Origin of the sequence: Breoghania corrubedonensis (genome assembly GCF_003053845.1) — a bacterium.
GTDB classification, from domain to species: Bacteria; Pseudomonadota; Alphaproteobacteria; order Rhizobiales; family Stappiaceae; genus Breoghania; species Breoghania corrubedonensis.
Genome location: NZ_QAYG01000003.1, coordinates 56,657 through 114,327 on the forward strand (window position 1 = coordinate 56,657; position 57,671 = coordinate 114,327).

The following is a 57,671-nucleotide window of genomic DNA, read 5'->3' on the forward strand; positions in this document are numbered from 1 at the left end:
CAAGCGCGACCGGATCAAGTAGCGCCGGATTAATTCCGGAGCGTTTCACGGTTCGACGGATGCGGATGGACTTCGGGCGCAAGCGGCATACTCCCCTCTCGCCGTTTGCGGGGGAGACGGGAGCGGGCCGCCAGGCCACGGCGCCAATCTGATTTCGTCAAACCGTAAAACGATCAAGATCGGTGAGAGGGGGCAGTCTGGCTCCCTTTCCCTTGGGAGGCTTCGCGCTGCGAGTGCTGTCCGGATGGTATCCGGCACGCCCCGCTCACATCTTGTGGCGCGAGGTGCCGGCCGTGCCTCTCGGGGGGCCATCGGAGATGAAGACCGGGCGCAGCAGCCGGGCGGCGGCTTTTTCCGGCTCTTTCGGTATGGCCTGATAGATCTGCTTTTCCGCCTCCACCACCAGCACGCCGGCAAAGGCCGGCCACAGCCGGTGGCCGATCCTCTCCCAGCCCGATGCGGAGCGCGTCAGCAGGCGCGAGCGGAAGGGCGGCACGTAGAGCGCTCCTTCCGCCGCCGTGGGCACGAAACGCGTCTGGCGCAGGAAGGCGGAGAGCTGGCCGCGCGAGAATGGCCGGCCGTAGCCGAACGGCGTCGTCTCGAACTGCGACCACAGCGAGCGCCGGTTGGGCACAACCGTCAGGAGCCGGCCACCCGGCGCCAACACGCGCCAGACCTCGCGCAGCACCGCCATCGGGTCGTTCGACAGATCAAGCGTGTGGACGAGCAGCGCCCGGTCGATGCAGGCGTCGGGCAGCGGCAGGTTGCAGTCATCGACCAGCGTCGTGCGATTGGGGCCTTCCGGCGGCCATGCCATCACCCCCTGTTGCGCCGGCATGGCGGCGACGATGCGCTCCGCCTGTCGCAGATAGGGACGCAGATAGGGCGTCGTGAAGCCCAGCGACAGCAGGCGCTTGCCCCTCAGGTCGGGCCATTGCGCCTGGATGCGCTGACCCACCAGCGTGCGCACGACCATGCCCAGCCGCTGCTCGTAGAACCGTTTCATGTCGAGCACGTCGAGATACATCGTACCCACCGGCGGAAAGAGGCTGGGATCGCGGAGCGATTCTTGCTCCGGACCATGGTGAAGCCGATTGAACCGGCTTGTGAGCTCACATGCAATCGCCGCCTCGCACGCGCAAGCGGTCGGCAGACGTCCTTCGCACATTGGCACAATCTTTGAGCCGCCCGCAGGTTCTCCGGGTGCGGCAACGGGTCCCCGCCCCCTCGACCTGCGACAAGGGGTGCCGGGCACCGTCATTTGTTGCATAGTGCCCCGTCGATGGGTTGCAACGAAAATCGCAACGCCTTTATCGCATCAAAAAAGGGAGAGCGGACATGGGCTCGCTTGAAATCCGCCAATTCATGTGTCTGGACGACAATTTCGCCGTGCTGGTACACGATCCGGAATCGGGGGCGACGCTCGCCGTCGACGTGCCGGATGCGGTGGCGGTGGCGGCCGAACTGGACAAGGCCGGCTGGAAGCTCACCCACATCCTGATCACCCACCACCACGCCGACCACACGCAGGGGCTGGGTGCGCTGAAGAAGAAGACCGGCGCCCACGTGATCGGGCCGGTGAAGTCCGCCTCCCGCTTTCCCGAGTTCGACCAGAACGTCGGCGACGGCGATACCGTGCGTTTCGGCGACTACGAGATCCGCTGCATCGCGACGCCGGGCCACACGCTCGACCAGATTTCCTACTGGCTGCCGGAGGCGGAGGTGGCGTTTACCGGCGACACGCTGTTCGCCATGGGCTGCGGGCGCATCTTCGAGGGCACGCCGGAAATGATGTGGGCCTCGATGGAAAAGCTCCTCACCACACTGCCGCCGCAGACGGCGATCTATTGCGGCCACGAATACACGCTCGCCAACGCGCGCTTCGCGGTCACCGTCGATCCGGCCAATTCCGCGCTGGCCGACCGGCTGGCCGAGGTGGAGACGCTTCGCGAGGCGGGCAAGCCGACGCTTCCCACCACCATGGCTTTGGAAATGCAGACCAACCCCTTCCTGCGGGCGGGCGACCCGGGCGTCAAGGAGGCGGTCGGGCTGGCGGGCGCATCAGCGGACGAGGTCTTTGTCGAGGTGCGGCGGCGCAAGGACACCTTCTGACATCTCTTTCGGGCAGGCGGAGGTCTTGCCCGGCCGCATCCAGCGCAACGGAGGACGAAGAGAATGCCGGACCCCTATCTTGGGCTGAGTGCTGAAGAGCTGTCGCAGCGGCTGCGCCTGGCGCCGCACCCCGAAGGCGGCTTCTTCCGCGAGACCTTCCGCGATCCGGCCGAGGTGAACGGCCGCGCGCGGTCCACCGCGATCTATTTCCTGCTGCCCGCGGGCATCGTTTCCGCCTGGCACAAGGTGGATGCGGTGGAGGTTTGGCACCACTATGCCGGCGCGCCGCTGACGCTGTCGCTGTCGACCGGCGACGGCAAGCAGGACATCACGCTTGGCCCCGACATTCTGAACGGCCAGCAGCCTCAGGCAGTTGTGCCGCAGGGCGTGTGGCAGCAGGCGGAAAGCCTCGGCACATGGACGCTTGTGGGCTGCACGGTCGCCCCCGCCTTCGAATTCTCCGGCTTCGAGATGGCACCGGACGGTTGGGAACCGGGCTGAGGCGGAGAAGGGGCGGTCGGTCCCGAGGGGCGATGCCGTTTCCCCGCGCCGCGTACCCTCCGTCGTCATCCCCCGGCTTTGTCCGGGGGATCCGCCTTCCTGCTCAGCGTGCGTTGTGGCGGGCAATGGATTGCCCGGGCTGCGCCGGGCAATGACGGTGGAGAGAACGGGATGAGTGAAACCGTGAGGCCGGTGCCGTCGCGTCCTACCGTCCGCTCTTCTGGCGCGTGTTCGCGAGGTAATCGATGACGAACATCTTGTCGTTCATCGCCACGTCCTTCTTGACGTTGTAGATGGCGACGGAGGTGTCGAGACCCTGTTCGTCGGTTACCGTCCACTGCTTCAGTTCCTGCGTCTGCGCATCGAAGATCAGCGTCAGCTTGCCCTGAACGAAGGTGCCGTCCTCGGTGATGATCACCGTGACGAGATCGGGCTCTACCGAGACCGACGTCACGTTGGCGTCGCTCGTCAGGTCGATCTTGTTCGACAGCAGAAAGCGCAGCGGCGTCTTCGACAGCGGCCAGATGTCCTGCGTCTGAAGCTTGCGGTCCTTCACCGACACCGACTTGCCGTCGGCGATGATGTCGATACGGGCCGGCGGCTTGTAGTGGAAGCGGATCTTGCCGGGACGCGACAGGTAGAACTGGCCTTCCGCCCGCTCGCCATTGGGGCCGAACTGGACGAAGTCGCCGGCCATGGTGCGGATGGAATTGAAGTAGGTGTTGATCTGCTCAAGCGTGGCGCGCTGCTTGTCGGTGAGCGCGTTGGCCGCATCGGCGGGCGTGCCGGAAAGCCCGATCATCGCGGCCGTCACCGCTGCCGCGATCAGGGCGAGGCCCGATCTGCGCGTAATCCCGCCCGTCTTGTCCCGCAAAGCCGGTTGACGTTGCGAAAGAAGGGTTCGCGGTGACCGGAATGCCATGAGTGTTTTCTCCATTTACGCCGTTGGCGGGTGCGCGCCCGGGAATGGCCGCTATCAATCGCCTGTGGCGAATCTGCGGCGCCGGCGCGCGATTGTGCCGTGCCGGCGCCCACCTGTCGCGTGCAAACGATGCCGCGCGGCATCGGGTTCCAGTCGCGGCGGGAAGATGGACGAAGGCTGGCACCGCAACGGTATCCGGCTGCGCTTCATCGCCCTCTCGCCCGCTTCTTCCCCTCAGATCTCCTCTTCGCCCGGCACCAGCACCTCACGCTTGCCGGCATGGTTGGCGCCGCTGATCACGCCTTCCTGCTCCATCCGCTCGATCAGCGAGGCGGCGCGGTTGTAGCCGATCGACAGACGCCGCTGGATGTAGCTGGTGGACGCCTTCTTGTCGCGAATGACGATGGCGACCGCCTTGTCGTAGAGGTCGTTGCCCTCGTCGCCGGAACCGCCGGACAGCATGTCGTAGCCACCATCGCCCTCGTCGGTGTCTTCGGTGATGTTATCGAGGTATTGCGGCGTGCCCTGCAGCTTCAGGTGGGCGACGATCTCCTCCACCTCGCCGTCGGAAACGAACGGTCCGTGGACGCGCTGGATGCGCCCGCCGCCGGCCATGTAGAGCATGTCGCCCATGCCGAGCAGCTGTTCCGCGCCCTGTTCGCCCAGAATGGTGCGGCTGTCGATCTTCGACGTCACCTGGAAGGAGATGCGGGTGGGGAAGTTCGCCTTGATCGTGCCGGTGATGACGTCGACCGAGGGGCGCTGGGTGGCCATGATGATGTGGATGCCGGCGGCACGCGCCATCTGCGCCAGACGCTGGATCGCGCCCTCGATGTCCTTGCCGGCGACCATCATCAGGTCGGCCATCTCGTCGACCACGACGATGATGTAGGGCATCGGCTCCAGGTTCAGCTCTTCCTCCTCGAAGATCGCCTCGCCGGTCTCACGGTCGAAGCCGGTCTGCACCGTGCGGCGGATGACTTCGCCCTTCTTGGCGGCCTGCGCCACGCGGGTGTTGAAGCCGTCGATGTTGCGCACGCCGACCTTCGACATGTTCTTGTAGCGCTGCTCCATCTCGCGCACGGTCCATTTCAGCGCGACGACGGCCTTCTTCGGATCGGTGACGACAGGGGTCAGCAGATGCGGAATGCCGTCATAGACGGAGAGTTCCAGCATCTTCGGGTCGATCATGATCAGCTTGCACTGCTCCGGATTGAGCTTGTAGAGCAGCGACAGAATCATGGTGTTGATGGCGACCGACTTGCCCGAGCCGGTGGTGCCGGCGACCAGCAGGTGCGGCATGCGGGCAAGGTCGGCGATCACCGGCTCGCCGCCGATGGTCTTGCCGAGCGACAGCGCCAGCTTCGCCTTCGACGCCTCGTAGTCGTGCGAGGCGAGCAGCTCGCGCAGGAAAACCGTCTCGCGGCGCTGGTTCGGCAACTCGATGCCGATGGCGTTCTTGCCGGGAATGACCGCGACGCGCGCGGAGATCGCCGACATGGAGCGGGCGATATCGTCGGCAAGCCCGATGACGCGGGACGACTTGATGCCCGGCGCCGGCTCCAGCTCGTAGAGCGTGACCACGGGGCCGGGGCGCACGTGGATGATCTCGCCGCGCACGCCGAAATCCTCCAGCACGCCTTCCAGGATGCGGGCGTTCTGTTCCAGCGCATCGGTGGAGATCGTCTGGTTGCGGCCCGGCGCCTTGGGCTCGGCCAGCAGCGCCAGCGGCGGCAGTTCGTATGTCTCCGGGCCCAGGAACGAGGGCTGCGCCTCGCGCACGACGCGTTTGCCGGGCCTTGGGCGCGGGGCAGGGGCGGCGACACGCTGGTTCACGTCGGCCGCCGTCATCGTGGCGGGGCCGGCGATGCCGACGGGCGTGCGGCCCACGGGCTGCTCGTCCTCGGTATCGTCCTCGTCGTATCCGGCATCGTAGCCGTCGTCATCCTCGTCGTCGAAGGCGGCGTCGGCGCGCGCCAGCGCCTCGCTCAGGCCACCACGCGGTTCGCGCCGATCGTCATAGGCATAAACGTCAGCTTCCTCGCCCAGAAGCTTCTCGGCGAGCCATCGCCGCAGCGAGCGGCGTGGGCGGACATCCTCGTACACCTCCTCCTGAGCGGCGTAGACGTCCTCGTGCCGGGCACGGGCGTGCTGGCGCCGGCGACCGGACAGGCGCCGGAAGATCGCGCCGGCCATGTAGCCCCAATGGGCGACGTGGCCGAAGAACGTCGCGAAGCGGCCATCGCCGTCGTCTTCGTCCTCGTAGTCGTCCTCCTCATCCTCCTCGTAGAGGGGGGCGGCGACATCGGTCTCGAATTCCCTGGCACCCCGGCGCTGGTCGATCCAGCCGGAGGCGTGCAGCATCAGGATCAGCGCGGGCACGCCGAAGCCGAAAGCGCCGATGAGGCCGACGAGCCCTTCCGGCACGAGGCCGGCAAAGGCGCGGGGAATGGTGTTGAGAAGATCGCCGAAGACGCCGCCGAGCCCGGTCGGCAGCGGCCAGGTGGAGGGCACGGGCAGCGAGGCGAGCGCGCCTGCGGCGCACAACGTTCCCAGGAACCAGGTCAGGATGCGGCGACGACGGATGCCGAGGCTCTTGCCGGCCACCAGCCGCCAGCCCCACAGCACCACGGGAAACAGGAAGATGGCCGAGGACAGGCCGATCATCTGCATGACCAGATCGGCGAGGACCGCGCCGGGCGTGCCGAGCGCGTTGCGCACCGGCGCATCGGTGGCGTGCGACAGGCTCGGATCTTCCACCGACCATGTGGCGAGTGCGGCCGCGAGAGCCGCCGTTGCCGCGATCAGTATCAGCCCGCTCGCGCCCGCGATGTTGCGCTTCAGCAGCCGGCGGATCCGGTCTTCCGGTTCGACAAATCCGAGTGTGGCTCGCGTCGTTCGCATGCCCTATCCCTCTGCCGCGCCCTGAGCGCCGGTGGCGCCGGCCACAGTGCCCGCAAGTGCGGCGATGCGCACCAGCGCGCGCCGCGTCGTATCGATGTCTTCCACCATGGCGAGGCGGATGAAATTCGTGCCCGGGTTGGACCCGTCACTTTGCGTGCGGGCGAGATAGGCGCCCGGCACGACCTTGACGCCCTGTTCCAGCCAAAGACGTTTCGCCGCCTCCACACCGCCGCCGAAACGCGACACGTCGAGCCAGACAAAGAAGCCGCCCTCGGGCTTCTTGTAGCCGAAGGTTGGGCCGAGAATGGTTTCGGCCGCCTCGAACTTGGCATTGTAGAGGCGGCGGTTTTCCTCCACGTGGCGTTCATCCGAAAACGCGGCGACGGCCACGGCCTGATTGGGCATCGGCACCTGCGGCGCGGCGGAATTGCGCAACGTGGTCCACTGCGCGATGAAGTCCGCGTCGCCGGCCGCGATACCGCATCTCAGGCCCGCCAGATTGGAGCGCTTGGAGAGCGAATTGAAGGCGACGATGTTGGAAAGATCACCGCCCATGCCGCGTGCGGCCTGCAGCACGCCCGGCGGCGGGGTGTCGCGGTAGATCTCTGAATAGCATTCATCCGCAAACACATAGAAGCGGTGCTTGCGGGCGAGCCCGATCAGCTTGCACCAGTAGTCGAGCGGGGCGACCGCGCCTTGCGGGTTCGCGGGCGAGGCGAAATAGAAGGCGATGGTGCGATCGAGCAGGCCCGCGTCGAGCGCATCGAGATCGGGCAGGAAGCCGGACGCCTCGCGGGCATCGAGATAGACGGCCTCCGCCCCCGACTTCGCCGCCCCCAGCGAATAGGGGTGATAGTAGGGGTTTGGCAGCAGGATCGCCGGATTGTCCTTGGCGAGCATGTCGGCGGCGGTGAAGGCGGCATAGAACAGCCCCTCGCGCGAACCGTTGAGCGGCAGGACGTGGCGGTCGGGATCGATCAGCCCGCCAAGCCGGTAGCGCCGGTCAAGCCAGTCGGCCACGGTCTTGCGGAATTCATCGGTGCCGCGAATGGGCGGATAGCGGCGGAAATCGTCGAGATTGGCGCTGATGACCGGTCCGACGAAAGACGGCAGCGCGTGGCGCGGCTCGCCGACGGTGAGCACGATCGGGTCCTGCCCGGGCTCAAGGCCGTCGAGCAGGGTGTTGAGGCGCTGGAAGGCGGTGGCCGATTCGGGATCGGCGCGGCGCGAAGGCGCAGCCTTTGCTGGATTCATGAGTGAACCGGTACGCATGCATGTGAACGATTGACGCCAACGCTAGCGCGGGAAGGGTTAAACCTGCATTAACCAAGGAGGGGTGGATGAGAGTCAAAAAACAGTCTTGAAAAGAACAGGGTAATTTCTTAGCATTTTAACAAAATGACGTAGGAGGAGTTTATGTCAAAAATTGGTGCGGCCGCGGTGTCGGAAGAAGATACATGTGAAATAATCGAGATGGTGTCGGCAGTTCGCAAAGAGGGTGTTCAAGCAACAGATGAATTTGAAGTATTGCTTGACAATACAAATTTAAAAAAAGTGATTGAGTATTATTATCTGGTGACGGAACAATACGGTCGAGAGTTCGGGCCGTTTTTTTCTGAAGATTTTGCCAACGGGGCGCTCGCAAAAAGTTATGAGCATTTGAAGGTTCTTGTAAATTTTAGAATTCACAAGGGAAATCGTGTTGCGATGTATAAATATCTACTGAAACCGGGAATGACGGGTGCAGAAGACGATCCGATGCGAATCCTGGTGATAAATGGGAACAAGAACATAAAATTCATCAATGGGAGAGAGGTGACCATTAAGTCGAACTCGAATTCCTAAATATGGGATTGAAGTCCAATTGTAAGGCTTGTAAATGGGGGACCTGCTTGCATATATACAGTCGATTTCGGCTGCTCTTTCGGCGTTATTTGCCTTTTTAACGGTTAACAGCTGGAGGAAGCAAAAATATTACTCAGAGAGAATTTCAATTTTAAACGAGATAATGATCTCAATATATAAAATTGTAAGTTCTATTGAAGACTCAAGAGCAATTAGCTTTTCCAAAAATAATTCGGAAGCGAATAAGGACTCTCAATTGGAGGGGAGGTTCTTGATATTGGAGTCAGCGTCAAATAAAGTTTATTCAATAAATGAAATGAGGCCAATGTTATTGGCGTATTTCAAGGGCGCTAGACAAATCGGGCGTTTATATGATGAGATACAAGAAATACTGAATATATATGAAAAAATACATTATTCATTCGTTGCTCTAATAGATTTAAATAATAATAAATTGATAGATTTAGAAGAGTTGAGATATTTTAGCGATTATGATGAAATGAAAAAATATTGCTATACAACAAAATATGATAATATCGGAGAAGATATTCGGGCGCGAGAACGGGTTATTTTAGACATATGCACTAAATTGATTGATGCCCGTTAAAAATCGCTTGCAATCCCCTTCTTCTCCCCGTCGCCGTAATGCGTCGGTTCGGGGCCGCTGCGACCGTTGATTTCCTTCGCCAATTCAACCGGCCGGGCGTCCGGAACCGGCTGTTTGCTGTGCATCGCCTGAATGACCAGGTCGGGGCCGTGAGCAGAATGGCGGGTTCTGTCAATCCAACCGCCAGAGCGGCGGCTCTCGCGTATTGGGCGAACAAGAGCCCACGGCCGATCCCCGGCGGATGCTATCTCACGAGAAATACCGACAAATGGAAGCCCCGGCTGTGCATGTCGACATAGCCGTTGGTAAAATCAAAGAAATAGAACGTGTCGGGTATTGCTTCCGTCGATGTCCAGAACGCTGCTCCTTCACCAAAGTCGGAAGCCGCGACATCGGGAAAGACAGTCGTGTCGATCCAGGGGCCTTCGCATTTCTCCACGAAAAGGGTACTCAATTCTTCCCCTGTCGGAACGCGCCAACCATTCCCTTGCTTCTTTGCGTATTCCAATGCCTCATTCAGCCCAAGACCAAGCACTTCGCCTGAGCAATTCTGCTTCTCCGCGTTCCAGCGCATGCCAACCGCGCATCTTTTCCAGGTCAAGCCATGCTTCAGGTCAGTTGCCTCGTCATCATGCAGCAGAAAACGGGAATTGTTGGCCTCGACGCAGGCTCCATGAGCATAGAACGGGACAATGAAAGCTAAGAAGGCGATCAGAATTACTCGTGACTGCATTTGATTCTGTGTTCCCAGATTGGCCTGAATTGGCCTGAATTGCGGGTCAAGGATTGGCGGATAAGGATCAATCGGGACGTTTGTGTGACAGCGGGAATGATGGCGCGGCGCTGGATCTGGCAACGGATCTTCGTGCGCACGGCGCCGCCGGCCCTGCGCCTGAAGAGCCGGACGTCGATCGCCCTCATACCAAAGCGCATCGCGCCGGGCAGGGGCAAAAAGGGAGGGGTGCGGGCGCACGCGGTCGGCATCCCGCGGGGCGGAAGTACGAGCAAAATCCGTTCTTTGGCCGATGATCAAGGCCGACCGGTCGCCCTCGCCCAGATGCTCGGCAATGTCGCAGACATATCGCCCGCCGGTCCGCTTGCGGAAGGGGCCGTGCCGCCGCACCGGCTCAAGCAGAAGAACGACGAGGCCGTCAGTCCCTCAAGCGCCGCACGGCGCTTTCTTCTCTCGTCGTCTGCCGGGCGACCAGATCAGAAATCGCTCGCGATCCCCTTCTTTTCCCAGTCGCCATAGCGCGTCGGTTCGGGGCCGTTGCGGCCGTTGACTTCCTTCGCCAATTCAACCGGCCTTGCGGCCTTGCGGCGTTCCTCTGCCTCCATGAGCGCGCGCTGGGCGGCGGGCGGCAGATCCTCGAAACGGCGGCGCGGCTCCTCGGCCGGTTTCTCGTTCGCCTGACGGATCTCCGTGGCGCGGTTCGCGCTCGCGGGGCTTTCTTGTGTGCGGTCGGTCTCGGTCATCGTCTCAAACGGCTTTCCTTTGCAGGGCTTTCAGCCTATGCGAGTGCGCGCAAGTCTTGCGGTGCGGCGGATGCGTTCCCATCATATAGCGCAGGATCATGCCGGTTGCAGCCTCTGGCCACCAGGTTCTGCACGTCGGCCCACACGCAACGAAACGGAAGCCCGCAACGATGAACTACATCCGCACCGCAATGCTGCTGGCCGCCATGACGGCGCTGTTCATGGGCGTCGGTTTCCTGATCGGCGGCACCGGCGGCATGATGATCGCGTTCCTGATCGCGCTTGGCATGAATGCCTTCAGCTATTGGAACGCCGACAAGATGGTCCTGCGCATGCACAACGCGCAGGAGGTGGACGCGCGCACCGCGCCGGAACTCTACCGGATCGTGGAACGGCTGGCGAAGAATGCCGACCTGCCGATGCCCAAGGTCTACATCATCGACAGCGAGCAGCCGAACGCCTTCGCCACCGGTCGCAACCCCGAAAACGCGGCCGTTGCCGCCTCCACGGGCCTGCTCCGGATGCTGAGCCAGGACGAGGTCGCCGGCGTGATGGCGCACGAGCTGACCCACGTGAAGAACCACGACACGCTGATCATGACGATCACCGCGACCTTTGCCGGCGCGATTTCCATGCTCGGCAACTTCGCCTTCTTCTTCGGCGGCAACCGCAACAATCCCTTGGGCATTGTCGGCGTGCTGGTGGCGATGATCGTCGCCCCGATGGCCGCCATGGTGGTGCAGATGGCGATCAGCCGGACGCGCGAATACGCGGCCGACCGCGGCGGCGCGGAAATCAGCGGCAACCCGATGGCGCTCGCCTCCGCGTTGCGGAAGATCTCCGGCGGCGTCGCCCACGTGCGCAACGAGGCGGCGGAACACGCGCCCGCGACCGCGCACATGTTCATCATCAACCCGCTGTCGGGCGAAAAGATGGACAATCTCTTCTCCACCCACCCGGCAACCGAAAACCGCATTGCGGCGCTGAGGGAAATCGACCGCCAGATGGGCGGGCGCGGCGGTGTGAAGCCGATGGCGCCGGCGGGCTTTGCCGCCACGCGCCGCAATGACGAACCGCCCGCCGCCGGCGGCACGCAAGGCCCCTGGGACCGCGCGCCGGGCCGCGATGACGAAGACGACCAGCCCCGCGGCCCTTGGGGTTGACGGGGGCTGACGGCAGCAAATGACAGGCAGTGACACGGATATGAAGAATTGAGCGCCGGAAACGGCCAGACCGGCGGCGGCGACAGGCGCGGCCAGCCGGGGCAGAAGAAGACCGGTCGGGCCAATGGCGGCCCGAACCGGCTCGATAACCGCAAGGGCAACAGGCCGCACGGCGCGGGCGGCGGCAAGCGCCCGTTCGCCCAGAAGGCCGGTACAGGTACCGGTGCAGGCAAAGGCGCGAATGCCGGTTCAGCTGCCGATGCCGGGGCGCAGCGCCCGGGCGCGCGGGCCGCGAAGGTGACGCCGGGCCTGCCCGTCCGCCGGGCGGCCGTCGCGGTTCTGGGCAAGGTGGTCCACAACAACCGCATGCTGGCGAGCGAACTCGATGCGGTGAATGGCCATCCACTCTACCGCGCGCTTGCCGACAACGACCGCGCGCTGTTGCGCGCCATCCTAGGTGTTGCCCTGCGCCGTCGTGGCCAGATCTCCGATCTTGTGGAAAAGCTGCTCGATCGGCCGATCCCGGAAAAGACCGGCCGTGTGGAGGATATCCTCCATGTCGCCATCGCGCAGATCCTGTTTCTCGATGTGGCCGACCATGCCGCCGTCTCTGTGGCTGTGGACGAAGCCGGCGGCGACCGCATGGCGCGGCCCTACAAGGGGCTGGTCAATGCCGTCCTTCGCCGTCTGATCCGTGAACGCGATACGCTTCTGGCGGATCAGGATCCGGTCGCGCTCAATGCGCCGGGCTGGCTGTTTCAGCGCTGGCGCGACACCTATGGAGCCGAGACGGCGCGTGCCATCACGGCCGCCCATATGGAGGAGCCGGGGCTTGATCTGACGCTGAAGCCCGCCGAGAACGCCGCCGCATGGGCCGCGAGGCTCGGCGCGCAGGTGCTGCCCACGGGCTCGCTGCGCCTTGTCGAGGCGGGCCGGGTGGAGGAGCTGGACGGCTTTTCCGAAGGCACCTGGTGGGTGCAGGATGCCGCCGCCGCCCTGCCGGTGCGTCTGCTGGGCGATGTGGCCGGATTGAACGTCGCCGATCTGTGCGCGGCACCCGGCGGCAAGACTGCCCAGCTCGCCGCCGCCGGGGCGAAGGTGACGGCCGTCGATATCTCGAATAACCGGCTGAAGCGGGTTTCGGAGAACATGGCCCGGCTGTCGCTGGACGTGGAGATCCTCGCCGCCGATTTGGGGAAATGGGAGCCCGCCGCCCCCTTCGATGCGATCCTGCTCGATGCGCCGTGTACCGCGACGGGGACCGCGCGCCGTCACCCCGACATGCCCTGGCTGAAGCGTGAAAGCGATATCGCCACGCTGGCCGAGATACAGGGCCGTTTCCTGCGCCGCGCGCTTTCCTGGCTGAAACCCGGCGGTGTGCTCGTCTACTGCACCTGCTCGCTGGAGCCGGAAGAAGGCGAGCGCCAGATCGAGGCGCTGCTGGCGGAAGGCGCGGGCGTGGAACGCGTGCCGATCGCTTCGGGGGAAATCGCCGGGCTCGACGGGCTGGTGACGGCGTCGGGCGATCTGCGCACGCTGCCCTGCCATTGGCCGTCAGATCAGCCGCGCATGGGCGGGCTCGACGGCTTCTTCGCCTCCCGGCTCAAGCGGGTCGGGTAGGGCGCGAACCGGAGCTGGGCCGAGGGGCTGTTCCTCGGCCATGGCTCGCGCCGCTCACAGCGCGCAATGTCCGGCGCGCGGCCGTCTGAGGCGGTCGCGTCAGCCGGGACGCATCGAAAACCACGCCATCACGACTTTTTATTCACGGCCGCGCATACGTGTGCGCGGGAAACGGCTATGGTTAAGTATAATTTAATGGGATGACTTCATTTTTACACAATGGCGGGAGTGGCTTCGGTTCTGTATTCCGGGCCGGTGAAGGCGGCGAACGACGCTGACCCGCGATACGGAAATGGACGGAAGAAGACCCGCCGCCTCTTTCAAGTTTTCCGGCGAGTTTTCCGGGGAGGGGCGCGGAAGGCGGAAGCGGCGCGGAACGTGTCGCCGCTTTGGCTTGTATCTGGTCGAGGGAATACCCGGTTTGGTGGAGAATGTGTCAGGAGGCGGCTCGGTGATGGCGCTCGAATCCATGTCCGATCAGGCACGGATTTGGCGGCTCGTGGCCTCGCACGCCTGGCGCGCGACACTGCGCTGGATGCATGGCGGCCCGGCTTCGGCGTTCGCGCCCTTCAACGCGGTGCCCGCACGCCTGCTGATCGCCCCGCAGGACCTGCGTACCGCCGACCCTACCATTGCCGTCGATATCTATGCCGGACGGTTCGTCTTTTCCGGTCATTTCGTCGAGGCTGGCGGCCAGTCTCCCTTCGAGGTCAATCCGCCGTCGCCCGACTGGGCCCGCGCCCTGCACGGCTTCGGCTGGCTGCGCCATCTGCGCGCCGCGGAAACCGCGATGGCGCGCTCCAACGCGCGTGCGCTCATCGATGAATGGATCCGGCTCGTCGGCCGGCGTCATGCCTATGCCTGGGAGCCCGGCGTGGTCGCCCGGCGCGTTCTGTCCTGGCTGTCGCAATCGCCGCTGCTGCTTGAAAACTGCGACCGCGACTTCTACCGCCGGTTCCTGAAATCGCTCTCCCGCCAGGTCCGTTTCCTGCGCAAGACCGTGAACGAGGCGCCCGACGGCCAGCCCCGACTTCTGGTCACGATGGCGATCGCCGCCGCCTCCATTTCCATGTCCGGGCAGGGGCGGTTCGCCCGCCTCTCCCAGAAGCGGCTTGATCAGGAACTGGCGCGCCAGATCCTTCCCGATGGCGGCCATATCTCGCGCAATCCCGGCGCGGTTCTGGAAATCCTCACCGATCTCCTGCCCATTCGCCAGGCCTTTACAAGCCAGGGCCAGCCGCCCAGCCAGGCCGTGATGGATGCGGTGGACCGGATGATGCCGATGATCCGCTTCTTCCGCATGGGCGATGGGTCGTTCGCGCATTTCAACGGCATGGGCGCGACGTCCGGCGATCTGGTCGCCACGGTGCTTGCCTATGACGACGCGCGCGGCACGCCGCCTGCCGATGCCGCCCATTCCGGCTATCAGCGGCTTGTGGCGGCGGACACGCTGATGGTGATGGATACCGGCCGCCCGCCGCCGCCGACCATCAGCCAGCTCGCCCATGCCGGCTGCCTGAGCTTCGAGATGTCGTCGGGGCGCAACAGCATCGTGGTCAATTGCGGGGTCTCGGGCAAAGGCCACGAGACCTGGCGCAAGGTGGCGCGTTCGACCGCCGCCCATTCCACGCTTGAATACAATTCCACCTCCTCGTGCCGTTTCATGGCGGGCGACCAGCTGACCCGCTGGCTGGGCTCGCTGATCGTCGCCGGTCCGACCTCGGTTCCGGTGACCCGCGAGGAGGATGACGCCGGCATTCACATCACGGCCAGCCACAACGGCTATGCGCCCCAGCGCGTGCGGCACGAACGTTCCATCCGCCTCGCGCGCGACGGATCGGTGCTGGAGGGGTGCGACAGGCTGGAGCCGGTGGGCACGCTCGCCTCGGGCGATCACGACCGCTACGTGGTGCGCTTCCATCTCCATCCCGGCATCAAGGCGAGCCTGGTGCGCGGGGGAGGGGCGGTGCTGTTGATGTGCGCCGACGGCGAGGCGTGGGAATTCACCGCGCCGGACGCCCAGGTGTCGCTGGAGGAATCGATCTATCTCTCCGACGTTCACGGCCACCGCCACACCGAGCAGATCGTCATCCACGAACGCCTGCGCCATCGCCGCGATGTCGCCTGGGTCTTCCGCCGCACGGCCACCGCCAAGCCGCAGAGGCGACGCGGGCAGGCGGACGAGGACGCGGTGGAGACGCTGATCTAGAGACTTCCTTGCGCCACCCGGAAGAGATCGCGGAGCGGCTTCGCCGCGCTTTTTGCGCTGGATTCCGGGTCTGGCCATGCGGCTTTGCCGCAGACCGCCCGGAATGAGGAGCAAGTGGCTGGCTTGAAGCCAAACCCAACCTCCCTCATTCCGGACAAGTGAGGCGCAGCCGAACGTCGATCCGGAATCCAGAAATCGGTGCGGCGCAGCCGCTCCATCCCTCCTCCATTTCCCCCCGTTTCCCCTCGCCACCCCTCCATTCCTCGCAAAGCCGGCAAACCCACCTTCCGGTGTCCGTCCATTCGTGCTAGAGCGCGGCCAATCCCTTTCCCGCACCACTCTTCCCACGAGGCTGATTCCATGACCGTCGTGTCCAAGGCCGTTCCGGTTCCCGAGCTGGTAACCGTGAAGCGCGCGCTTCTTTCCGTTTCCGACAAGACCGGGTTGATCGATTTCGCCCGCGCGCTTTCGCAAAAGGGCATCGAGCTGGTCTCCACCGGCGGTACCTGCAAGGCGATCGCCGAGGCCGGCATCGCCGTGACCGACGTTTCCGAGGTCACCGGTTTTCCCGAGATCATGGACGGCCGGGTGAAGACGCTGCATCCCAAGGTTCACGGCGGGCTGCTCGCCATCCGCGACGATGCCGAGCATGCGCTGGCGATGGAAGAACACGGCATCGAGCGCATCGACCTGCTGGTCGTCAATCTCTATCCCTTCGAGGAGACTGCGGCCTCGGGCGCGGATGCGGCGACGGTGATCGAGAATATCGACATCGGCGGTCCGGCGATGATCCGCGCCGGCGCCAAGAACCACGCCTATGTTTCCGTCGTGGTCGATCCGGCCGACTATGCGAATGTGCTGGAAGCGCTCGACGCCCATGACGGCAAGATGCCGCTTGAGGCGCGCCGCAAGCTCGCCGCCAAGGCGTTCGCGCGCACCGGCGCCTATGACGCCGCCGTTTCCGGCTGGTTCGCGCAGGAACTGGACGACGTGACGCCCGACTACCGCGCCTTCGGCGGCAAGCTGGCGGAAGTCATGCGCTATGGCGAGAACCCGCACCAGAAGGCCGGCTTCTACAAGACCGGCGAGGCCCGGCCCGGTGTCTCCACCGCCCGCCAGCTTCAGGGAAAGCAGCTTTCCTACAACAACATCAACGACACCGATGCGGCCTTCGAGCTGGTTTCCGAGTTCGATCCCGCCCGCACCCCGGCGGTTGCCATCATCAAGCACGCCAACCCTTGCGGCGTGGCGGAAGGCGCCTCGCTTGCCGATGCCTACCGCAAGGCACTCGCCTGCGACCCGGTCTCCGCCTTCGGCGGCATCGTCGCGCTGAACGGCAAGCTGGATGAGGAAGCAGCGGCTGAGATCGTCAAGATCTTCACCGAGGTGATCATCGCACCCGATGCGGACGAGGCGGCGATTGCGATGGTGGCGAAGAAGAAGAACCTGCGGCTGCTGCTGACCGGCGGCATGGCAGACCCGCGCAGCAGCGGCGTGTTCTTCAAGTCTGTCTCCGGCGGCCTGTTGGTGCAGTCGCGCGACAACGGCAACATCGACGATGTCGAGCTGAAGGTGGTGACCAAGCGGGCGCCGAGCGCGCAGGAACTCGCCGACCTGAAGTTCGCCTTCCGCGTCGCCAAGCACGTCAAGTCCAATGCCATCGTCTACGTCAAGGACGGGGCGACTGTCGGCGTCGGCGCCGGCCAGATGAGCCGGGTGGACAGTGCCCGCATCGCGGCGCGCAAGGCGCTGGATGCGGCCGAGGCCGCCGGCCTGGCCGAACCGCTCACCAAGGGCTGCGTGGTGGCCTCCGACGCGTTCTTCCCCTTCGCCGACGGGCTGCTGTCGGCCGCCGAAGCGGGGGCCACGGCGGTCATCCAGCCGGGCGGCTCGATGCGCGACGACGAAGTGATCGCCGCCGCCGACGAGGCGGGCCTCGCCATGGTGATGACGGGCATGCGTCACTTCCGTCACTGATCGGAAAAGCTCCGGGCATCGCGAAAAAAGCGATGTTCCCAACGTCTTGAGACACGACATTCCCCGCCCCGGCTGTAATGCCCGGGCGGGGAACGCGCGTGCTCTCCGGTGCTTGTCGCTCAGGGATTGTCCGTGACGATGATCCGCCCAGGAGTGTCCGCGTGCGGGGTCACAGAATCCCGGTGAAGTATTTCCTCCATTTTTGAATAAACGAATATTTTAGAAAAGTAACGTAACGTCACTTATAAGAGTTCTATATTAGGTATAAATACTTACGATGCTATCGATAAAGTAGACGAGAGAACACATTCATAAATCTGAAAGAGTAGGTTGTTAAATATCAAGGCTCCAAATTCTCCCCTGTTCTCAGGGTATTCCGGAGTCGATTGATGTTCCAGAAGTCGAGTGTCGCGACAAAACTTGTCGTCACCAGTGTCGCAGCCCTTGCTGTCGTGCTGTTGATCGGTATTGGCATTATTGGCTGGCAGGCCTCCACGGTCACCAGGGATCTGGCGACACAGCAGGCTGAGGCGGTTGCCCGGGAACAGGCGCAGATGGTTCGCCGCACGCTGGAAAACGGCCTCTCGGTCGCCAAGGCGATGGCGGCCTCGCTCACCGGTATGCGGAGCAGCGGCGTCACCGACCGGGCGGGATGGACCGCCGCGGTGAAGCGGGTGGCCGAACAGAACCCGCAGCTTTCCGGTGCCTGGGGCACGATCGTCGACAATCAGCTTGACGGACGCGACGGCGAGTTCAAGGACGACAAGGATACCTGGGACGGCAAGTGGAGCCCCTATTTCTACCGGGATGGGGAAGGCAAGCTCGGCTATCGTCCGATCATTGATCTGGGGACGGAGGACGGCTGGTATTATGTGCCCGCCAGAACGGGCAAGCCGTTCGTGACCGAGCCTTATAGCTGGGAGGCCGGAGGCAAGACGGTTGTGGGTGTTTCCTTCGCCGTTCCGCTGCGCGACAATGACAAGGTCATCGGCGTCACCGGCGTCGATCTGATGCTGACACCGCTTTCCAAAAACCTCAACGCGTTGAAGCCGCTTGGCACGGGGGCGGTCTACCTCCTTTCCCACGAAGGCAAGTGGATTTCCCATCCCGATGCGAGCCTTCTCGGCAAGGATTGGGCGGAAGGGCGTTCCCCCGCGGATGCCGAACACTCCGCCGCCGCGCTTGCCGCGATCAAGAACGGCACGCCCTATTCCTATGTGGGCTACTCCAATTCGCTCCAGAGTGCGGTGCGCCGCATCATCGTGCCTGCGCCGATCGGCGACGGCGCCTCGCGCATGGCGGTGATGGTTTCCGTTCCCACCGCCACGCTGAGCGAGGCTTCGTGGAACATCATGACCATGACGGGCCTTGTCGGGCTCTGCCTGATGCTGGTGGTCGGGCTGGCGATCTATGCGGTCAGCACCCGCGTCGTGCGGCGTCCGCTCAATTCCGTTCTCCAGAGCATCCAGGCGCTGATCGACCGGCGGTATGACGCGCCGGTGGCCGGCACCGAAAAGCATGACGAGATCGGCGAGATCGCCGGCGCTCTGGAGGTGTTCCGCAACAAGCTTGCGGAGGGCGAGCGTCTTTCCGCCGAGCAGGAAGAGCAGCGCCGCCAGCAGATCGCGCGTGCGGAAAAGGTGGGCCAGCTGTCGAACGACTTCGACCAGAAGGTCTCCGCGTTGATCCAGACGGTGCTTGCCCAGTCGTCCGACCTCAACGACGCCTCCGACATGCTGTCGCACGGCGCCGACGAGACGAGCCGGCAGAGTTCGACGGTCGCCGCCGCATCCGAAGAGGCTTCCGCCAATGTGGAGGCCGTCGCCTCCGCCGCGGAGGAACTGCTGGCCTCCGTCGGCGAGATCGGACGGCAGATGAAGCTCTCCGCGTCCATTGCCGGCGAGGCGGTGGAACAGGCGCAGACCACCAACGGCAAGATCCAGGGGCTCGCCCAGGCGGCCAACCGCATTTCCGAGGTGGTCAAGCTCATCAACGATGTGGCCGAGCAGACGAACCTGCTGGCGTTGAACGCGACCATCGAGGCGGCGCGTGCGGGCGAGGCCGGCAAGGGGTTCGCCGTGGTCGCGGCGGAAGTGAAGGAGCTCGCCAACCAGACCGCCCGCGCGACCGAGGAGATCGCCACGCAGATCCAGTCGGTGCAGACGGAGACGGCCGGATCCGTGGAAGCGATCGAGAGCATCACCCAGACGATCGAGAAGATGAACGAGATCGCCGCCAGCATTCAGCACGCGGTCGACCAGCAGGGGGAGGCGACGCACGAGATCGCCCGCAACATTCAGGAAGCCGCTACCGGCACCCAGGATGTGGCGCGCAGCATCGTCTCCGTTTCCCAGTCGGCCAACGAAACCGGAAGCGCGGCGCGTCAGGTCGGCTCCGTCGCCCATGTCCTGCAGGACGAGGCGAAACGCCTTAAGGATGAGGTCGACGGCTTCCTGGGCGGCGTTCGCGCGGTGAGCTGAGGCACCCTATCGCTTGCACAGCGCGCCCGTCTTTCGCAGGCAGTCCTGCTGGCGGGCGCGCTCCTTCCAGAAGGTCTTGTGAAAAGGCAGGTTCGGATTGCACCGGACCCTGGCCGTGGCGCGCCCGTCCGGCGTGTTGTAGTTGCCGGCCTTCTTCGCCTTCTCGCACCGCGCGCGCCCTTCGGCCGAAACACTCCCGTCCCGTTCACAGAGCCGCACCCTGCGCCGCGCGCCGCGCCGGCACTTTGGCCAGCAGCACCGCACCCACGACGAACAGCACGATGATGGCCGAGATGCCGATCCGCTGGCTGCCCGAGATGGAAGTGACGAGCGCCACGGAGACCGGGCCGATGAAGCTCGTCGCCTTGCCGGCGAAGGCGTAGAGGCCGAAGGTTTCGGTGATCCTGTCCGGCAGAGCGAGGTGCACGAGCAGCGTGCGCGAGGCCGCCTGCAACGGCCCGGCCGCCGCGCCGATCAGCCCGCCCAGCACCAGATAGAGTATTTCCGGCGCCGAGGCGAACAGATGCCCCGGTTCGGGCGGAGCGACATCGATGACGAAGAGGATCGTGTCCCGGTCGATGGAGACGATGCCCATGCAGCAGCCGATCAGGATCGCCATCGCCCCGACCAGCACCGGCTTCGGCCCCAGCCGGTCGTCGAGAAAGCCGCCGGCCAGCGCTCCGGCCGTTCCTGTGATCGTCAGCAGGATGCCGAACAGGCCGATCTGCATCGTCCGCCAGCCGAGCTGGCCGGCCGCGTAGATGCCGCCGAAGGCGAAGAGCGCCGTCAACGCATCGCGGTAGCCCATGGAGGCGGCGAGGAAGAGCCACAGGGTCTTGTCGCTCCGCGCGTGCGCGAGGCTCGCCTTGAGCCGCGTGAAGCCCAGCCCCATGGCGTGTGCGACCGGCATCTTGCGCGCCGTATCGGGCACGAACAGAAAAAGAGGTGCCACGAAGACGACATACCACAGCGCGGTGAGCGGTCCCGAAGCGCGGTCGCCCGCGAAGGTGGCGGGATCGAGCCCGAAGGCGGGCAGGTGGCCGAGCAATGTCCGCCCGGTATGCGCATCGGCGGCGAGAAAGCCGAGCACCACGACGAGGCTCAACAAGCCGCCGAGATATCCCGTCGCCCAGCCGATGCCGGAAAGCCGGCCGAGCCGTTTCGGGCCGACGAGATCGGGCATCATGGCATTGGTGAAGACGGTGGCGAATTCCGCGCCCAGGCTTGCCAGCGCATAGGCGGCGAGCGCGATGGCGATGGCGCCGGGCGCGCCGGGAGCTGCGAACCACAGCGCGCCGGCGCCGCAAATCAGCATCACGGAGAAGGCGGCGATCCACGGCTTGCGCCGCCCGGCCGCATCGGCCACCGCGCCGAAGAACGGCGAGGCGAGTGCGATAACGAGCCCGGCAGCCCCGGTGGCATAGCCCCACAGGCTCTGGCCTTCCGCCGGGCTTGCCGCCAGATGCGCGGCGAAATAGGGCGCGAAGACGAAGGTGGTGATGAGCGTGAAATAGGGCTGCGCCGCCCAGTCGAACATTACCCAGGAGGCAAGAGCCGCGGGCGAGGCTGCTGGTTTGTCCGGGGCGGGGGAAAGAGTGCTCAGGGCGCGCCCTCCGGGCGGGGTGGTTGGGTCCGGTTCCTGTTTACGGGGTGACGGTGGGGGAGGAAAGGGGAAAGGCAGGCAGAGGGAATGGGGAAAGCCCTGCGTCGGGCAGGTGTGTCGCTGGTGGTTTCGCGATCTCCCGCGACACCGGTTTTCCCGCATGACGCAAAAGGCCGGCTTTGCGTTGGCCCTCGCGCTGTTGCATGTCGGGCGCGGGGCGGCTAGCAACATGGCGTTCGGTGCCCGGCGCAGTGAAGCGTCGCGGATAATCGGGAACACGGTGGAAATCCGTGACGTGCCCAACGCTGTAAGGCGGACCGGGCGGCAAAGGCCACTGGCTTGCGGGGGAAACCCGAAACGAGCCGGGAAGGCGCCGCTTTGGGAGGATGCCAAGTCAGAAGACCGGCCGGACACCACAGGCCCCGTCGCGCGGACGGCGAGGGGGCAGCAGGCTTTTCGGACAGGGGATATGTCATGAAGCCATTTGGACCCGAAACCGGCGGAACGGAAACGGGCGCATTGAAGCCGGCCGGGCCGTTTTCCGCGCCCGAGCGCGCCGCCGTCTACCGCGCCATTCACGAACGCCGCGATGTGCGCGGGCAGTTCCTTGCCGATGCGATCGACGAGGCGGTGCTGTCGCGCATTCTTCGCGCGGCGCATGCCGCGCCGTCCGTCGGGCTGTCGCAGCCGTGGAATTTCATCCTCATCCGCGACGATGCCGTGCGCTGCGCCGTGCGTGGCGCCTTCGAGCGCGCCAACGCGGAAGCGCGCGAGATGTTCGAGGGCGACCGGCGCGCGCTATACTCCGATCTCAAGCTCCAGGGCATCAGCGAGGCGCCGCTCAATCTGTGCATCACCTGCGACCGCCGTCGTGGCGGGCCGGTGGTGCTGGGGCGCACGCATGCCGCCGACACGGACCTGTATTCGACGGTCTGCGCGGTGCAGAACCTGTGGCTTGCGGCGCGCGCGGAAGGCATCGGGGTGGGTTGGGTCAGCATCTTCCACGAGGCGGACCTTCGGCGCATTCTGGGCCTGCCGGACCATGTCGTCCCCGTCGCCTACCTGTGCCTCGGCCACGTGCGCGAACTCTATGAGACCCCGGAACTGGAGATCCATGGCTGGGCCCACAAGCATGCGCTGGCCGATATGGTTTTCGAGGATCGTTGGGGCGGTGGGGAGTAGGGGGCTGCCTTCGGTCGGTTGCTACCAAACTACCCGGTCCGGGGAGCGGTCGTTTGATGCGATCTGATTGCCCGGCCCGTGCCCAGGCACCATGCCGGTTTCGCCCCTTGGGGGTCTGTTCGGATGGTGTCGTCATCGGCGCAGTTTGCCACAGAGCGGCGATCTCCGGCAAACTATCGCTGCCCAAAGGGCGCGCATTATGATATTCGGCGGCCAACAAAGATGGTGACCATGACGCCGAATACCGACTCTACCCCCACATCCCCGATCGCAGCCATACATCCGGCCCTTGCTTCCGCGCTGGAGGCGAAAGGCTACAGTCAGCTGACGCCGGTTCAACTGGCGATGACGAATGAAGAGTATCGCGAAGCCGATCTTCTCGTCTCGGCGCAGACAGGCTCGGGAAAAACCGTCGCCTTCGGCATAGCGATCGCGTCGACACTGCTTGGAAGCGCCGAGCGCTTCGGCGCAGCCGACGCGCCGCTGGGCCTGATCATCGCCCCCACGCGTGAACTCGCCATTCAGGTGCAGCGCGAACTCGACTGGGTCTTCGCCGCGACGCAAATCAGGATCGCGACCTGCGTGGGCGGAATGGATATCCGCAACGAACGCCGTGCGCTCGAACGCGGCGCGCATCTTGTCGTCGGCACGCCCGGACGTCTGCGCGATCACATCACACGCCGCGCGCTGGACCTGAGCGCCATTCGCGCGGTGGTGCTCGATGAAGCCGACGAGATGTTGGACCTGGGGTTTCGCGACGATCTGGAATTCATCCTCGGCGCGGCGCCAGAAGACCGCCGGACACTGCTGTTCTCGGCGACGGTGCGGCGCGGTATCGCCGAACTGGCCAAGACGGTGCAGAAAGATGCGGTGCGTGTCGCGACAACCGCGTCCACCGAGCAGCACGCCGATATCGAATATCAGCTGATGCTGGTGCGGCGCGACGAGCGCGAGCACGCCATCATCAACACGCTGCTGGATTCCGACAGCACGAGCGCGCTGGTGTTCTGCCACACGCGTGAAGCGGTTCGCCATCTCACGGCGCGCCTCGTCAATCGCGGCTTCGCGGCCGTGTCGCTCTCGGGTGAGATGGCGCAATCGGAACGCTCGAATGCGCTGCAATCCATGCGCGACGGGCGCGCGCGCGTCTGCGTGGCGACCGATGTCGCGGCGCGCGGCATCGACCTTCCGCACCTCGACCTCGTGATCCACGCCGACTTGCCGAGCAACCCGGAAACCCTGCTGCATCGCTCCGGACGCACCGGCCGCGCCGGCCGAAAGGGCGTCTGCGTGCTCATCGTTCCCGAAAACCGGCGAGGGGCTGCCCAGCGCGTGCTCACAATGGCGCAGCTGACGGCGACCGTGCGCGCGGCGCCCGGCATCGCGGAGATCGAGGCGCACTACCGCCAGCGCATCCTCGATGCCGCCGCCTCGGCCGAGAAGCCTGACGAGCAGGAGGCGGATTTTGTCGCCGAATTGCTGGACCGGGTCGGGCCTGAGCGTATCGCGGCGGCGTTCCTTCGCCAGCAAATGGCCGCGCACCCCGTTCCCGAGGAACTCTCGCCGCTTCCCGCCGAAGCCTTGCAGATCAGGAGTTCCGGACGTGTCCGGCGCTCGGGCGAGGAGCGCGCGCCGTCTCGCGAGCCGCGCGGCCCGGACATGCAGGGCGGTGTCTGGTTCACCATCTCGCTTGGGCGCAAGCAGCGCGCCGATCCGAAATTCCTGCTGCCGATGATCTGTAACGCCGGCGGCGTGACGCGACGCGATGTCGGTGCGATCCGGATCGACGATACCGAAACCCGTTTCGAGATTTCCGCCGACAAGGCCGCCAGTTACGCGGAGCAGATCGAGCAGCCCGGCAGCCTCGAGAAAGGCATCAGGATCACGCCGGCCGGCGAGATGCGCCCAATGCCGAGGCAAGGGAAGCCGAAATTCAGGCCGGACGGCAGCAAGCCGCCCCGCAAGCACAAGGCCCCCGCGGTCGATCGCGGCAAGCCGTCGAAACACAAGAGCCGCAAACCGAAGCGCCCTGCCTGAACGGGGCGCCCTGCCTGAACAGAGCGATCCGGCCTGAACGGAGCGATCCGGCCCTGGCGCCGCGTGATCACGATCGCGGCGCACATGCCGAGACGGATGCGCTGGCGCGCCGTTTTTCCCGGCTGGCCTGATGTGTGGACGGCGGTCGTACCGGGCATCGAGGGGCATGGTGCGGCCGTCGCAAGCCGATGCTTCACCGCCGCTGCGCAGGGCCGATTTGTTGTTGGGAGGAGATGGGGCAGGGATGGGGGCGGTAGCGGACTGGCGGCTCTTGGACTTCGAACAAGTGAGAACGGACATCCTACAGGGCGAGATAAGCAACGCTACCTGTCACAGGGGACTTCAGTGAAGACGCTCCAGTCGGAATGAGCCCGACCGCGTTCAACGGCCCTTTCCATCTTTTCGATGATGAGCGGTGCGTAGTCCAGCGAGCGTGAGGTCGCCTCGGACACCGCGCGCATGAGCTTCACATCCTTTAGGCCACCAACCAGCTCAAATCCGACCTCTGTCTGAAATTCCTGGTCGCGTATCTTTGCCGCGTACAACTTGAGCGTCGGATTGGCATAGCTGGCGTCGAACAGCCGGCCGTAAAAGGCACGATCAATGCCCACTGCGTCAGCAAAGGCGTAGATCTGACCCATCAGCTCCATGTTGGACACGGCAAAATAGTTGACCGACAGCTTCGCATGATTGGCCAGGCCGGGGTCTTCGCCGAGAACCATGGTCATGCCGGAATAGGTCGCACAGACAGGCTTGCAGCGCTCCACCGCCTCTTTGTCGCCGGCCATGAGCGTAATCAGGTCTCCCGCTTCAGCCGCGCGCGGGCGTCCGACGACGGCGCCCGACACGAAGTGCGTGCCGTGTTCGCGGTGCAGCTGAGCCATCTCCCTCGCCAGATCGGGCGAGATGGTGGTGGCGCACAAGTGAATGCCCCCGGGTGCCAGACCCGCCAGAATGCCATCAGGCGACGTGACGATGTCGCGCACGGATTGGTCGTCCATGAGACTGGTCACGACGATGCTGGCTTGAGCGGCTGCGTCGCGCGGGCTTTTTGCCAAGAGCGCACCGTGATCGACAAACGCCTGCGCCTTCGCCGCGGTGCGGTTGAATACGACGAGCGGAATGCCATTCTTCTGTATGTTATGCGCCAGACCGGCGCCCATCTTGCCAAGACCGATGACGGCCACCTTTTCTGCCGAGGTCGGCGTCGCGCTCGGCCCCTTCATCGCCTGGATCAGGCTGGCGAACCACTGCGCCACCGAAGCATCCCCGACAAGGCGAAGGTCTGCGGTTTCAAGGGCCCTCGCGACGGCCTGCGGGTCGCGGGAGGTCATCGCCTTGAACGCAATGTCAGCGTCTTTCCAGATCATCGTCACGTCGGCGTCGCCCCGCCCACCGGACCTGGTGAAGACCTGTCCTTTGCCGAGAACGAATACGCGGCCGACGCGATGATCTTCGGTCTGAATCCAGATCGAGGCGGTGCGCGCCTGCAACCGGCTGCGTAGCAGCTCGTTGTTGCGACGCGCGAAGCGCAGCTTCATCGACAGCGCAAACAGCAGAAGTGAAAGTTTCATCTGAAGCTCCTTTCGAGCTTGAAACTGAATGTTGTGAGCTTAAAATATGAGCAATGCTCATGTTTTTAAACTCGCATTCAGAAACCAGCCACTGCGACGGGGCGCATGATGAAATCCATTGATTATTATAGGAAAAATCCGAAGCAAGCCCGTTCGCAGGCGACCGTTGACGCGATACTGGAAGCCGCAGCTCGGATTTTGCAGGCCGAAGGGCCCCGAGCGGCTACAACCAATGCCATCGCCCGACTTGCCGGTGTCGGCATTGGAACGCTGTACCAGTATTTCCCCGACAAGAACGCCATCCTGATCACTCTTGCGCGCCAGGAACTGGCACTCACGGGCGAGGCGGTGAACGCGGGAATGTCACCGCCCATGGACGCAGGCGAGAACGTGGATCCTTTGCGCGTGAGCATTCATGCCCTTATTCAGGGGTTCAAAGGGCGCCTGCGTACGCGAAAGGCTCTCATCGAAGCCTTGATCGCCAACGGCCTGACGGAGGAGCTGACATTCCCGGTCGACCTTGCAATGAAGGAGGTCCTGGCGGCGGGAACCGAAGGCGGCGATGCTGGCGGGTCCGGGATGACCCCGGTCAAAGCCTACGTCCTCACTCGCGCAATCGTCGGTGTGATCCGCTCGGCGGCTATGGAGGAGACGGCCTATTTTGGAACACAAGAGTTTGAGGATGAATTGGTGAAGCTGGCTCACGGGTTGATGGCGGTGTAGATGTCGACGCCCTTACAGCTTCAGGCTTCCGATATCACCGCGGGCAATGACAGCTTTCGGCAGGTCGCCGAATTGACCACAACGACCAAAATGGGGCACAAAGCGGCCCTCCGCCCATGGGCGCCTGGCGTCCGCTCCGGGCCGAAATTCCCCCGTGTCTTTTCCGCACGAACTAACCCCAGCACAACCCGCTCGTCCGCGCCCCACATGCGCGCGAGGCACCGTTTCCTACGCGCGCCGTCCTACCCGCGCCGGCTCAGCCGTCTTTCGCGCAGCACGATGTAGACGCCGCTGGCGATGATCACGCCTGCGCCGAGATAGGTCGCGGCGTCGGGGATTTCGTGCCAGATGAGCCAGCCCAGCGCGGTGGCCCAGATCAGCGCCGTGTAATCCATCGGCGCGACGACCGCCGCCGGGGCGAAGCGGAAGGCCTGGGTGATCAGCGTGATGCCCCCCGTGCCGAAGGTCGCCACGCCGAGGAAAAGCCAGATGTCCTGCGCCCGGACCCCGATCCACACGAACGGGACGATGACGCCGCTCATCACGGCGCTGGTGGCGGTGAGATAGAACAGCAGCGTCCACACGCTCTCGCGCTTGTCCACCCAGCGCGCGCTGATCATCAGCAGCGCGTAGAGGAAGGCCGTCGCGATGGGCAGCAGCGAGGCCGTCTGGAAGGTCGCGCCGCCCGGCCGCACGACGATGATCACGCCGCCAAGGCCGACAAGCACCGCCAGCCAGCGCCGCCAGCCGACCCGCTCGCGCAGCAGGATCGCCGAAAGCGCGGTGATGAACACCGGCGCGGCGAAGACGAGGGCGGTCGCCTCGGCGAGCCCGAGATATTTCAGGCCGGTGAAGAAGCTGATCGTCGCGCAGATCCACAAGACGCCGCGCAGCGCATGGGCCTGTGGCCGGTAGGTGCGCAAGCCCGCCGTGCCCCCCATCGCGAGCGCCAGCACGAAGGCGAAGGGCAGGGCCAAGCTGTTGCGGAGGAACAGGATCTGCAAGGGCGAATAGGTCTCGATCAGCGTCTTGGCCAGGGCATCGTTGACGCAAAGCAGCGCCACCCCCGCGCACATCATGGTGATGCCCGCAAAGGTCTGCTTCCAGGGATCGAGTGTGTCGGTCGTGGTCACGGCAGGAGTGTCCAAAGGGGGCGGGCCGGGGGATCATGTCCCGCCCCCTTTATCGAACAGGACGCGAAGGCGGGAAAGGGCGCCTTAGCCGGAAACGGTTCGCCCGTGCGTCCCGGTTCCGCGCGCGCCACGTAACCCCGGTCTTCATTCACCCGCGTGCGAGATCCCCCAGCAGGCTCGCGGCGACCGAGAATTTCGAGACCGTCAGTGCGTCCGTCTCGGTGATTTCCGTCACCGCACGCGTGGTGCGCGTGACGTCTTCCTTGCGGGCGGCGACCCAGGTGTCCATTGCCTGGTCGATCTTGCCGTCGGCCGATTTCAGCACCTCCGCCGTGATGCGGCGATGGGCGGCGGCGAGCGTGGAGCGGGCGCGGTCCAGCGCCAGCCCGTCATAGTAGTCCGAGATCCGGAGATCCTGGGCCAGCGCGTCGATGCGGCCGATGCGAAAGGTGGAGGAGACGTCGAAGAACACCGGCGCCACCTCTTCCGGCGCGCGGCCCGCGTGCTCGGCGATCAGGATGATGTTGGGGATCATCATGTCGACGCCGAGCCGCGCGATGCGGTTGGCGAGCGAGGCCGGCACGCCCGCCTGTTCCCATTCGCGGCCCTGTTTCGCGATGCGGGTGCGCAGCGCGTCGGGCAGGATGTCGGGCAGGCGCGGGGAGAGAAGGGCGATGCCCGCCTGGAACCGCCCGATAACCGCCTCGATCCCCTCGCCAAACGAGATCTCGCGCAGGAACCAGACTGTCTGGTCATGAACCAGGTCCTGCACGGCGGAATAGAGTTCCAGCTGGGTCGTGCCCGGCACCTTCGCGTCCAGCTCGTCGATCTCGCCGTTCAGCGTGATCAGCCGGTAGGAGCCGCGCACGGCGGCGAAGGCCTGCGCGATCTGCGCCGCGTCCGCGCCGGTCTGGTCGCCGATGCGGGTGAGGAAGGTCGGCCCGCCACGGTTGATGATCGAGTTCGCCAGCATGGTGGAGATGATGTCCCGGCGCAGCCGGTGGCCGGAAATCTCCTCGTGGTAGCGTTCCTGCATTTCGGGCGGGAAATAGCGGAAGAGTTCCTGGCCGAGATAGGCGTCGTCCGGCACGCCGGAGGAAAGCAGCACGTCGTGCAGCGTCAGCTTGGCATAGGCCAGCAGCACGGCGATTTCCGGCCGCGTCAGCGTTGTGCCGGTCTTGGCCATGTCCTCGAGCGTCAGGTCGTCGGGCAGATACTCCACCGAGCGGTCGAGCAGGCCTTGCGATTCAAGCTGGCGCATCATGCGCGCCTGATAGCCGAAATCCTCCATGCCGCGTAGCGACGAGAGCGAGATCGCCAGCGTCTGCAGGTAGTTGTTGCGAAGCACCAGGTCCGCCACCTCATCCGTCATGGAGGCGAGGAGCTCGTTGCGGGCCGGGATCGTCAGCCGGCCGGAGCGCACTGCCGCGCCGAGCGCGATCTTGATGTTGACCTCCATGTCGGAGGAGTTGACGCCGGCCGAATTGTCGATCGCATCGGAATTGCAGCGCCCGCCCTTTCGGGCATACTCGATGCGCGCCTTCTGGGTGACCCCGAGGTTCGCGCCCTCGCCGATGACCTTGCAGTTGAGCTCCTTGGCGGTAACGCGGATGGCGTCGTTGGCGCGGTCGCCGGCATCCGCGTCCGTCTCCGTTGTGGCGCGCACATAGGTTCCGATGCCGCCGAACCACAGCAGATCGGCCTTTGCCCGCAGGATCGCGCTCATGATCTCCGACGGCGCGGCACGCGGCTTGGAAAGGCCAAGGGCTGCCTGGGCTTGCAGAGAAAGGTCGATCGATTTCGCCTGGCGGGAGAACACGCCGCCGCCTTCGGAAATCTTCGTCGCATCATAATCCTGCCAGGACGACCGGCCCATCTCGAACAGTCGCTTGCGCTCGGCAAAGCTCAATGCCGCATCGGGATCGGGATCGATGAAGATGTCGCGATGGTCGAAGGCCGCGATCAGCCGGATCTGCTCGGACAACAGCATGCCGTTGCCGAAGACGTCGCCGGACATGTCGCCGACACCGACCACGGTGAAGGGCGTGGTCTGGATGTCGATGTCCATCTCGCGGAAGTGGCGCTTGACCGCCTCCCACGCGCCGCGTGCCGTGATGCCCATCTTCTTGTGATCGTAGCCGGCCGAGCCGCCCGACGCGAACGCATCGCCCAGCCAGAAGCCGTGCGCCTCTGAAATCGCGTTGGCGGTGTCGGAGAAGGTCGCGGTGCCCTTGTCGGCGGCCACCACCAGATAGGGGTCGTCGTCATCGTGGCGGATGACGTCGGGCGGCGGCACCACCGTGTCGCCATCGAGATTGTCGGTGATGTCGAGCAGCGTTGAGACGAAGATCTTGTAGGCGGCCGTGCCTTCGGCGAAGATTTCCTCGCGCGTGCCGCCGGCCGGCAACCATTTCGGCACGAAGCCGCCCTTGGCGCCGACCGGCACAATGACGGCGTTCTTCACCTGCTGCGCCTTCACGAGGCCCAGAACCTCGGTGCGGAAATCCTGCGGCCGGTCGGACCAGCGCAAGCCACCGCGCGCCACCTTGCCAAAGCGCAGGTGCAGGCCTTCCACGCGAGGGCTGTAGACGAAGATCTCGCGGAAGGGCCTGGGCTGCGGCATGCCCTCGATGCGGTGCGGATCGACCTTGAAGGCGAAGACCGGCACGTCCGCGTCACCCGGTTCGCGCTGGGCCGTCGGCTGGTGGAAATTCGTGCGCAGCATGGCGGCGATGACCGCCATGAAGTGGCGCAGGATGCGGTCGTCGTCGAGGCTCGAGACGTCGTCGAGCGCGGCCATGATCTCATGTTCGATGCGGGCGGCGCTGAGCGATGCGTCGGCGTCGGAATGGCCGGGGTCGAAGCGGGTATGGAAGAGCTCGACCAGCTTGGCCGCGACCGCGGGGTAGCGCCCGAGCGTTCCCCACATGTAGTCCTCGGAATAGCGCACGCGGATCTGGCGCAGGTAGCGCGAGAGCGCGCGCAGCATGGCGATGTCGCGCCAGCCGAGATTGGCCGAAAGCACCAGCGCGTTGTAGCCGTCGCTCTCCGCCGTATCGCTCCACACCGCCATGAACAGCCCTTCCAGCCGCCGCAGAAGGTCGTCGTGCAGGTCGAGCGGCGCCTCGAAACGGGAATCGAGCGTCAGATCGTGCAGATAGGACATCTGCCCTTGCGCCGGCGTGATGCGGTAGGTGCGCTCGTTGATGACGCGAAAGCCCATGTTCTCCAGCATCGGCACGCGGGCCGAAAGCGGGATCGGCGTTTCGTGGTGATAGACCTTGAGCGACACCCGGTGGTCGCCGTCGCTCTCGCGGCGGTAGAAATCGATCGCCGTATGGTTTGCGGGGCTCAGGGCCTCGATGATGGCGATGTCGGCAAGCGCGGTCGAGGCGTCAAAGGCCTCTTTGTAGCCGGCCTGGAAGGCCTCCTGGTAGCGATTGGCGACCGTGCGCGCTTCCTCCGGCTCGTAGACCTTGTCAAGCGCGGCGTGCAGGTCGTCGGCCCAGGTACGCACGATGCCGGCCACCGCGCTTTCCAGCTCCTCGCGATCGGGATCGGGCGTGGTGCCCTCGTAATGGCCGATGATGAAGTGGACGCGAACCAGCGGGCCTTCGGGGTAGGTCACATACCAGGCGGAGACGCGGCCTTCGTAGATGCCGGCGAAATAGTCGCCGATGCGGATGCGCACGTCGGTGTTGTAGCGATCGCGCGGCAGGAAGGCGAGGATGGAGACGAAGCGGTCGAACTCGTCGCGGCGCGGCAGGATGCGGATGCGCGGACGCTCCAGAAGCTGGAGTATGGCGTCGGCGTTTTCCAGAAGCAGCGCGTCGTTGACCTGAAAGAGCTCGTCGCGCGGATAGGCTTCCAGAATATTGGCCAGCGCGCGCCCCGAGTGGCTGTGCGGATCGTAGCCGGCGGTGGCGAGGCAGCGTTCCACCTTGCGTCCGAGATACGGGATGGTGCGCACGGATTCGGTGTAGATGGTGGCCGCGAAGAGGCCGACGATGCGCAATTCGCCCGCCAGCCGGCCGTCCTCTTCGAACAGCTTCACGCCGATATAGTCCATGTGCGTGCGACGATGGACCTGGCTCTTGACGTTGGCCTTGGAGATGATGAGCGGCTGCGGTCTCAGCAGGAACTCGCGGATTTCCGGCGTCATCACCACGAATTCGCGGCCCTTGCGCAGCACGTAGACGCCGGGGTCGGTGAGGACGCCCAGCCCGGTGCCCTGCTCGCGGGTGAGCGCACCCGCCTCCACCCCGCCCTCGAAGCGGTAGACGCGCATGCCGAGGAAGGTGAAATTGTCGTCCTGCAGCCAGTCGAGGAATTCGATCGCTTCCTCCAGTTCCTCCCCGGAGACGCCGGGAGGCGGTGTGCGGCGATAGCCATCGACCGCTTCGGCGAGCCGCGTACGCATCGGTTGCCAGTCGTTGACGGCGAGGCGCACGTTGCGCGCCACATCGTCCAGCCGCTGGGCGAGGCCGGAACGAACCTCCGCCGACACGATGCGCGCGACGTGGATATGGACGATGCTTTCCTTCGTGGTGCGTTCGCCCTTGGCCTGGCTTGAGACAAGCGCGCCGGCCGCGTCGCGTTCCACGTTCGCGATCGGATGCACCATGAGATGCACGTCGAGGCCGCTGTCCTGGACCTCGCCCATGATGGAATCGACCAGGAACGGCATGTTGTCGTTGACGACCTCGATCACCGTGACGTGGTGATGGCGGGTGGCGCTGGTGGCGAAATCGGGATTGAACACCTGGATGCGGGGCGTGGCCGGAGCGCGCGTGGCGAAGTCATTCCACGAGGTGCGGGCGAAGGCGGCGAGTTCCTCCGCCGAATAGGGAACGATGTCTTCCGCCGCCGCGTGCCTGAAAAGAGCCTGGGCGTACTGGCCGAGATCTTCTCCATTGCCGCCGCCGGAAAGCTCGTGACGCATGGCCTCGAGAAGCTGGCTCTTGCGCGTTTCCTTCGGGTCCGTCATTCGGAAGTCCTTCTTGTGGGCCGTTGCGTGCAGGCCCGCCCGGGCGGCTGCGAAAGCGGCGTTTGCTGAAGGATGTGCTTCAGCTTGAGGCGGGGTCAACCCGTTGTGGTAATGCTAAGCCCCTGAATTGTAAAAAAATCCCTCAAGGCCACCTGCGGAGTTCTACGAGGGAGTACGAGTCGATTGCCGCAACGGCGTCATTTCGGCATGCTCTGGTACCTCGTGCAAGGCGGCGACCGAAAAACCGCTTGTCCCTTGTGCGTGGAACCAGAACAGGCACCCGGGAGGAAGCGGATGACAGGCGATATGACAGCCAAATTCGACACGCGCGTGACGGCACTTGATCTTGGCGCAGACGGGGGCGGGGGCGAGGTGAGCGAGGCGACGGCGCGCTATTTCGACAAGTGCGAGGAAAAGCTGGGTCTCGTGCCCAACGTGCTGAAGGCCTACGCTTTCGACGACGTGAAGCTGCGCGCCTTCACCGACATGTACAACGACCTGATGCTGGGAGCCTCGTCATTGTCGAAGCTGGAGCGCGAGATGATCGCGGTGGCGGTCTCCTCCGTGAACCACTGTTTTTATTGCCTCACCGCGCACGGGGCGGCGGTCCGCCAATATTCCGGCGATCCCAAGCTTGGCGAACTGATGGTGATGAACTACCGGGTGGCGGATCTCACGCCCAAGCAGCGCGCCATGCTCGATTTCGCCGTGAAGCTGACGGAAAAACCGGCGGAGATCGTGGAGGCCGACCGACAGGTCTTGCGCGACGCGGGCTTTTCCGACCGCGACATCTGGGACATCGCCAGCGTGACGGGGTTCTTCAACATGTCGAACCGCGTGGCAGCCGCGACCGACATGCGGCCGAACGAGGAATATCACGGCATGGCGCGGTAGGGGGGGCGGCGACGGGCGCTTTGTTCGGGTATGGCAAAGTTTGCCATTCTCGGAACCTGGGCTATCTTGCAAGCTTGGGTGGGGCAAAGCCCGGTTTTTTGGGTTACACTGGAAGGCGGAAATCATGGCGACGATGAACGTATCGCTTCCCGACGCCATGAAAGCGTGGGTGGAAAGCCAGCGCGCCGACGGGCGCTACAGCAATGCCAGCGACTATGTCCGCGATCTGATCCGCAAGGATCAGGAACGGCAGGCGGCGACGGAACTGCTTCAGGCCGCGATCACCGAAGGCGTGGAGAGCGGCGAGCCGGTCGCTTTCGAGCCCGAGGATTTCAAGGCGCGCATAAACTATTAAAGGGGAGCTCTGTTAGATATCTGTATTTTATGCGAATACTTTTGATATAATGCCACCTATCGAAATCAGATCGCCAATAATAATTCCAATTTCCGAGGCTGTACTATCTAAGCCATTTTCGGAAGGTTTTTCTAATGCTTGCGCTGTACTGATCGAAACTTCTAGCTTTTTTATTTCCTCTGAATACGCGGATATGAGGAGGCTCGGGTCGCTCTCTATTGCTTCAATAGAGAGGTCACGCCCTTCTAAAAAATTAGAAAGTATCGTTCTCTCCGATAGTTCTAGAGCGTCTAAGTTTATTGCGGGAGCGAGTTTTTTTTCGAGTATATTGTCAATTATTGATCGTGAGGACTGAAGTCGTTTATTTATTCCGTTGAAAATCGGTGATGTCGGATCTAGCTCGCCAGATTCAGCAAGTAAGAATGTTCTCATAATATTTTGAATGGATTCAATTATCAATTTACTGGCTTCAGCCGATTCAATAGCTGCCTCCGCAGAACGAGAAATATTAAATATCGGATAAGAAAATGCGGAATATGGTAGTATTATCATAGTGAAAATCGTAACAATCCTAGTTGTGGCACCAAGCATTTTTCATCTCCATAAATTTACTATTTGTCAGATCGTTATTTAGAGCTGATTTCCAGTAATTTTTTACAGAATTGCTATCGAGGGATACTAATTGACAAAAATCATTCCCAAATGACGCATAAACGTCCTCCGGTATTGAGGATCTTTTATTCATGCTGAAGACGGAATAGTAAAAGCTAAATATTTTTCCCAAAAGCTGAAATGCGCGTCGGTTTTCGTCATTATCGAGAGATAGTTCCCCTTTAAGAATAATATCAGAAAAATTCTTATCAAGTATAATGTCGTCGACTATATCCCTAGCGTCTTTTTGGATGCTGTACGCATTAGAATTTGAGATAGCGATCTGGGTCCGGTCGAGACTTATGCGAGCTTGCTGAAGTTGCAAATATGAAAAGTAGAAGCCAAATAATAATATGAGTACGGTGAGTATGGAGCATATAGATGAAATTAATTTCTCGTACTTATCGAAAAAAATTTTCATTTTAAATCGCCTGAATATGTAATATTAACCCGGACGCAAGGTTATGTTAGCAAACATAAGGGATCCAAGGAAGCGATTATGCGGAACTCAGTTCTGGGTGACACATAGGCTCCGCCCGTGTATTTAACTGGCCCCGTGGGGGGGTGCTAGAGGAGTGGAGACGATGGTCGCGAAGATCTTTATCGATGGCGAAGCCGGCACGACGGGTCTGCAGATCCGCGAGCGTCTGGCCCAGCGCCGCGATATCGAGCTTCTCTCCGTGCCCGCCGAACGGCGCAAGGAACAGGCCGCGCGGGCGGAGCTGCTGAATGCCGCCGATATCGCCATCCTCTGCCTGCCGGACGATGCGGCGAAGGAATCCGTCTCGCTGATCACGAATGACACGACGCGGGTGATCGACGCTTCCACCGCCCACCGGATCGATCCCGACTGGGCCTACGGTTTCGCCGAGATGTCGCCGCAGCAGGCCGGCGTGATCGCCGCCGCAAAGCGCGTGGCCAATCCAGGCTGCTATCCGCAAGGGGTGATCGCCACCGTGCGTCCGCTCATCGAAGCGGGGCTGGTTCCGGCCGACTATCCCTTTTCCGTCAGCGCGATTTCCGGCTATTCGGGCGGCGGGCGCAAGATGATCGAGGCTTACGAGGCCGATGCGGATCCCTCGCCGTTCGCGCCCTATGGCCTGAACCTGTCTCACAAGCACTTGCCGGAGATGAAGCTTTATTCAAGCATGGGGATCGACCCGGTCTTCATGCCGTCGGTCGGCAACTATGCGCAAGGCATGGTGACGATGGTGCCGCTGCAGCTTTCGACGCTGCCGGGCAACGTCACCGTCGCGATGCTCTACGACGCGATCCGCGCCTGGTTCCGGCCCGGCGGCTTCGTGGAGGTGGCGGAGCTGGCGCATGTCGACAAGCTGGCGGGGCTCGATCCGCGCAGCTTCAACGGCACCAACGGCATGCGGTTGCATGTTTTCGGCAACGATCAGCGCCGGCAGGCGGTGCTGGTCGCCGTGTATGATAATCTCGGCAAGGGCGCCTCGGGCGCGGCCGTCCAGAACATGAATCTGCTGCTCGGCTGCGACGAGGCGGAAAGTCTCGCGGCCTGAGCAAGCGGCGCTGAATTCGCGATTTCGGGAGCAAGAAGAGGACGAAATGGAAAAGTTCACCACGCTGACGGGCGTCGCGGCGCCGCTGCCGCTGATCAATATCGACACCGACATGATCATCCCCAAGCAGTTCCTGAAGACGATCAAGCGCACCGGCCTCGGCACCGCGCTCTTTCACGAGATGCGCACCAACGACGACGGTTCGGACAACCCCGATTTCGTCCTCAACCAGCCGGCCTACCGCAACGCCCAGATCATTGTGGCGGGCGACAATTTCGGCTGCGGTTCTTCGCGTGAGCACGCGCCGTGGGCGCTGCTCGATTTCGGCATTCGTTGCGTGATCTCCACGTCGTTCGCCGACATCTTCTACAACAACTGCTTCAAGAACGGCATTCTGCCGATCCGGGTCTCCGAAGACGAGCTTGAAAAGCTGATGGACGACGCCCAGCGTGGCGCGAACGCGACGCTGACGGTCGATCTGGAAGCCCAGGAGATCAAGGGGCCGGATGGCGGCACGATCTCCTTCGATATCGATCCGCACCTCAAGCATTGCCTGCTGGAGGGCCTCGACGACATCGGTCAGACGATGAAGAGCGCCGAGACGATCGCCGGCTTCGAGCACAAGATGGAAGAGGCGCGCCCCTGGGTCTAGCAGGGGGCTTGTCGACCTGGCGGAACCGCCTGGTCGACACGGAGTTGCTCTGGTGGCTCGACTGAGGTTGATGTTTCCTGTTCCACCGGGATCCCGCCACCTTGGCCTGCGCGCGAGATGAAAACCTTTCGGGCCCCTTTTCCGGCAATGCCGGGGGAGGGGCCTTTTTCATGGGTGGCGGGTTTTTCTTTCTCGCCGTGCGAAATCGCGGGTTTGCGGCGCTGGAAGCGCAAGTTATCCGGTTTACCCCCAGGCTCTTGGAATTCCCCTCTTGCCTCGCGCGATGATCTCCCATAAAAACCCGCCACGCACGAAGTGTGGCCCGGACCTGTCCGGAGTCGCCATCGATGCAAGGGCGATTAGCTCAGCGGGAGAGCGTTCCGTTCACACCGGAAAGGTCACTGGTTCAATCCCAGTATCGCCCACCATTCATTTCAATCACTTGGCCCTGGTTTCCGGAATTCCCGCTGGTTCAGGTGAACCAGTCAAGCTTCAGGTCGCCTTGATGAACTCCAGTGCGGCACCCGCCTCTTGCATGTGGTCGGGGGCGAATTTCGCATAAACGCGCTGCGTGATTCTGTCGTCTTCGTGCCCGAGGTACTGGGCGATCATCGCCATGCTGACGCCCCTTCCTGTCACGCGGTCTCACCCATCAGGGTGAGTGCCGTGAACACAGCGCAGCCAGCGGCCGGAACGATCTTCCTGATATCCCTGTTTCAACATTTGAAGTGCCTTCGGTGGTCACGGAGCATTTTGTGTAAGCTTTGGTGTCTGCTAACTTTCTTGCCTCCTCTTCCGGAACAGACCGAGTTTTCCCAGGAGAGGCAAGGCCCGTCGTGACGTAACGGTCGCAGGTTCTCCCCCCAGAAAACTGTGGGCTTGGCCCGGTGAAGAGCTATCAGGTGCCACAAAAATCTCGTCGACAAGGCCTGTCATCAACCAGCCGGGCGATCTGCTGATGCAGCGCCAGCCGGCACGCACTGCCGAATCAGCCACAATTCCCATTCGCTTTTCAGATTCGTCAGGTTTCACCTTCGGAGCGACAGGATAGTCCTCGTAATTGCTGCTTAGAATGCTTTTGCATCCATAGAAGGTCGATTTTGAGAAGTAATCGGAAGCGATCTCTTCGCCCATCTCAGGGAATGAGTTCTTGTTGACGAGCGTGTCGAACTTCATAAAGTCGGTGACTTTTTCGCCAAACAGGTAATGCGGGTAGATGAAATACTTGCAATGGGCGTTTGGCGTTTCGCCGTAAACAGAGACAGCGTCGGGGCCCTCCAGTCGGCCAAGATACCAGATCGCCACGGTCGCGACGGTCGGGAGATCAAACAGATAGGAATGAGAGGCTCCGAACCTGTTGTGATAGTAGGCCGAGTGTCCGACGCCAGGCCCGATCTCGCAGATATTCTCACCAGACCTGACAAGAGAAGCCTGATAGGAAAACAGGTAACTCATTATTTCTCTTCTGAACACCAGGCGTCCGTTCACGGGAAACCCATAATAGCCGCCAGAAAGTTCATCCGGGATCCCTAATTCTACTCCGGTCTTTTCGGCTATCATATCGGCCAGTATGTGGATGCTCTTGATATGTTGGTGCGCCAGAGGCTTTCCTTCTTGCTGAAGCTTGAGTGCACCAACCGCTTCGGCCACCTTGAATATTTTGTTCGCCCAAGCATAACACGGTGCGTGATCACCCTTTTCCCACTTTTCCTTTTGCAAGAGGTAGATTCTCCGCGACTGTGCAAAGCCGGCAGGAAATTCTTTCTTCCAGAAATCGCTAAACAATTCTAGAAGCTTGACCTTATCACCTTCGTCGAGCGCCGCTACAAGTTCTCCCTGCTTCTCGTCCACAAGAATAATCCAAGGGTTGTAAAGTTTTCCCTTCGAACGGTTCGCCCTGCAAGCCTCCCAAAATGTCAGAATTTTATCTAATACCTTGTCATCATGCGGTGTTTCTTTGAACTCACTGAATGTAGGGATGATAAGATCTCTATCCAGCATATTGGATGTCACCTGAAATTGTTGATATCAGAACGAAAAATGTATTGAAGATTAGACGAGATAGATTTTCTAGGTGTCTGGCAGTAAGCGGATTCAAAGCAGGCTGCCTTTGGCAACCAAGTGTCGCCATTGGGATTTTAATATCCTAGGGGGAGGTGTCTCGAAGTAAATATCATTATGTCAATTTCCCCATTTTGGGCAGCGTAGCAGCCTTTGTAAGGCGTATCCATGTTTGATTTCGCGCGGATTTTGAACAAAAGGCTCTGCTTTTTCTTTCTCATTTACCGGACGGCCACTTTGTGGCTGACCGGCTTGCACCCGGACGAGACGTCATGGAAATGTTGGCGCGAAATCCCGAGCATGTGAGCCAATTCTGCCTCTGGATTGCCCGAGATGACTGGTCCGGTTGTGTGGTCGGTTGAAGATTGTCCCTGATGCCGGCCTGGTTGGCATCTTGATTGTTTCCGGTGCCGGTGGCCGATATCCGAAGCTGCTGTGCGGCCGGAGGCGATTGTAATGATCGCGCCGAGCCGGCCCAGAAGCCGGCGTTGCAGAGCGGCGCATGGATGCGATGACAGCCGTAACGGCCGTGGTCCTTCGCCAGTGCAATCGCTCATGACGTGGCTCAAGATCATCCTGGTCGCGCTCTCGCTGGCGCGGAAGTTCGTGTGGGGCCTTGGAGACAGGCAATTCCTCGACGCCGGGGCGGCCAAGGCCATCACGGCCCATCTGGATGCGTGTCTGGTGGTATCAGCTGCGGCGGGCGGCCTTCATCGCGCGCGGTGCCTTCTTGAACCATCGCCGCGCCGCATGGGAAAAGGCGGCCTGGTCGGCATAGCCGAGCAGATAGGTGATCTGCGAGAGTGAGTAACTGCCGCTGCCCAGCAGGCGTTCGGCCAATTCGCGGCGCGTTTCCTGCAAAAGCCGGGAATAGGTCGTCCCCTCGCGGGACAGGCTCCGCTGGAACGTGCGTATCGACATGCCCATGGATCGCGCCGCCTCCGCATGCGATGGCGCGCCGCCGGCCAGAGACTGTCCGATGAACTGCCGGGTCTGGTCCGCAAGCGTGCCGCGTGCCGGAAGTTGTTCCAGATCGGCTTCCGCAAGACGCTCAAGGTAGCCCAGAATGTGCGGCTGTCCCGCCCGGTGCAGCTGGCGCAAGGCGACGCGGTTGAACGCGATGTGCGACGTCTCGGCGGAAAAGTGCAAGGTCGGACCGAAGATGTCGTGCAGGGCATGGCGGTTCGTGGTCGGCGGACAGGCGAAATAGGCGGCCTCCGGGACCAGCGGCGCATCGAAGAAGCGACGCGGCACCAGAGCGAGAAGGCCCAGCGAACAGATCATGCCCGCGTTGAGCGCGGCGTGATGGGCCGTTGTCACGCGCGGGTGATGATAGAACAGCAATATCCGCGAAGGCGTCGCCTTCAGGTCCAGCGTCGTGTTCTGATTGAGCAGACGGTGGAAGCGCACGATCCGGGCATAGATCTCCTCGGCCGCCGTCGCTTGCGAGATCACGTTTCCCAACAGGCCCAGTTTTGAAAAGTCCGCGTTGAGCGCCACCAGCGCACCGACCTCCGGCCCGCCGTGGCGCTGCTCCAGCTGTTTCCACAAGTCAAGCAAGGCAGCTTCGGCGACGTGTTCGTTCCCGAAGCGCTCGGACCGATGAAGTCCTAAGCTCAGTTTCCGCGCTTCGTCCGCGTCGAGCAGGGACGCCTTGCGGGCCGCGTCGATCGTCATCTCCAGAAGGCTCAGGGAGGATGCGGACGAAAGCGGTATTGCTGCCCGATTGTGCATTGGCGTTGTCGCCTCCGTCCTCGAACCGCAGCGAGGTCACGTCATGTTGGCGCGGATTATCAAGTGATTGGCACCAAAACGCAAGTTTTGCGCGCATGCAGCGATAGGGTTCTTCGGTGTTTGCAAGGCCACAAGGAGCACATCATGCAAGAGACCGACATCAACGATCGTGCGGCGGCGCGCACCGGCAACGCCCGGCTTTTCAATGACCAGACCTACCATTTCCAGGCCTTGCGGGTGCTGAGCGATGCGCCCGCCGGAGCTGCCGACATCGCGGAAGTGATGCAGGCGATCACGCATATTCCGGAAGGCGACGCGGGCGCATGGTTTGATGCCTTTTCCGCCATCGCCAAACGCAGCGAGGCTTTGGCGCAAGGATGCGCCGATGCCACCAGCAGCGGGCTTGCCTTGCAACGCGCCCACAGCTACTGGCGCACGGCGGAGTTCTTCCTTTCGCCGAAGGATCCGCGCCGCGATGTCGCGTGGGAGAGGCAGATCTCCAATTTCAACGAGGGTCTCGACACGCTTGGCGTGCCCTACGAGCGCTTCACGGTTCCCTTTGAGAGCGGCAACTTGAACGCGATCTATTACCGGGCCGAAGGCGGCGCAAACAAGCCGCTCATCGTGATCGCCGGCGGCTTCGACGGAACGCTCGAAGAGCTCTACTTCATGTTCGGCAAGGATGCGGTCGAGCGCGGATACAATGTGCTGACCTACGAAGGCCCGGGCCAGTGCGGGCTGGTGCGCGAACAGAACATGTATTTCATGCACGAATGGGAAAAGCCGACTTCGGCGCTGCTCGATCACTTCGCGATGGCCTTTTCAAAGCCGGACCGGATCGTTCTGCTCGGCATCAGCCTCGGCGGCTATCTGGCGCCGCGCGCAGCCGCCTTCGACGATCGCATCGACGGGGTCATTGCCTTCAACGTGATGTACGACTTCAACGCGGTCTGCGAGCCGTTCCGGGCATTGGCGGCGAACCCGGCGACCCGCGATCTGCCCGGCGTCCACTGGGCGGTCGAAAACGGCTGCTGGGTGTTTGGAACGGAGACCGCCGACGAATTCGTCGATGCCACGAAGCCGTTCACGCTGGCCGGCGTCTCCGACAAGATCAAGGGCGACGTTCTCATTCTGGCCGGAGAGGCGGACCATTTCGTCCCGCTCACCCAGGTTCGGAGCTTCGCCGACGCATTGATCAACGCGCGTTCGGTGGAGAAAGTGATCTACACGAGAGAGACGGGTGGCGCGGAGCATTGCCAGCTGGGGGCGGCAACCCTCTGGCAGTCGACGGTGTTCGACTGGTTGCTTCGGCGTTTCGGCTGAAGGACCTGCCGGTCCGCGTGATCGGTCTTCGCGGCGTCGGGCGCCGTGAGGAACGATCGCCGGGCCGGCTTTAGGTGTCTTACCACGTCCGTCGACGACCGTTGTCGATGTGGTAGTGACCGCCTGAATAATGCTTGTAGCCGCCGACTTCCCGTTGTGCCCTCAGGAAGGCCACGACGGAGCGCGGGTTGCCGGCGACATTGAAATCGACCGCGCGGCACGAGCGGTGTAGCGAATGCGGCGCGCCGCCCTTCCACCAGTTCTCCAGCCACCAGCGTCTGGTCGAGGTGACCGTCACATGGCCGTAGCGGTCCGCGACGCGCGTCAGCACGCGCTTCAGCGAACCGGGAACGCACCATTTGGTGTCTTCCCAGGTGATGTTTGAACGGTCCAGCCAGCCGAAACCGGGAATGGAGGAACAGCCCGTCAGTGTCGCGACGAGAAAAACGCTGACAATGATGGCTCGCAGCCGTCGGGGATACGCCATGACCAAAACCCTTGCGGACAGGCGGATTTCGCCCGTCGAACCCGCATCCTTCGTGCCCCCGCGCGAATGCTCTGCCCCCTGAAGATGGCCTGGACTCTGGTCCCGAACGGTTAAAACTTTAACGATAAGCATGGTTAATGCTTCAGTTTGAAGCCTTACCCTGGGCGAGCGGCCATGCCTGCCACAGGTAAGTCGGACCGTGCCCCTCTCGAACCACAACGCCCACTGTGGAGCGGATCTGCCATGATCGACCCCGTCACGAAGCCCGACCCGCAGTGGATCCGGGAGGAAGACAACCGTCTGGTGGCCGGCCGCGGCCGCTACAATGACGATCTTCATTTCGACAACGAAGCGCACATGGCCTTCGTGCGCGCACCCTTCGCCTCGGCCCGCATAACGGGGATCGATTGCGCCGCCGCGCGCGAAATGCCCGGCGTGCTGGCTATCGTCACGGGTAGGGATGTGCGCGAGGCCGGCTTCGGCACCATCTCCACCATCGCGCCCGTCAAGCGTGCGGATGGCAGCCCGCTTTTTCACCCGCCCTACGCTATGATCTGCGAGGAGCGCACCCGCTTCGTCGGCGACATCGTGGCCGCTGTGGTGGCCGAGACGGCGCTTCAGGCGGAGGAGGCGCGCGAGGCGATCCTTGTCGATTACGAGGACCTCGCCGCCGTGACCGATGTGGCCGAGGCCGTCAGGGATGGCGCGCCCGCCGTGTGGGACGAGGTGGCGGACAACGTCGCCTACGTGCACAGGGTGGGCGACATGGAGGCCGCCGACGCCGCCTTCGCCAGGGCCGCGTTTACGGTGGAGGCCGACCTGCGCATTTCCCGTCTTGTCGCCTCGCCGATCGAGCCGCGCAGCGCCATAGCGCTTCATGACGCGGACGCTGACCGCTTCACCCTCCATGTCGGCGTGCAGAACACCCATGCGGTGCGCGATTACACGGCGGGCCTGATGAACATCGCGCCCGACCGGCTGCGCCTCGTCACGCATGATGTGGGTGGCTCCTTCGGCATGAAGAACGCGCCCTTGCCGGAATACGTTCTGGTGCTGTGGCTTGCCAAACGGCTCGGCCGGCCGGTGCGCTGGCTTTCCAGCCGCAACGAGGCCTTCCAGGGCGATCCGCACGCCCGCGATCAGGTCAGCCATGCGGCGCTTGCACTTGATGCGGACGGCCGGTTTCTGGCGGTGAAGGTGAGGACGCTCGCCAATCAGGGGGCCTATTTCAACCGCAACACGCCGACTTCGGCGATCGGCAATGTCGGCGGACTGGCCGGCGTCTACCGCACGCCGACGATCGCGGTCGAGGTTTTCGGAATCCACACCCATACCCAGCCGACCACGCCCTATCGCGGTGCGGGGCGGCCGGAGGCGACCTACATCATCGAACGGCTGATCGATCTGGCGGCGCAAAAGACCGGCATCGACCGGGTGAGCTTGCGCCGCCGCAACATGATCGCGCCTGACGAGATGCCCTTTCGGACGGGGCTCACCTACACCTATGACTGTGGCGATTTCCCCGCCGTGCTCGACAGCGCGCTGGAGGCGGCCGACTGGGCGGGCTTTGACGCGCGAAAGGCGCAAAGCGCGGCGAACGGGCTCTTGCGCGGCATCGGCATCGCCAATCCGGTCGAGATCGCCGGCGGGCCCTTCGGCAAACCGTTTTCAGAATTTGCCGAGATAAGGTTCGACGAGACGGGCAAGGCGATGGTGCTGATCGGCGGTCAGGACGTGGGGCAGGGCACGCGCTCCACTTTCGCGCAGATGACCCACGATTTTCTCGGTCTTGACCGCGACCGGCTGGAGGTCGTCACCGGCGATACGGACGCGGTGGCGCGTGGCACCGGCACCTTCGGTTCGCGCACCATGGGCTCGGGCGGCACGGCGCTGTTTCGCGCGGCCGAGGAGGTCAAGCGTCGGGCGCTGGCCAAGGCGGCGGATCATCTGGAGGCTGCGCCGGGCGATATCACCTTCGAGGCGGGCGAATTCCGCATCGCGGGAACGGACAGGGCCGTCGCCCTGCACGCGCTTGCCGCCGCCGATCCGTCAGGGCTTTCGGCGGATGCCTGGGAGGCACCGGAAAACGCCACCTTCCCCAATGGCTGCCACGTCGCGGAAGTCGAGATCGATCCGGAAACGGGCCGTACCGAGGTCGTCGCCTATACGGTGGTGGATGATGTGGGGACGGTCGTGAACCCGGCGCTCGTCAAGGGGCAGATCCATGGCGGCGTGGCGCAGGGCTACGCGCAGGCGGTGGGGGAGGCTGTGGTCTTCGAGGAAGGCACGGGCCAGCTCGTCACCGGTTCCTTCATGGATTACCGGATGCCGCGTGCCGACGACCTGCCGATGATCGAGGTGATTACCCACGCGGTGCCGACGAAGGTCAATCCGTTGGGCGTCAAGGGCGCGGGCGAGGCCGGCACGGTGGGCGCGCTGCCCTGCATCGTCTCCGCCATCATGGACGCGCTTGCCGCTTGCGGCATCGCCCATATCGACATGCCGGTGACGCCCGAAAGGATCTGGCAGGCGATCAGGGATGCGCGGGGCCCGAGCGGGGGGTGAAGGAAGAAGCCAGGCAAAAAAAACGGGGCCTTTACGCTTGCGCCGTCTCGGTGCCGGCGAGATCCTGGACGGCCGGCCACAGCGCGTCGAAGGACGAGATCACGCGGTCCGGGCCCAGTTCGGTGACCGGGACGGGCGTGTAGCCGAAATCGACGGCGATGACGGGAATGCGCGCGGCGCGCGCGGCATCGATGTCGGTGATGGAATCGCCCACCATCAGCGCGCGGGACGGATCGCCACCGCACCGGTCGATCGCACCCAGGATCGGCATGGCATCGGGCTTGGGCTTTGCGAAGGTATCGCCGCCGATGATGGTCGCGAACCGGCTGGTCATGCCGAGTTCTTCCAGCAGCTTGCGCGCCAGCCCCTCCAGCTTGTTGGTGCAAACCGCGAGTTTCCAGCCGGCCTCCGAGAACCGGTCGAGCGCGGTTTCCATACCGGGAAAGGGGCGGCTGGCGACCGCGATGTTTTGCGAATAGTGCTCCAGAAAGGCGCTGAACAGGACTTCCATCTCGGCCGGATCGAGATGCTCGCCCGCCATGTCGAAGCCGCGTTGCAGCATGACGCGCGCGCCCTGTCCGACGAGCTTGCTCAACCCATCCATCGGGATCGGCCCCAGCGAGCGGGCTTCAAGAACCGTGTTGAGGGATGCCAGCAGATCGGGCGCTGTATCGACCAGCGTGCCGTCGAGATCGAAAACGAGAATAGGGGCGGGCAAGGCGCATACTCCGGAAAACGGCGGGAAAGGGCAGGGTATTCGGGGCTACCCGGTTTGCCGGCGGGGCGCAAGGGGCGCCACGGGGGATTTAGGGCGCGGCGAGGGGGAAGAGAAGAGGGAGAAGGGAGAGGGGAATGGAGCGGCTTCGCCGCGCTTGTTGCGCTGGATTCCGGATCGGCGTTCGGCTTCGCCTCGCTTGTCCGGAATGAGGGAGGTCGTGGTGGGCTTCAAGCGTCCCACACACGCCCTCATTCCGGGCGGTCTGCCGCGCAGCGGCATGGCCAGACCCGGAACCCAGCGCAAGAAGTCGCGGCGAAGCCGCTCCAATTCCCTTACTGCGTCCACACCCTCACAACTTGTAGGCGGTGCGGAAGCCGCCCCAGTGGCGGCCGAAGACGTGCAGCGGCACGTCGATCTCGCGCATCCACACGATCTGGCCATTGCCCATGTCGCGCGGGTAGGACTGGATCAGGAAAGGCCGGGTGTTGCGTGCCGCGCAAAGGCCGGCGCGGTCGTCGAAGATCCGTCGATTGCGGCAGTTGGCGGCATTCCAGACCGGATCGTCCGGCTTTTGAGGGTGCGAATAGATACGGTTGTGGACCGGCAGGTAGCCGTTGCGGTCGACGGCGACGCAGAATGTCATGCCTTGCGCCTTCGAGGCGTCCAGAAGACGTTCCTGCAGCGGCGGGAGGATCTCCTCCAGAACGCCGAGCCCTCGCGTCGTCACCTGCTGCGGATCGCTGCCGGGCACCGGCTGGTAATCGGTGTCATAAAGCGCCTCGATGTCGAGCCGCCCCGATTGCACGGCCTGGGTCAACGCCGCCTCGATCTTCGCCGCGGTCTCCTTCGCGGCGTTGATGAACCCTTCGTTCTCCGAACGGACCCGCTCGATCAGGGTGCCGAGGCCGGCGCGGGCCGCCTCGTCGAGCTCGCCAAAGGCGCAATGAAGCCCAAGCGTGCTCGTGCCTACGATGGTGATGGGAAGCCTTCCCGCCCCCTTGAGCTCCAGGACCGCCCGCGTGCCCACCGCAACCGTGCGGTCCTCCGGCATCTTCAAAAGCGCGCCGCCTTCGGAAATGTCGAGCGTGCGCACGGTCAATTCGAATCCCGCGCCTTCCAGCCGGCCTTGCAGGTCGACGGGAAAGCGGTCGTGCCGCCGGCGGTTCCCGGCCCGTGTCTGGCGGATCAGCATGGTGAAACGCGTGGAAAGCGCCTCGGTCAGGCCGGTCATGCGGGTGCTGGCCTCGGTGATCTGCGTGCCGGTCTCGTCAGCGGCATCCGTCGCCGTGGAAATGGCGGCGACGCGTTCGGAGACCTCGCGCACGAAGTCCGCCGTCATGTGGGCCGAGCGGCCGATCTCGTCGGTGGTGGCGACCTGCTCCTCCACCGCGCCAGCGACCGAGACGAAACTCGGCCGGATCTCATCGATGACGCCGATGATCAGGTTGACCGCCTCGATCGAGCCTTCCGCGGTCACCTGCAACTGCGAGATGTTGGCGCTGATCTCGTCGGTCGCGCGCTGGGTCTGCTCCGACAACTGCTTGACCTCGTTGGCGACGACGGCAAAGCCCTTGCCGGCCTCGCCCGCGCGCGCCGCCTCGATGGTGGCGTTGAGGGCCAGAAGGTTTGTCTGCTTGGCGACCGCGGAGATCATCGAGACCACGTCGGCGATCTTCTGCACCGCGCTGCGCAGTTCGGTGACGCCGTCATTCGCCTGCGAGGCGATTCCGCCGGCCTTGTCGGCGAGCGTCGTGGTGTTGGCCACCTGCGCGCCGATCTCGCGGCTGGTCTTGGTCAGTTCCTCGATTGCCTCGGCAAGCTGCGAGGCGTTGGCGGTGGCCTCCGAAGAGCGTGCCGAGAGTTGGGTCGTATCGGACCGGATGCCGGAAATGATGCGGGTCTGGTCGTCGATCTGATCCTTTACCGCGCCCGCGCTGGAAACGATTGAGCGCGCCGCGACGGCGAGGTCGGCCTCGATCAGGTCGAAGGTCTCGGAGATGTCGGCTGCGGCTTCGCGCGCCGGCTCCTCGTCCAGCGTCTCCCGCGCGTCGATGTTGGCATCCGTCTCGTCCTGTCGTGCCGGGCTGTGGTCGCTGCCGGAGCGTTTTCGGGAAAATCCCGGAATGCCGAACGCGCGGGAAGCCATTTTCCCCTCCTGGAGTATGTGTTCAGATAATCTGTGAATTCATATTTCCATGACGTTGATGAAGTATTCGTAAACCGTAAATAATACGTATGTTAAAAACATGTATTGTGCATTGCGATAAGTCGAAAGTCTGGGTGGTAACAGTAACAGTGCGGACGCGTGGATGACCATCCTCACGGACGGGTGTGGTGCATTGTGGAGGGGGCTGTGCGCTTGTCTGGTTGCGGGCCATAGCCGGCGGGCGAATGGCGAAGATGACGAAAGCTTGATCGCCTGCCCATCCGTTTCGCTGTTCGCCGCCGCGGGCGGTCGTCGGGAATCGCGCCCTGTCGGTTTCCGGGTCGGATATCATCGCAAGCGGGCACCGACGGGCGGGAACCCGCGTCTTGGACATGCCGGCGCGCTTGTGCGCAAGATAGTCAACAAGCCATTCAAACTGTGGCCTGTCCGGCTCTGCCATGCTATTCAGCCGCCGACACCCTCGTGCGGTGTCGTCAAAAAGCCAGAATCCGGCTTCACCCGGACGCGACCGCAAAGCGAGGCGCGGAAACCGGGTGGAGTCCCTTTGTCTTATCCGCTTGTCCGATCCGCCCTGCGCGGCGGGTGGCGTGGAGGTGAAATGAGCGACGAGTTGAAGCGCGCATCTGCCATGGCGGCGCTTGAGGAAGTGCGGTCGGGCATGCGGCTCGGGATCGGCACCGGGTCGACGGCCGAGTTCTTCGTGCGTGCCCTTGCGGAAAAGGTGGCCGGCGGGCTCGATATCATCGGCGTGCCGACCTCGGAGCGCACGGCAGCGCTTGCCCGCGAGTTGGGCGTTCCGCTGACGACGCTCGACGAGACGCCGGAACTGGACCTGACGGTGGACGGGGCCGACGAACTCGATGCCCGCCTGCAGCTCATCAAGGGTGGCGGCGCCGCACTCCTGCGCGAGAAGATCGTGGCGGCCGCCTCCAGACGCATGGTGGTGATCGCCGACGACAGCAAGCTTGTCGAGACGCTCGGCCGCTTCCCGCTGCCGATCGAGGTGATGCCCTTCGGCCTCGAAGCCACCCGGCGCGCTGTCGTGAAGGTGGCGGATGCGTTGTCGCTCAAGGGCGAGGTCGTGCTGCGCATGGCCGCTGACGGTTCGCCGCTGGTGACCGACGGCGGACACTACATTCTTGATGCCCATTGGGGCCGGCTGCCGGATGCGTCCGGTCTGGCCGACCGCCTCGCCGCCATTCCCGGCGTCGTGGAACACGGACTTTTCATCGGCCTGGCCAAGGCCGCCTACGTGGCGGGCCCTTCCGGCGTGCGCCAGATCGCGGTCGCGACGGCCGACGAGACGAACTAACGGAGAAAGACATGACGCGTTCGATCCATTCCTGCCTGACGGGCGGTTTCGCCGCCGTCACGCTTGCCGCAAGCCTGGCTTTTGCCGCGCCGGTCATGGCGCAGACCCAGAATCAGAATTCCGGCAACGCGGCCGCCGGCGACCAGGAGACCTTCACCAAGGAGCACATGGCCGCGGCACGTGCCGCGATCGAGGGCGGCAACGCTTTCCGTTCCTTCGATGACATCCTGCCGGTGATCGCCGACAAGACCCGCACGCTGTTCATCCGCACCAATCCGTCCGCGACCAACGTGATCGACGAAGTGACGAACGAGGTGGCGATGAAGCTCGCCAACCGTCGTCCGGAACTCGACCGCACGATCATGGAAGTGTGGGCGCGCCGCTTCTCTACCGAGGAACTGAACGAGATCGCCGCCTTCTACCAGTCGCCGGTCGGCAAGAAGTTTGCCTCGCTCGGGCCTGAACTGACGGCGCTTTCCATCGGCGCGGCCAAGCAGTGGGGCGACGTGATCTCCACCGAAATGGTGACGCGCGTGCGTGAAGAGCTGAACAAGCGCGGCTACCAGTTCTGATCTCGCGCCCCGGGGGTGGGGCCGGATGGGGGCAGGGCCGGAAATCGGGCCCGGTCGCTGCTGGCGGCCGATGACTTGATGCGGCCGCCGCTGGCGGGTCCTTTAGCATGACGGGGCCGCTGCTGGCGGCCGGGTTGCTCGTCTCCTATGTCTGGACCATGTGTCGTGCGGGCCGGCGTCGCTCGCCGGTCCCTTGCACGGCGCTCATGTCTTGAGAATGCGCCGGCAGCGTCTGTCGCGCGGCGCGGACGTTTGAATGGAGCCGGCAATGGCGGATTACGACTACGACCTCTTTGTGATCGGTGCGGGCTCGGGCGGCGTGCGCGCGGCCCGTATCGCGGCCACCCACGGCGCCCGGGTGGCGATCGCGGAAGAATACCGCTATGGCGGCACCTGTGTCATCCGAGGCTGCGTCCCGAAGAAGCTGCTGGTCTACGCGTCCCAGTATTCGGAACATTTCGAGGACGCGAAGGGCTTCGGCTGGCATGTCGGCGAAACCTCGTTCGACTGGAAGAAACTGATCGCCAGCAAGGACCAGGAGATAGCCCGGCTTGAGGGCATCTACCGGCGCAACCTGAAGCGTTCGGGCGTCGAACTGCACGACACGCGGGCGGAGATCGTCGGTCCGCATGAGGTGCGGCTGAAGGCCGTCAATCGCACGGTCAGCGCGAAGTATATCCTCGTGGCGACGGGCGGGCGACCCTATCTCGACGATACGGTGGAAGGGGTGGAGCACACCATCACCTCCAACGAGGCGCTGCATCTTTCCGAATTTCCCAAGCGCATCGCTATTGCCGGTGGCGGCTATATCGCGGTTGAATTCGCCGGCATTTTCGCGGGCCTTGGTGCGGAGACGACGCTCGTCTATCGCGGCGAGGAGATCCTGCGCGGTTTTGACGACGACCTGCGTTCCGCCGTCCACAACGAGATGGAGAAGAAGGGCATCCGCGTCCTTTGCGGCGAGGTCTTCACGAAGATCGAGCGCCAGTCCGACGGCACGCTGAAGGGCCACCTGCGCCAGGGCGCCGCCATCGAGGCGGACCAGATCATGTTCGCTATCGGCCGCAGGCCGAACACTGACGGGCTGGGCCTGGAGACGGCCGGCGTGGAGCTTGGCGGCAAGGGCGAGATCAAGGTCGACGAGAATTCGTGCACCAACGTGCCTTCGATCTACGCCATCGGCGATGTCACCGACCGGGTGAACCTGACGCCGGTCGCCATCCGTGAGGGCCATGCCTTCGCCGACACGGTCTTCGGCAAGAACCCGCGCACCGTCGATCATTCGCTGATCCCGACGGCGGTCTTCTCGCAGCCGGAAATCGGCACCGTCGGGCTGACCGAGCGCGAGGCCTGCGCCGCCTATGCCAATGTCGATGTGTACCGCTCGATCTTCCGCCCGATGCGCCACACGCTGTCGGGCCGCGACGAGAAGATGGTGATGAAGATCCTGGTGGATGCGGATACCGATCGGGTTCTGGGCGTGCATGTGCTGGGCCCCGATGCGGGCGAGCTTTCCCAGGTGCTCGGCATCGCCTTGAAGATGGGTGCCACCAAGGCAGACTTCGACGCCACCATGGCGGTCCACCCCACCGCCGCCGAAGAGCTCGTCACCATGCGCGAACCCGCCGAACAGCACCGCCGCGCGGCCGCCGAATAGGGCGGGAGAGAAGCGGAGCGCCCTTGCGGGCGCGCTTCTCGCGCTGGATTCCGGGTCTGGCCATGCCGCTTCGCGGCAGACCGCCCGGAATGAGGGAGCGAGGGGAGAGTTGAAGCCTCAAGCCCGGGCGAGCATTGCTTGCCCTCATTCCGGACAAGTGAGGCAAAGCCGAACGCTGATCCGGAATCCAGCAAATCAGCGGCGCGAAGCGCTCCTGTTTCTCTTTTCCGAAGCGAAGCCGCTCTATTGCCGCTTTGCTTCACCTACCGCCCATCCGCCACGGCCCGGCAGAAGCGCTCGATCTCTTCCTCCGTGTTGTAATAGTGAACGGAGGCGCGAGCGAGTGCCTCCAGCCCGCGCGTCGGCAGGTCGAGACGCGAGGATCGCGCCTGCGTGTGGGTGATGTTGATGTTGCGCGCCCGGAGCCGTTCGCGGATCGCCAGCGGTTCCTCGTCCGCCTTCGAAAACGTCACGATACCGCAACGCTCCGCCCCCAGATCATGGACGTTGACGCCCGGGATCTGCGAAAGCTCCGCCCGCAGCGTTTCCGCCAGCGCCTTCACCCGTGCCTCGATGTCGGCCATGCCGAGATCGAGCGCGTAGCGGATCGCGCGGCCGAGGCCGATCTGCCCGGCGACGAAGCGCTCCCAGGTCTCGAAGCGCGTCGCGTCCTCCTTCAGGCAATATTCCGTTTCCGACAGCCAGTCGCTGGCCTGAAGATCGACGAAGGGCGGCTCCAGATCGGCGACGATTTTGTCTGAAGCCCACAAAAAGCCCGTGCCGCGCGGGCCGCGCAGGTATTTCCGGCCCGTCGCCGACAGCATGTGGCAGCCGATCGTTGCGACGTCGATCTGCAACTGGCCGACCGCCTGACAGGCATCGAGCAGGTAGAGGATGCCATGCCGGCGCGCGATGGCGCCGACCTCCGCCGCCGGGTTCACCAGCCCGCCCTGCGTGGGCACATGCGTCAGCGAGATCAGCCGCGTGCGCGGCGTGATCGCGGCTTCCAGCGCGGCCAGATCCACCTGACCGGTCGCGTCGTTGTCGATGATGTCGATCTCGATGCCGGCGCGCGCCTTCATCTGCAGCAGCGCGACGTAGTTGGACACGTATTCGGCGCGCGCCGTGATCACCCGGTCGCCGGGTTTGAAGGGGATGGCATAGAAGGCCATGTCCCAGGCCCGCGTGGCGTTCTCGATGAAGGCGATTTCATGCGGCTTGCCGCCGACGAGGTCGGCCGCCGCGGCATAAAAATCGCGCAGCGCGCTATTGGCCTCCGCTGCGGCCTCGTAGCCGCCGATCTCCGCCTCGCGCCGGAGATGACCGGTCACGGCATCGAGCACGGGGGTGGGCGGCAGCGAGGAGCCGGCGTTGTTGAAATGCAGGACATGGGCGCAGCCGGGGGTTTCGCGGCGCAGGTGATCGATATCGAGAGGCACGGGAACTCCGTCGGGACAAGGCGGGGAGGCGAGGCTAGAGCATATCCCGATCAGATTGAACCAAACTGATCGATAAGGATATGCTCAAGGTATTGATCTGGAGCGATTTCTTGTCGTTCAGACGATTCCGTCTGAACGGAAAGCGCTCTAGGACGTTTTGCCGGTCGGGTGAAGGGGGCGGGGCTCCGCCTATCCGTCCGCGCGCGGCTCTTGCATCAGCTTGCCGTGCCCGACATGTTGCCTGCCCATGACCGACACGATCTTCTATTTCGGCTACGGCTCGCTGGTGAACAACGACACGCGTGCGCCCGGGGGCGTGGCGGTTCCGGGCCGGCTTTCGGGCTGGGTGCGCGAGTGGCGCATATCCGGGCCGACCGCCTATGGCGGGGTGTGCAGCCTCACCGTGCGGCCGGAGCCGGGTGCCGAGGTCGCCGGTGTGATGGTGCGCGAGCATCGCGACGGGCTCGCCGCGCTCGATGAACGCGAATGGCGCTACGAACGCTGCGATCTTGCCGAAGGGGCCTTCCGGGGCGATGCGGAAACGCCGCTGGAAGTGCCGGGGTTCGTCTACACCGCGCGCGCCGAGCACTATCGCTGGGGCGACGCGGATCATCCGATCCTGCAATCCTACGTCGATTGCGTGCTGGCGGGTTTCCTGAAGCACTGGGGCGAGGCGGGCGTGCGCGATTTCGTGGAAACGACGCGCGGCTGGCACGTGCCGATCCGGCCCGACCGTCAGTCCCCGCTCTATCCGCGCGCAGTGACGATCGATGACGAAACCCGCGTGCTCTTCGACGAGGTGTTGCGCGAGGCCGGGGCGCGCTGCATCTGAGACCGCCCTTGCGCCGGTCTCGCCTCTGGCTCAGGCGGCAAACCCCTGCAGCGCGTAGCCGATCACCCAGGCGATGCCGGCGGCCGCAAGGCCGATGCTCAGCGTTTCCAGCCCCGATGCGTACCAGCTCTGGGTCGACCAGCGGCTTTTCATCGAGCCGATGGCAAAGAACACCACCGCCGTCATGGCAAGCGACAGTTCCGCCGAGCCGGCACCGCTTGCGAACACGAAGGGCATGAGCGGCACGGAGCCGAAGATCACGAAGGCGGCGAGCGTGGAGGCAGCGGCCTTGAGCGGCGAGCGCAGCGTCGTGGCGAGGCCGAATTCCTCCGACAGCATGGTCTCGATCCAGGTCTGGCGCTGCGACGTGATCAGCGTCACCAGGGTCTCCAGATCCTCGCCCGCATAGCCCTTGGCGCGGAAGATCTGGCGGATCTCCTCGCGCTCTCCCTCCGGTTCACGGGCTATGTGGCGTTCTTCCATGGCATGCAGGCGGTGGTAGTCGTCGACCTCGGTCTTGGTGCCGGAATAGTTCGCCGCCGCCATGGAAAAGCCGTCGGCCAGCAGGTTGGCAAGCCCGAGGATCAGCACGATGCCGGCGGAAAGCTCGGCACCGACCACGCCGGCGACGATGGCGAACGTCGTCACCGCACCGTCGATGCCGCCATAGACCCAGTCGCGCAGGTAGTTGACGCTCGGACCTTGCCCCAGCCTCCGCGCGATGGCGGCGGGGGTATGTTCGTGTTCCAGTTTCATCCCGTCGCCCTGCCTGGCCGTTTGCTGGGTTGAGCCGTCATAAGCGGTGGCCTTGAATTGGCCCGCCGTGTATAACCCGCGAAGGTCGTGCGCAAAAGCGACAAAGGTGCCGTATCGGTATGCGCGTTCCGTTGGGGCGTTGCAACGTCCGGGGCGCCGGCTGCGCGGAGGAGTTGGCCGCGACCGTTTGTGGATCAGGAGAAGGTTATGGCGGAGAAGTGGACACCGGAAACCTGGAGGTCTCGGCCTATTCAGCAGGTGCCCGATTATCCCGACAAGACGGCGCTCGAGGCTGTCGAGGCAAAACTCGCAACCTACCCGCCGCTGGTTTTTGCCGGTGAGGCGCGCAAGCTGAAGAAGCAGCTGGCGGAAGTGGCGGAAGGCCGCGCCTTCCTGCTGCAGGGCGGCGATTGCGCCGAGAGCTTTGCCGAGCATCGCGCGGACAACATCCGCGACTTTTTCCGCGTCTTTCTCCAGATGGCCGTCGTGCTCACCTATGCGGCGGCCTCGCCGGTGGTGAAGGTCGGCCGCATCGCCGGCCAGTTCGCCAAGCCGCGCTCCGCGCCGATGGAAAAGATCGGCGACGTGGAGCTGCCGAGCTATCGCGGCGATATCGTCAACGGCATCGACTTCACCGAGGCTGACCGGATACCCGATCCGGCGCGCCAGGAAATGGCCTATCGCCAGTCCGCCGCGACGCTGAACCTGATCCGCGCCTTCGCGCAGGGTGGGTTCGCCAACCTCGACCATGTGCATCAGTGGATGCTGGGCTTCGTCAAGGACAGCCCGCAGGCCGGCCGCTACCAGTCGATCGCCGACCGGATTTCCGAGGCGCTCGACTTCATGCGGGCCTGCGGCGTCGATCCCGACAGCGCCCCGCAGTTGCGCTCGACCGATTTCTTCACCTCGCACGAGGCGCTGCTGCTCGGCTACGAGCAGGCGATGACCCGCATCGATTCGACCTCCGGCGACTGGTACGCGACCTCGGGCCACATGGTCTGGATCGGCGACCGCACCCGCCAGCCGGACCACGCGCATGTGGAGTTCTGTCGTGGCATCAAGAACCCGATCGGCCTGAAGTGCGGCCCTTCGATGGAGCCGGACGACCTGCTGAAGCTGATCGACATCCTGAACCCGGCCAACGAGGCCGGCCGTCTGACGCTGATCGCACGCTTCGGCGCCGACAAGGTCTATGATCACCTGCCGGCGCTGGTGCGCGCGGTGGAGCGGGAAGGCCGCAAGGTGGTGTGGTCGTGCGATCCCATGCACGGCAACACGATCAAGGCCGCGACCGGCTTCAAGACACGGCCCTTCGAGCGGGTTCTGGGCGAGGTTGAAGCCTTCTTCGCCGTCCACCGGGCCGAGGGCTCGCACCCCGGCGGCATCCACATCGAGATGACCGGCAAGGCGGTGACGGAATGCACCGGCGGTGCGCGCGCGATTTCCGAGGACGATCTCTCGGCGCGCTACCACACCCATTGCGACCCGCGCCTCAACGCCGATCAGGCGCTGGAGCTGGCCTTCCTGGTGGCGGAGAACATCAAGAAGGAACGCGAGGACCGCAGCGCCGAGGTGGCGGTGGTTTCGTAAAGGTCCGGAATGGATTGAGATGAATGAGCGGCCCGTCATCCCCCGAGGATGGCGGGCCGTTTTCATGTGTGGGGGCCGTGCGCGAGGGCGGCCTCGTGGTAGATGCCTACGCCGCAGTTTGTTGCCGGTCTGCTGAAGCGGTTGCGGTCAATCACCTCTCCCATGGGGAGAGGTCGGCGCGCATGCGCCGGGTGAGGGGGGGAGATATCTCCGTATCCTCGGTAGCTCGACCCCCCTCACCCCGGCCCTCTCCCTATGGGAGAGGGGGCGGATACGGCATCTCTGTGCCGGTGTTCTTGACTGATACCAATCGGCCCGCCGCTCTTGCGAACGACGGGCCGTTTCGCGTCTGGGGGACAGGCGCTTTTGGCGGGCCGGGTCTCAAACCTCCGGGGTCCCTTGAAAAACCCCGGCAAGCCCGGCTGGCGAGGGGAACGGCGGATATGCGCCGTTCACCAGATCCAGAACAGGAACGACCACGCCGTGACGGGCGCGGCCATGGCCACCGCGAAGAGCGCGGTCGCAAGCGCGGTGCGGGCGGACGAGCCGCAGCGCGCGTGGAAGATGCGGGCCGCAAGCCAGAGCGACCACGCGAAGGTTCCTGCAATCGACAATGCGCGGATTTCCGACAGCCACGACAGCGAGAAGCCATCGGCGGTGATGATCGTCACCGTGGTGGAGAAGAGCCCCAGGATCAGCCCGCAGGCGGCCAGCGGAATGAGCGCGTGCGAGAGGTGATGAAAGCTCTTCGCGCTCCACCGCCCCGTGATGAGCACGCCGGCGGCAAGGCACGCGCCGATGATGGCGGAAATGGCGATGGCGACCGCGAAGACGTAGATCAGGAACACCGTCCCGTCGAGCACCGTCATCACGTCGCTCTGGGCGGGGTAGTTGGTCAGGATCCACCAGGGCATGCTCGTCTGAAGCGGCCAGATGATGCCGTGTTCGACCAACCAGGTGGCGAGGGCCTGCTTGATGGTGACGAAATACGGGCTCGACGACCACTGAAACGCGCCCGTCGCGATGCCCAGCATGCCGAAGATGACCAGAAGGCTGTCCCAATGGGTGGCGCTGCGGCCCGAGACCTCGACGATCTCGGCATTCGGCGAGCGCGCCTCCAGATTGACGGCATCGCGAAAGCCCGCGCATCGACCGCACATGTGGCAGCCCGATGCGCTTTCCATGGTGCGAACGGCCACCAGCGGCGCGCAGTTGAAGGGCTCGCGCGCGGGACTTTGGCTCCCGCACGCATCCCACGCGGTGCGATCCACCGCGTAATGGAAGGGGGCGAGCTTGGCGAGCAGGCCGAAGACGCCGGAAACCGG

General features: G+C 63.8%; 45 protein-coding genes, 1 tRNA gene, 1 pseudogene and 1 riboswitch (2 of these 48 running past the window's edge). Of the genes and pseudogenes, 25 read left to right on the forward strand and 22 right to left on the reverse strand.

All coding sequences use genetic code 11. The annotated features are described in order from the left end of the window. Positions 1-22 carry the end of an argininosuccinate synthase gene (locus C8N35_RS10790; protein WP_107989709.1) on the forward strand. It extends 1,199 nt beyond the left edge of the window, so 22 of the gene's 1,221 nt are visible here — the last part of the coding sequence; its start codon lies off the left edge, out of view; the stop codon is at positions 20-22. Between the two features lie 243 nt (positions 23-265). Here C8N35_RS10790 and C8N35_RS10795 read toward each other — a convergent pair whose 3' ends face one another. Beyond that, on the reverse strand, positions 266-1,027 hold the full coding sequence (locus tag C8N35_RS10795) for a class I SAM-dependent methyltransferase (protein ID WP_107989967.1): 762 nt from the start codon (positions 1,025-1,027) through the stop codon (positions 266-268). A 311-nt stretch (positions 1,028-1,338) separates the two neighbouring features. On the opposite strand from C8N35_RS10795, the gene gloB reads away from it, so the two are divergent. Then, complete coding sequence (gene gloB, locus C8N35_RS10800) at positions 1,339-2,112, forward strand: hydroxyacylglutathione hydrolase (protein ID WP_107989710.1); 774 nt, start codon at positions 1,339-1,341, stop codon at positions 2,110-2,112. Between the two features lie 63 nt (positions 2,113-2,175). Beyond that, a complete protein-coding gene (locus tag C8N35_RS10805) occupies positions 2,176-2,613 on the forward strand; it encodes a cupin domain-containing protein (protein WP_107989711.1) in 438 nt (145 codons plus the stop codon). Positions 2,614-2,818: 205 nt separating this feature from the next. Here C8N35_RS10805 and C8N35_RS10810 read toward each other — a convergent pair whose 3' ends face one another. The 3 genes from C8N35_RS10810 to C8N35_RS10820 all read right to left on the reverse strand — a co-directional run bounded on the left by C8N35_RS10810 (position 2,819) and on the right by C8N35_RS10820 (position 7,693). Further along, positions 2,819-3,535, reverse strand: a complete 717-nt coding sequence (locus C8N35_RS10810) for a LolA family protein (protein WP_210203488.1) — start codon at positions 3,533-3,535, stop codon at positions 2,819-2,821. 234 nt (positions 3,536-3,769) lie between these two features. Continuing rightward, the gene (locus tag C8N35_RS10815; protein ID WP_107989712.1) at positions 3,770-6,439 is read right to left on the reverse strand and encodes a DNA translocase FtsK; all 2,670 of its coding nucleotides are present in this window, start codon (positions 6,437-6,439) and stop codon (positions 3,770-3,772) included. Between the two features lie 3 nt (positions 6,440-6,442). Beyond that, positions 6,443-7,693, reverse strand: coding sequence for an aminotransferase class I/II-fold pyridoxal phosphate-dependent enzyme (locus tag C8N35_RS10820; protein ID WP_107989713.1), 1,251 nt, complete (start codon positions 7,691-7,693; stop codon positions 6,443-6,445). Between the two features lie 162 nt (positions 7,694-7,855). On the opposite strand from C8N35_RS10820, the gene C8N35_RS10825 reads away from it, so the two are divergent. Both C8N35_RS10825 and C8N35_RS23640 read left to right on the forward strand, forming a co-directional pair. Beyond that, the gene (locus C8N35_RS10825; protein WP_107989714.1) at positions 7,856-8,284 is read left to right on the forward strand and encodes a hypothetical protein; all 429 of its coding nucleotides are present in this window, start codon (positions 7,856-7,858) and stop codon (positions 8,282-8,284) included. 34 nt (positions 8,285-8,318) lie between these two features. Continuing rightward, positions 8,319-8,891 carry a hypothetical protein gene (locus C8N35_RS23640; RefSeq protein WP_146177379.1) on the forward strand — a complete coding sequence of 191 codons (573 nt, stop codon included), beginning with the start codon at positions 8,319-8,321 and terminating at the stop codon, positions 8,889-8,891. Here C8N35_RS23640 and C8N35_RS10830 read toward each other — a convergent pair. From C8N35_RS10830 to C8N35_RS10845, 3 genes are all read right to left on the reverse strand, one after another. Continuing rightward, on the reverse strand, positions 8,888-9,016 hold the full coding sequence (locus tag C8N35_RS10830) for a DUF1674 domain-containing protein (protein ID WP_107989715.1): 129 nt from the start codon (positions 9,014-9,016) through the stop codon (positions 8,888-8,890). The genes C8N35_RS23640 and C8N35_RS10830 overlap by 4 nt on opposite strands. Positions 9,017-9,135: 119 nt before the next feature. Then, positions 9,136-9,924, reverse strand: coding sequence for an Lcl C-terminal domain-containing protein (locus C8N35_RS24210; protein WP_210203489.1), 789 nt, complete (start codon positions 9,922-9,924; stop codon positions 9,136-9,138). Between the two features lie 176 nt (positions 9,925-10,100). Continuing rightward, a complete protein-coding gene (locus C8N35_RS10845) occupies positions 10,101-10,367 on the reverse strand; it encodes a DUF1674 domain-containing protein (protein WP_107989718.1) in 267 nt (88 codons plus the stop codon). Between the two features lie 170 nt (positions 10,368-10,537). On the opposite strand from C8N35_RS10845, the gene htpX reads away from it, so the two are divergent. From htpX to C8N35_RS10870, 5 genes are all read left to right on the forward strand, one after another. Then, the gene (gene htpX / locus C8N35_RS10850; RefSeq protein ID WP_107989719.1) at positions 10,538-11,530 is read left to right on the forward strand and encodes a zinc metalloprotease HtpX; all 993 of its coding nucleotides are present in this window, start codon (positions 10,538-10,540) and stop codon (positions 11,528-11,530) included. 297 nt (positions 11,531-11,827) lie between these two features. Next, a complete protein-coding gene (locus C8N35_RS10855; protein WP_107989969.1) occupies positions 11,828-13,150 on the forward strand; it encodes an RsmB/NOP family class I SAM-dependent RNA methyltransferase in 1,323 nt (440 codons plus the stop codon). A 454-nt stretch (positions 13,151-13,604) separates the two neighbouring features. Further along, positions 13,605-15,359: a heparinase II/III family protein gene (locus C8N35_RS10860; protein ID WP_107989720.1), complete on the forward strand. Its 1,755-nt coding sequence runs from the start codon at positions 13,605-13,607 to the stop codon at positions 15,357-15,359. Between the two features lie 360 nt (positions 15,360-15,719). Then, entirely contained in the window at positions 15,720-17,336 is a 1,617-nt protein-coding gene (gene purH / locus C8N35_RS10865) for a bifunctional phosphoribosylaminoimidazolecarboxamide formyltransferase/IMP cyclohydrolase (RefSeq protein ID WP_107989721.1), read from the forward strand. 389 nt (positions 17,337-17,725) lie between these two features. Continuing rightward, a complete protein-coding gene (locus tag C8N35_RS10870; protein ID WP_107989722.1) occupies positions 17,726-19,816 on the forward strand; it encodes a methyl-accepting chemotaxis protein in 2,091 nt (696 codons plus the stop codon). A 205-nt stretch (positions 19,817-20,021) separates the two neighbouring features. On the opposite strand, the gene C8N35_RS10880 is transcribed toward C8N35_RS10870, so the two are convergent. Next, entirely contained in the window at positions 20,022-21,650 is a 1,629-nt protein-coding gene (locus tag C8N35_RS10880; protein WP_342753497.1) for an MFS transporter, read from the reverse strand. Next, positions 21,647-21,844: riboswitch (cobalamin riboswitch) on the forward strand. Its footprint overlaps the gene before it by 4 nt. 49 nt (positions 21,845-21,893) lie before the next feature. On the opposite strand from C8N35_RS10880, the gene bluB reads away from it, so the two are divergent. Together bluB and C8N35_RS10890 are read left to right on the forward strand one after the other, a co-directional pair. Continuing rightward, positions 21,894-22,601 carry a 5,6-dimethylbenzimidazole synthase gene (bluB, locus tag C8N35_RS10885; protein WP_107989725.1) on the forward strand — a complete coding sequence of 236 codons (708 nt, stop codon included), beginning with the start codon at positions 21,894-21,896 and terminating at the stop codon, positions 22,599-22,601. 231 nt (positions 22,602-22,832) lie between these two features. Further along, on the forward strand, positions 22,833-24,638 hold the full coding sequence (locus C8N35_RS10890; RefSeq protein WP_107989970.1) for a DEAD/DEAH box helicase: 1,806 nt from the start codon (positions 22,833-22,835) through the stop codon (positions 24,636-24,638). 323 nt (positions 24,639-24,961) lie between these two features. Here C8N35_RS10890 and C8N35_RS10895 read toward each other — a convergent pair whose 3' ends face one another. Further along, positions 24,962-26,212 carry an NAD(P)-dependent oxidoreductase gene (locus C8N35_RS10895; protein ID WP_107989726.1) on the reverse strand — a complete coding sequence of 417 codons (1,251 nt, stop codon included), beginning with the start codon at positions 26,210-26,212 and terminating at the stop codon, positions 24,962-24,964. A gap of 105 nt (positions 26,213-26,317) precedes the next feature. On the opposite strand from C8N35_RS10895, the gene C8N35_RS10900 reads away from it, so the two are divergent. Then, positions 26,318-26,935: a TetR/AcrR family transcriptional regulator gene (locus C8N35_RS10900; RefSeq protein ID WP_107989727.1), complete on the forward strand. Its 618-nt coding sequence runs from the start codon at positions 26,318-26,320 to the stop codon at positions 26,933-26,935. Positions 26,936-27,177: 242 nt separating this feature from the next. Here C8N35_RS10900 and C8N35_RS10905 read toward each other — a convergent pair whose 3' ends face one another. Further along, a complete protein-coding gene (locus tag C8N35_RS10905) occupies positions 27,178-28,068 on the reverse strand; it encodes a DMT family transporter (RefSeq protein WP_245926756.1) in 891 nt (296 codons plus the stop codon). 148 nt (positions 28,069-28,216) lie between these two features. Next, on the reverse strand, positions 28,217-33,055 hold the full coding sequence (locus C8N35_RS10910) for an NAD-glutamate dehydrogenase (RefSeq protein ID WP_107989728.1): 4,839 nt from the start codon (positions 33,053-33,055) through the stop codon (positions 28,217-28,219). A 306-nt stretch (positions 33,056-33,361) separates the two neighbouring features. Between C8N35_RS10910 and C8N35_RS10915 the strand changes: the two genes are divergently transcribed. Further along, positions 33,362-33,949: a peroxidase-related enzyme gene (locus C8N35_RS10915; RefSeq protein ID WP_107989972.1), complete on the forward strand. Its 588-nt coding sequence runs from the start codon at positions 33,362-33,364 to the stop codon at positions 33,947-33,949. A gap of 124 nt (positions 33,950-34,073) precedes the next feature. Beyond that, positions 34,074-34,304, forward strand: a complete 231-nt coding sequence (locus C8N35_RS10920) for a type II toxin-antitoxin system ParD family antitoxin (RefSeq protein ID WP_107989729.1) — start codon at positions 34,074-34,076, stop codon at positions 34,302-34,304. 27 nt (positions 34,305-34,331) lie between these two features. Here C8N35_RS10920 and C8N35_RS23645 read toward each other — a convergent pair whose 3' ends face one another. After that, a complete protein-coding gene (locus tag C8N35_RS23645; RefSeq protein ID WP_146177380.1) occupies positions 34,332-34,895 on the reverse strand; it encodes a hypothetical protein in 564 nt (187 codons plus the stop codon). 644 nt (positions 34,896-35,539) lie between these two features. Between C8N35_RS23645 and argC the strand changes: the two genes are divergently transcribed. From argC to C8N35_RS10935, 3 genes are all read left to right on the forward strand, one after another. After that, positions 35,540-36,481, forward strand: coding sequence for an N-acetyl-gamma-glutamyl-phosphate reductase (gene argC, locus C8N35_RS10925; protein WP_107989730.1), 942 nt, complete (start codon positions 35,540-35,542; stop codon positions 36,479-36,481). 46 nt (positions 36,482-36,527) lie between these two features. Beyond that, entirely contained in the window at positions 36,528-37,133 is a 606-nt protein-coding gene (gene leuD / locus C8N35_RS10930; RefSeq protein ID WP_107989731.1) for a 3-isopropylmalate dehydratase small subunit, read from the forward strand. Positions 37,134-37,486: 353 nt separating this feature from the next. Further along, positions 37,487-37,561: transfer RNA gene (locus C8N35_RS10935), tRNA-Val, on the forward strand. A 64-nt stretch (positions 37,562-37,625) separates the two neighbouring features. Here C8N35_RS10935 and C8N35_RS24365 read toward each other — a convergent pair. The 4 genes and pseudogenes from C8N35_RS24365 to C8N35_RS10945 form a co-directional block, all read right to left on the reverse strand. Then, positions 37,626-37,751 (reverse strand): recombinase XerD, encoded by a 126-nt coding sequence (locus C8N35_RS24365; RefSeq protein ID WP_170122076.1) that lies wholly within the window; start codon positions 37,749-37,751, stop codon positions 37,626-37,628. A gap of 156 nt (positions 37,752-37,907) precedes the next feature. Beyond that, on the reverse strand, positions 37,908-39,134 hold the full coding sequence (locus tag C8N35_RS10940; RefSeq protein ID WP_107989732.1) for a class I SAM-dependent methyltransferase: 1,227 nt from the start codon (positions 39,132-39,134) through the stop codon (positions 37,908-37,910). 330 nt (positions 39,135-39,464) lie between these two features. Then, a pseudogene (locus C8N35_RS24215) lies at positions 39,465-39,659 on the reverse strand (hypothetical protein); the annotation flags it as partial. Between the two features lie 225 nt (positions 39,660-39,884). Next, positions 39,885-40,928, reverse strand: coding sequence for a helix-turn-helix domain-containing protein (locus tag C8N35_RS10945; RefSeq protein ID WP_107989733.1), 1,044 nt, complete (start codon positions 40,926-40,928; stop codon positions 39,885-39,887). A gap of 144 nt (positions 40,929-41,072) precedes the next feature. Between C8N35_RS10945 and C8N35_RS10950 the strand changes: the two genes are divergently transcribed. Further along, positions 41,073-42,251, forward strand: a complete 1,179-nt coding sequence (locus C8N35_RS10950) for an alpha/beta hydrolase family protein (protein WP_107989734.1) — start codon at positions 41,073-41,075, stop codon at positions 42,249-42,251. Positions 42,252-42,330: 79 nt separating this feature from the next. On the opposite strand, the gene C8N35_RS10955 is transcribed toward C8N35_RS10950, so the two are convergent. Next, a complete protein-coding gene (locus tag C8N35_RS10955) occupies positions 42,331-42,738 on the reverse strand; it encodes a YcbK family protein (RefSeq protein ID WP_107989735.1) in 408 nt (135 codons plus the stop codon). A 243-nt stretch (positions 42,739-42,981) separates the two neighbouring features. Between C8N35_RS10955 and C8N35_RS10960 the strand changes: the two genes are divergently transcribed. Next, positions 42,982-45,303, forward strand: a complete 2,322-nt coding sequence (locus C8N35_RS10960; RefSeq protein ID WP_245926757.1) for a xanthine dehydrogenase family protein molybdopterin-binding subunit — start codon at positions 42,982-42,984, stop codon at positions 45,301-45,303. A 31-nt stretch (positions 45,304-45,334) separates the two neighbouring features. On the opposite strand, the gene gph is transcribed toward C8N35_RS10960, so the two are convergent. After that, on the reverse strand, positions 45,335-46,021 hold the full coding sequence (gph, locus tag C8N35_RS10965; protein ID WP_107989736.1) for a phosphoglycolate phosphatase: 687 nt from the start codon (positions 46,019-46,021) through the stop codon (positions 45,335-45,337). Between the two features lie 349 nt (positions 46,022-46,370). After that, a complete protein-coding gene (locus C8N35_RS10970; protein WP_107989737.1) occupies positions 46,371-48,167 on the reverse strand; it encodes a methyl-accepting chemotaxis protein in 1,797 nt (598 codons plus the stop codon). 619 nt (positions 48,168-48,786) lie between these two features. Between C8N35_RS10970 and rpiA the strand changes: the two genes are divergently transcribed. The 3 genes from rpiA to gor all read left to right on the forward strand — a co-directional run bounded on the left by rpiA (position 48,787) and on the right by gor (position 51,729). Continuing rightward, positions 48,787-49,500 carry a ribose-5-phosphate isomerase RpiA gene (rpiA, locus tag C8N35_RS10975; protein WP_107989738.1) on the forward strand — a complete coding sequence of 238 codons (714 nt, stop codon included), beginning with the start codon at positions 48,787-48,789 and terminating at the stop codon, positions 49,498-49,500. 11 nt (positions 49,501-49,511) lie between these two features. After that, complete coding sequence (locus C8N35_RS10980) at positions 49,512-50,072, forward strand: DUF2059 domain-containing protein (protein WP_107989739.1); 561 nt, start codon at positions 49,512-49,514, stop codon at positions 50,070-50,072. A gap of 268 nt (positions 50,073-50,340) precedes the next feature. Beyond that, complete coding sequence (gene gor, locus C8N35_RS10985) at positions 50,341-51,729, forward strand: glutathione-disulfide reductase (RefSeq protein WP_107989740.1); 1,389 nt, start codon at positions 50,341-50,343, stop codon at positions 51,727-51,729. A 263-nt stretch (positions 51,730-51,992) separates the two neighbouring features. On the opposite strand, the gene C8N35_RS10990 is transcribed toward gor, so the two are convergent. Continuing rightward, positions 51,993-53,168 (reverse strand): aminotransferase class V-fold PLP-dependent enzyme, encoded by a 1,176-nt coding sequence (locus C8N35_RS10990; protein ID WP_107989741.1) that lies wholly within the window; start codon positions 53,166-53,168, stop codon positions 51,993-51,995. A 247-nt stretch (positions 53,169-53,415) separates the two neighbouring features. On the opposite strand from C8N35_RS10990, the gene C8N35_RS10995 reads away from it, so the two are divergent. Further along, positions 53,416-54,000: a gamma-glutamylcyclotransferase family protein gene (locus C8N35_RS10995; protein ID WP_107989742.1), complete on the forward strand. Its 585-nt coding sequence runs from the start codon at positions 53,416-53,418 to the stop codon at positions 53,998-54,000. Positions 54,001-54,030: 30 nt separating this feature from the next. Here the strand turns inward: C8N35_RS10995 and C8N35_RS11000 are convergent, their stop codons facing one another. Next, a complete protein-coding gene (locus tag C8N35_RS11000; RefSeq protein ID WP_107989743.1) occupies positions 54,031-54,756 on the reverse strand; it encodes a VIT1/CCC1 transporter family protein in 726 nt (241 codons plus the stop codon). 207 nt (positions 54,757-54,963) lie between these two features. Here C8N35_RS11000 and C8N35_RS11005 point away from each other — a divergent pair, with 207 nt between their 5' ends. Continuing rightward, on the forward strand, positions 54,964-56,346 hold the full coding sequence (locus tag C8N35_RS11005) for a class II 3-deoxy-7-phosphoheptulonate synthase (protein ID WP_107989744.1): 1,383 nt from the start codon (positions 54,964-54,966) through the stop codon (positions 56,344-56,346). 452 nt (positions 56,347-56,798) lie between these two features. Here the strand turns inward: C8N35_RS11005 and C8N35_RS11010 are convergent, their stop codons facing one another. Then, positions 56,799-57,671 carry the 3' portion of a 4Fe-4S binding protein gene (locus C8N35_RS11010; protein ID WP_245926758.1) on the reverse strand. 549 nt of this gene lie beyond the right edge of the window, so the window shows 873 of its 1,422 coding nt (coding positions 550-1,422); the start codon falls outside the window, past its right edge; the stop codon is at positions 56,799-56,801.

Bases quoted from the DNA above. Each gene is read 5' to 3' on its own strand.
- C8N35_RS10815 (WP_107989712.1), bottom strand. From the start codon at position 6,439: ATGCGAACGACGCGAGCCACACTCGGATTTGTCGAACCGGAAGACCGG.
- C8N35_RS10915 (WP_107989972.1), top strand. From the start codon at position 33,362: ATGACAGCCAAATTCGACACGCGCGTGACGGCACTTGATCTTGGCGCA.
- C8N35_RS10980 (WP_107989739.1), top strand. From the start codon at position 49,512: ATGACGCGTTCGATCCATTCCTGCCTGACGGGCGGTTTCGCCGCCGTC.
- C8N35_RS10845 (WP_107989718.1), bottom strand. From the start codon at position 10,367: ATGACCGAGACCGACCGCACACAAGAAAGCCCCGCGAGCGCGAACCGC.
- C8N35_RS10830 (WP_107989715.1), bottom strand. From the start codon at position 9,016: ATGCACAGCAAACAGCCGGTTCCGGACGCCCGGCCGGTTGAATTGGCG.
- C8N35_RS10910 (WP_107989728.1), bottom strand. From the start codon at position 33,055: ATGACGGACCCGAAGGAAACGCGCAAGAGCCAGCTTCTCGAGGCCATG.
- htpX (WP_107989719.1), top strand. From the start codon at position 10,538: ATGAACTACATCCGCACCGCAATGCTGCTGGCCGCCATGACGGCGCTG.
- C8N35_RS10945 (WP_107989733.1), bottom strand. From the start codon at position 40,928: ATGCACAATCGGGCAGCAATACCGCTTTCGTCCGCATCCTCCCTGAGC.
- argC (WP_107989730.1), top strand. From the start codon at position 35,540: ATGGTCGCGAAGATCTTTATCGATGGCGAAGCCGGCACGACGGGTCTG.
- C8N35_RS10870 (WP_107989722.1), top strand. From the start codon at position 17,726: ATGTTCCAGAAGTCGAGTGTCGCGACAAAACTTGTCGTCACCAGTGTC.
- C8N35_RS10825 (WP_107989714.1), top strand. From the start codon at position 7,856: ATGTCAAAAATTGGTGCGGCCGCGGTGTCGGAAGAAGATACATGTGAA.
- C8N35_RS10995 (WP_107989742.1), top strand. From the start codon at position 53,416: ATGACCGACACGATCTTCTATTTCGGCTACGGCTCGCTGGTGAACAAC.
- rpiA (WP_107989738.1), top strand. From the start codon at position 48,787: ATGAGCGACGAGTTGAAGCGCGCATCTGCCATGGCGGCGCTTGAGGAA.
- C8N35_RS10940 (WP_107989732.1), bottom strand. From the start codon at position 39,134: ATGCTGGATAGAGATCTTATCATCCCTACATTCAGTGAGTTCAAAGAA.
- C8N35_RS23645 (WP_146177380.1), bottom strand. From the start codon at position 34,895: ATGCTTGGTGCCACAACTAGGATTGTTACGATTTTCACTATGATAATA.
- C8N35_RS10860 (WP_107989720.1), top strand. From the start codon at position 13,605: ATGGCGCTCGAATCCATGTCCGATCAGGCACGGATTTGGCGGCTCGTG.
- leuD (WP_107989731.1), top strand. From the start codon at position 36,528: ATGGAAAAGTTCACCACGCTGACGGGCGTCGCGGCGCCGCTGCCGCTG.
- C8N35_RS10880 (WP_342753497.1), bottom strand. From the start codon at position 21,650: ATGTTGCTAGCCGCCCCGCGCCCGACATGCAACAGCGCGAGGGCCAAC.
- C8N35_RS10950 (WP_107989734.1), top strand. From the start codon at position 41,073: ATGCAAGAGACCGACATCAACGATCGTGCGGCGGCGCGCACCGGCAAC.
- C8N35_RS10805 (WP_107989711.1), top strand. From the start codon at position 2,176: ATGCCGGACCCCTATCTTGGGCTGAGTGCTGAAGAGCTGTCGCAGCGG.
- C8N35_RS11005 (WP_107989744.1), top strand. From the start codon at position 54,964: ATGGCGGAGAAGTGGACACCGGAAACCTGGAGGTCTCGGCCTATTCAG.
- C8N35_RS10970 (WP_107989737.1), bottom strand. From the start codon at position 48,167: ATGGCTTCCCGCGCGTTCGGCATTCCGGGATTTTCCCGAAAACGCTCC.
- C8N35_RS10810 (WP_210203488.1), bottom strand. From the start codon at position 3,535: ATGGCATTCCGGTCACCGCGAACCCTTCTTTCGCAACGTCAACCGGCT.
- C8N35_RS10795 (WP_107989967.1), bottom strand. From the start codon at position 1,027: ATGTATCTCGACGTGCTCGACATGAAACGGTTCTACGAGCAGCGGCTG.
- C8N35_RS10920 (WP_107989729.1), top strand. From the start codon at position 34,074: ATGGCGACGATGAACGTATCGCTTCCCGACGCCATGAAAGCGTGGGTG.
- C8N35_RS11000 (WP_107989743.1), bottom strand. From the start codon at position 54,756: ATGAAACTGGAACACGAACATACCCCCGCCGCCATCGCGCGGAGGCTG.
- C8N35_RS23640 (WP_146177379.1), top strand. From the start codon at position 8,319: ATGGGGGACCTGCTTGCATATATACAGTCGATTTCGGCTGCTCTTTCG.
- bluB (WP_107989725.1), top strand. From the start codon at position 21,894: ATGAAGCCATTTGGACCCGAAACCGGCGGAACGGAAACGGGCGCATTG.
- gloB (WP_107989710.1), top strand. From the start codon at position 1,339: ATGGGCTCGCTTGAAATCCGCCAATTCATGTGTCTGGACGACAATTTC.
- C8N35_RS10955 (WP_107989735.1), bottom strand. From the start codon at position 42,738: ATGGCGTATCCCCGACGGCTGCGAGCCATCATTGTCAGCGTTTTTCTC.
- C8N35_RS10960 (WP_245926757.1), top strand. From the start codon at position 42,982: ATGATCGACCCCGTCACGAAGCCCGACCCGCAGTGGATCCGGGAGGAA.
- C8N35_RS10820 (WP_107989713.1), bottom strand. From the start codon at position 7,693: ATGAATCCAGCAAAGGCTGCGCCTTCGCGCCGCGCCGATCCCGAATCG.
- C8N35_RS10895 (WP_107989726.1), bottom strand. From the start codon at position 26,212: ATGAAACTTTCACTTCTGCTGTTTGCGCTGTCGATGAAGCTGCGCTTC.
- C8N35_RS10890 (WP_107989970.1), top strand. From the start codon at position 22,833: ATGACGCCGAATACCGACTCTACCCCCACATCCCCGATCGCAGCCATA.
- C8N35_RS24365 (WP_170122076.1), bottom strand. From the start codon at position 37,751: ATGGCGATGATCGCCCAGTACCTCGGGCACGAAGACGACAGAATCACG.
- C8N35_RS10900 (WP_107989727.1), top strand. From the start codon at position 26,318: ATGATGAAATCCATTGATTATTATAGGAAAAATCCGAAGCAAGCCCGT.
- gor (WP_107989740.1), top strand. From the start codon at position 50,341: ATGGCGGATTACGACTACGACCTCTTTGTGATCGGTGCGGGCTCGGGC.
- purH (WP_107989721.1), top strand. From the start codon at position 15,720: ATGACCGTCGTGTCCAAGGCCGTTCCGGTTCCCGAGCTGGTAACCGTG.